The sequence below is a fragment of the Luteimonas lutimaris genome (genome assembly GCF_039537065.1).
Taxonomy (GTDB): Bacteria; Pseudomonadota; Gammaproteobacteria; order Xanthomonadales; family Xanthomonadaceae; genus Luteimonas; species Luteimonas lutimaris.
On record NZ_BAAAZU010000024.1, the window covers coordinates 1 to 54,488 of the forward strand.

Genomic DNA, 54,488 nt, shown 5'->3' on the forward strand with positions numbered 1-54,488 from the left:
CAGACCCGTGAGCTCGCCATGGCGGCGTGACTCACACCAACGAGCCTCCGGGATTCCCGGGGCGGTTCAGATGATGCCGGCGTTGTTCACGAGAACATCGAGCTTTCCGAAGGTGTCTCTAGCCAGGGTCACCGCGCGTACCGCACTCTCTTCGTATGCCACGTCGGCAACCAGCGGAACGATGCCAGGACGAGCCAGCTTGTCGACGTTTGAACTCCTTCCCACCGCGATGACCCTTGCGCCTCGCGCGTGCAGAAGCTCCGTCGTCGCAAGCCCGATACCACTTGCAGCACCTGTCACGATGGCGACCTTGCCGTCGAATGTCGCTTCACTATTTGATGTGCTGGATGTCATGTTCGTTCTTCTTTTGCCTGGACTGGCAATCAATAGGGGCTCGCTGTTGGCCGCACCACGATTTCACTCACATCCACTCCCGCCGGCTGCTCGATCGCATAGGAAATTGCACGTGCGATGGCGTCGGGGGACAGCGCTATACGGCGGAATTCGCGCATGGCACTGCGGGCTGTATCGTCGGAGATCGCATCGGCCAACTCGGATTCGACTACGCCAGGGCAGATCACCGTCACACGGATCCTGTCGCTCTCCTGGCGAAGACCGTCCGAGATGGCGCGCACCGCGAATTTCGTTGCGCAGTACACGGCTGCGGTGGGCGATACGGCCAATCCGCCAATGGAAGACATGTTGATCACCTGGCCGTAACCCTGTGTCTGCATGCGTGGCAACACCGCCGCCATGCCATGCAGCACGCCGCGAATATTCACGTCGATCATGCGATTCCATTCCTCCACCTTGAGCGCGGCCAGTGGCGACAGCGGCATGACACCCGCGTTGTTGACGATGACTTCGATCCGTCCGAACGCGTCCATGGCGAACCCGGCGAAGGCGTTCATATCTTTCAAAGAGGTGACGTCCAGCGCGCGGTATCGTACTGAGCCACCACTGGCCTGGAACTCGTCGGCCAATGCAGCCAGCCGATCTGTCCGGCGCGCGCCGATGACGAGGTGATGCCCCTGGGCAGCAAGAAGGCGAGCGGTGGCTTCGCCGATGCCGCTGCTGGCTCCCGTGATGAGAATGACTTTGGGCTCTATGGTTTTGGACACGTCGGCTCCCCTCTTGCGGAGGCATTCCGCAGATGTCCATGCTAGGAACGACGCTACGTCGTGCGAATACCCACAACTCTGTGGCTATTGCCTATTGCTATAGCGAGCAACGATCTCGATCGACAATTTCCGGACGCTGCTGGACAATTCCTATCGCGCGACCCCTCTTGAACCGAGTGAACCAAGCATGCCTGCCGCCGACGTCGCCGTCTCCCGACGCATGACCAACCTGCTGACAGAACTCGCGCCGAACGAGGGTTACACCTTGTCTGCACTCGACGGCGTCCGCTTCATGCGCTCCGATCGTCCCTTGGGACGTACGCCTGTGCTCTACGAGCCGAGCATCGTGATCGTTTGCCAGGGTCGCAAACGCGGCTTCCTGGGAGATGAGATCTATCTCTACGATGCCCAGCATTACCTGGTGCTGTCGGTCCCGCTGCCTTTCTCCACGGAAACCGAAGCCAGCGAAGCCCAGCCGATGCTGGCCGTCTCCCTGCGCCTGGATCTGACGGCAGTGGCGGACCTGGTACTGGCCATCGGCCAGTCGCGGGACCACACAAACGTTGCGCCACGTGGCATGGTTTCGACTCCACTCGGGGAAGTTCTGGCCGATGCAACGCTGCGTCTGCTTGAGGTCCTCGCCTCCCCGCTCGAAGCGCAGATCCTCGGGCCGGCGATCGTGCGGGAAATCTGTTTCCGTGTGCTCGTCGGGGAACAGGGCGGCGCCATGCGGGCGGCTTTGGCGCACCAGGGGCAATTCGGTAAGGTCGCCAAGGCACTACGGCGCATCCACGCCGACTATGCGCAGGCCCTCGACGTCGCCCACCTGGCGGGCGAGGCCGGCATGAGCGTGCCGGCCTTTCACGCGCATTTTAAGACTGTTACACAGACCTCGCCGATCCAGTACATCAAGTCGATGCGTCTGCATCAGGCCCGGCTGCTGATGATTCGCGATGGCGTTACCGCAGCCGCTGCCTCAGCTCGCGTCGGCTATGAAAGCCCCTCGCAGTTCAGTCGTGAGTTCAAACGGTTCTTCGGGCGAACCCCGGTTGAAGAAGTACGTGACCTGCGCGCTTCTTTTGCCCTGTCGCCTGCAGTGCATGTCTCTGGATTCGCTATATCTCACTGAATCTTCGCTCAGGCTCGGCAACATGGGCGCGACCAGTTCGACGGGTGGTAGCTGTATGAGTTGGGGCCGGGGCCTCTGCGGCGGCGCCGCCGAACCCGGCTCGACACCATTGCCCAGTGCTGATCTTCCGAAGCGCCGGACTATGAAATGGGGCGACGCTGGCACGTGATTAAGGAGGGAACCTGGGCCGGAGCGGATTGACCGCTCGCCAATGGCCGGTTCTGGCCGGAAGCGGAAGCAGGCTTGAAAGCCGGCATAGGCGACTCTCGAGTCATCAATGAAGGCGGGCTCGATGGCAAGAAGCGACCGAGTGGAAGACCCTCGCGTCTTTCAGTCCGGGTTTTCCGGCTTCCGTCGGCCATGCGCGTGCTTCATCGCATTGGGTCTCGCCCTCGGGACGCCTGGCGGGCAGCCTGCTCGTGCGCGGCGCTGCGCAAAACCACTGCCAGCCCTCGTTCGACCACCGCGAACGCCGACCGCAGCTTCGTCTTCTACAAGGAAAGTCTGATGCCCCGGCAACCTCAGCTCGACCGCAAGGCCACACCCGATACCACGATGCCGACCCGGTCGGCATGCAGCAGGCACAGAAGCAGTCCTCCACGCATCGTTACGCTCGGAAAGGTCGTGGCGACGTCGATGCTTCTGGCAGCGGCACGTGTCGCAACAGCAGCGACGCCTGTTCCAGCGGTAGTGGACGATGCCTGCGCGCTCGCGGACGTTCCACTGGCGGACGCGCTTGTGCACGTCCCGTTTGAAACCGTGGACGGGCGCATCTACGTCCAGGCCCGGGTCAATGGGCGCGGGCCGTTCCGATTCGCGATTGATACAGGCGCAAGCGGGATGGGCCGTGCGGACACCAGTCTGGTCACTTTGCTGGGCCTGTCGATGCACGGAGAGGCCACCACGTCGGACGGAGTAAAAAGCGCGAGCGTGGCGACGACGCGCCTGGACTCGCTTGAGCTCGGCGGCGTTGTCCGACGCGACCTGGAGGTCATCGCACGCGACTACAACAGCCGCAATGCTCCGGATGCGGTGTTCTCGGGAATCATCGCCCGCGAGTTCTTTACCGACGGGCTGCTGGTCATCGATTATCCAGGCAAGACCCTGTCGTTCAGTCGCGAGCAGCGGCTGCCGGTGTCTGGCGATAACGTCCTCAGCTACGAGCGCGCCTTTCGCGTACCGGTGTCGATCGGTGCGCTGCAGACCGTGGGACATCTGGATACGGGTGCCAATATCAGCTTCGTGCTTCCTCAAGCGCTGTACGAGAAGGTCGCTGCGGGTCCGCTGGAGCAGGCAGGCCGCGCACAGCTCACCAACGGCCGGATCGACACCGGGCGCGCGACGGTACGTGGGCCCATCCGGGTCGGTGAGATAAGCGCTTCCGACGTGGAAGTACGCGTCTCCGCGCAATTCCCTGAGCTGCTTGTCGGCGCTCATGCGCTCCAGGATGCGGTGGTCCTGATCGATCAGCGGTCGAAGTCCGTCGCCGTCTGTCGTTGAAGAAGCCGGTCCGCGCCGGCGCGGCCGCAGGTCATGCGTGCCGCGCTTTCAACGCGACGATGGCACGTGGCTGCAGCTCACTGATCACTTGGCCATTGGGCGGGCGAACTGGGCGAAGCCTTGCATGAATACTTCCAACTGCTTGCGTGTGGCTTCGTCGGATACTTCGCCATCCGCGCCGATCAACTGGTGGGCGCGTGAGACCTGCAACCGGCCGCCTGACCAGTAACGCACGCGCAAGGTGCGCAACACGGGTAGCCAGGCGCTCTGCGCAAGAATGGTTCCGAAGCCTCCGGGCGAGGCGCCGATCACAGCGAAAGGGCGGTCGCCGAACACGCGCGGAATGTCCTCGGCCGGCCGCGAGAGCCAATCGATCGCGTTCTTGAACACACCCGGAATGCCGTTGTTGTGTTCGGGCGTACACAGCATCACGCCATCGCTGGCGACGATGCGATCCTTCAGTTCGACGACCGCATCGGGCAGCCCGTCGCGCTGTTCGGCGTCGCCGTCGTAGAGCGGGATGCCGTGCAGGGTGGCGGCGTCCAACTGCACACCCGGCCCGCCCAGCGACTGCGCGGAGCGCAGCAAGGCGGTATTGAACGAACCGGCGCGCAGGCTGCCGGAAATGCCTAGGATTCTGGTCATGCGATGCTCCGTTTATTCGCCATCGTACGAGAACTGGATCCCGGCAGTGCCGCCGGTTTCAATGAACAGGGCCATGAGGCCGGAACATCGACCCTGCAGGACGAGTTGAACAATGAGCTGGATGTATCTGGTACTCGCCGGGCTTTTCGAGATCGGCTGGCCGGTCGGTCTGAAGATGGCTCAGGAGCCTGCCACCCGATGGCCGGGTATCGCCGTGGCCGTCGGCTTCATGGCCGTCAGTGGATTCATGTTGTGGCTCGCGCAACGCCACATCCCCATGGGCACGGCATACGCGGTTTGGACAGGTATCGGAGCAGCCGGGACCTTCCTCGTCGGCGTTCTGTACTACGGCGACCCTACGTCGCTCGCGCGGTACCTGGGCGTCGCGTTGATCGTTGCCGGCGTGGCCACACTCAAGTTGGCGCACTAGTCCTGCAGCTACCGGCCGAGCGTGTCCTGGCCGGCGATCAAGTCGATATCGCCGACCAGGACGAGCATCGAGAGTGGGTTACCAGGCTCCCGCCACCTGGCGCGTGCTGACGTTGACCCGGTTGAACAGGTTGGTGGTCGCAATCGACATCACCAGCGCCGCCAGCGCGGACTCATCGAAGTGCCGCGCCGCTTCGTCCCAGACCGCGTCCGGCACCGGGTCGGTACGGTCGCTCAGGCGTGTTACGGCCTCGGTCAGCGCCAGCGCCGCGCGCTCGGCATCGGTGAACCACGGCGCCTCGCGCCAGGCCGACACCGCAAACAGGCGTTGCTCGGTTTCCTCGTTCTTCTTCGCCTGCTGACGGCCCATTTCGATGCACGGCGCGCAGCCATTGATCTGGCTCGCGCGCAGGTGCGCCAGGCCGAGCGTGGTCGCTGCCACGCCGCATTTCTCCACCGACGCGTGCAGCGCCATGATCGCCTGCATGGCGTCGGGGATCAGCATCGCGGGGTTCTTCATTCGTGCTTGCATCGGGTGTGCTCCAGTAGATTGTCGTGGGGATGCGGGCCCGCCCGTCACATCGATACGCGCTGGCCCGTCACTCCCATGACGAAACAAAGAACCGGAAACGTGACCGATGAACGAACACGACTGGCTGGCCCGGCAGTTCGAGACCAATCGCAACCACCTGCGTGCAGTCGCCTACCGCATGCTCGGCTCGGCGAGCGAGGCCGATGATGTCGTGCAGGAAGCCTGGTTGCGGCTCAGCCGCTCCGACACCGACGATGTCGACAATCTGGGCGGCTGGCTGACCACCGTCGTCGCCCGCATCTGCCTGGACGCATTGCGCGCGCGGAAATCGCGCCGTGAGGAATCGCTGGACGGGCACGCAGCGGACGCGTTTGCCAGCGACACCGACAGCAGCGACCCCGAACAGCAGGCGCAACTGGCTGACTCGGTTGGTCCGGCGCTGCTGGTGGTGCTGGAAACACTGGCACCGGCCGAACGGCTTGCGTTCGTGTTGCACGATATGTTCGCTGTGCCGTTTGATCGCATCGCCCCGATCGTCGGCCGCACCCCGACCGCGACCCGGCAACTCGCCAGCCGTGCCCGTCGTCGCGTGCAGGGTGCGGCGACGGTGGCCGAGACCGACATTGGCCGCCAACGCAAGGTCGTCGACGCGTTCCTCGCCGCATCGCGCAGTGGTGATTTCGCTGCGTTGCTCGCGGTGCTCGATCCCGACGTCGTGCTACGCGCCGACCGCGTCGCGGTGGAGGCGAGCGTAGCCAATCGCAGCCGGGGCGCGCCGGACCTGGCGACGGAGGTACATGGGGCGAACACCGTCGCCGACACGTTCTCCGGGCGTGCGCAGGGCGCGCAGCCGGCGCTGGTGGATGGCATGGTCGGCGCGGTGTGGGCGCCGGGCGGAACGCCGCGGGTGGTGATTCGCTTCGCCATTGCGGGTGGGAAGGTCGTGGCAATCGAGATCGTTGCCGATCCCTCGCGCATCGGCGAGATCGGAGTGGTGATGCTGGATGCTTGATGTAGCTCAAATCCCCGCGACACGCGCGGGCAACCAGTCCGCGGCAAACTCCCGCAGCAGGCGCACCCGCGCCGAGCGCCGCAGATCCGGGTGCGTCGCGAACCACAGGTCGGTGCGGATATCGGGCAAGGCAGTCGGCAGGCGCTTCAGGCCATCGGCCGCATCGCCGAAATAGGCGGGCAGCAACGCCCGGCCGATCCCCGCCTGGCAGGCCGCCAGCGCGGCCGGCAATGCATTGACCCGCATCGCGATCGCGGCGTCCGGCACGTGCTCGCGCAGCCAGCGCGCCGATGACAGGTGCGACAGCGTCTCGTCGAAACCAATCCAGCGGCCAGCGGGAAGTGCCGCGCCACGCTTCTCGCCGACAGGCGCATACGCCGCGGTCGCAATCGGGCCGAGCCGTTTCGCCGACAGTCCGTCCGGTGGCAAAGTGCTGGCGCGCAGCGCGACGTCGACATCGCGCTGCTGCAGGCTGGAAAAGGCATTGGCGACGACCAGGTCGCAACGCAGCGCCGGGTGCGCGGCCACGAACGCCGCACACATGCCCGCGGTCACGCGCATCAGGGTGTCGGGCACGGTAATGCGGATGCGACCCTCGGCCCGCGAGTCACCTCCCGCCAGTTGTCGCTGCAATCCCTCGGCATCGGCGAGGATGCGTTGCGCGGCGACGATCACCAGCTCGCCAGCATCGGTCGGCGTGTAGCCGCGGCGGCTGCGCCGGAACAGCGCCGCACCGGTCCGCGACTCGATCGCGGCCAGGCGTCGGAACGCGCTGGAGTGGTCGACATCGAGTGCCTTCACCGCACCCGCCAGGCTGCCGCTGGTGCCGATCGAACGCACCAATTCCAGGTCTTCCAGGGACAGCCGTTCGTGTCGCATGCGCAAGCAAACCTTGTCGTTTCGCCGTATTGGCGCGGGCGTGGATTGCCCCGAGATTGTCGACTCCCCAACAGGAGTCGACCATGAAACTCTACTTCACCCCGCGCACCTGCTCGCTGGCGCCGCACATCGTCATCCGCGAACTCGGACTCGATGTCGAACTACGCCGCGTGCGCATTGGCCCGGACCCGGTCGTGGCAGACGACGGTAGCGACTATCGCCGGCTCAACCCGCTGGGCTACGTGCCGCTGCTGGAGCTGGACGATGGCCGCCTGCTCGGTGAAGGCGTGGCGATCATGCAGTACCTGGCCGATCTCCACCCCGCCGCCGGCCTCGCTCCTGCCGCCGGTACCTTCGAACGCGTCGAGCTGCAGCAATGGCTCACCTTCATCAGCTCCGAGCTGCACAAGTCGTTCAGTCCCTGGCTGTTCCATCCCGAATACGGCGAGCAGGCGATGCAGGTGGCGCGCATGCGCATCGACAACCGCTTCGCCCATGTCGAGCATCATCTGGAAGGGCGGGACTGGTTGCTTGGCGACCGCTTCGGCATTGCCGACGCCTATCTGTTCACCATCGCTGACTGGTCGCGACTCCTGAAGGTGTCGTTGACCTCGTTCCCGAGACTGGCCGCGTATCTGGAGCGCGTGCGTGCACGCGACAGCGTCGGCGAAGCATTGCGTCGCGAGAAGGCGGCATGAGCGGGTTGCCGGCGATGACGCCTTCGACCGCCTGGGTAATGCTGGTCGCCGCCGGGCTGGTCGACGTGTTGTGGGCAACGACGATGAAGCTCTCCCAGGGCTATACGCGTCCGGGCTGGACCGCGCTGTCGTTGCTGTCGCTGGCGGCGTTCGTGTTCTTACTCGGCCGTGCGCTGGCCGTGCTGCCGGTTGGCAGCGCCTATGCGGTCTGGACCGGTATCGGTGCCACCGGCACGGTGCTGGCAGGCACGCTGTTGTTTTCCGAGGCGCTGACGCCCACGCGGCTGGCCGGTGTCGGTCTGGTCATGGCCGGCATCGTCGTGCTGCACGCCAGCGGTGCGAAGTGACGCACTCCCGAATCGATCGTCACACTCCCGTATCGGGGCCGCCGTGGTGGACCGGGTCGAGACCATCGTCAAACGTCATGGCGCTCTCCTTCAATGTCACGTTGGTTGGTTCTGGTTCGTCAATGTCATGAATGCACACGACTGATGACGAACCAGGGGAAGGCAACATGACGGCATCGCGTGACCCCCCTGCCCTGACCCGCGTCACGGGCAGTTCCCTCATCGCATGGGCCTGGGTCCCTTGCGTCATGGCGGCGCTTGCCTATCCGCACCTGCTGGCCGTTTTCCACAATCAGCTCAATTCGGTCGATGGCAGCCTGGGCCTCGCCGTGGGAGCCCTGATCCTGGCCTTCGGCGTGAGCGCGCTGGGCCTGCTGGGTGCCTTTGTGTCGGGGCGCAGCGACGTTCAGAGGCCTCGGGTACGGATGGCGCGACGCATTTCCCACCTCGTCACCGCCGCACCTCCGCTGTTCGTATTCATGGGGGTGTTGCTTTTCCTCATGCGCGTCGAGGGTATGGACGTGGCGGTATGGACGGCGCTTTGGTTGGCCGTCGCCGCGGCAACCCTCATGCAGCAGTTCGCCGAGCCCGGGGACGGTCACGCCGCGAGTGTTGGACCATCAGTCCCGCGTCGGCGCAATGCGGTGTTGAGAGTGATGCATGGGGTAACGGCCGTGGCGATCCTCGTGGTTTTCCTCGGGCCGCACCTGGGCAATCACCTGTCGGCCCTGTGGGGCGACGAGGTTCACCATCGCGTCATGGATATGTTGCGCGTGGTGTATCGCAATGGACTGGTCGAGCCGTTGCTGATCGGCATCATCGGGTTGCAGGTGATTTCCGGACTGGTCCTGTGGCGCCCGAAGATTGCTGTCCGCGCTGACTTCCTGGGGACATTGCAAACCGCTTCTGGGATCTATCTCGCGGCATTCCTTCTCGCACACGTGAACTCGGTGTTCACGCTGGCGCGCTACTTCGGCACCGATACGAACTGGGCGTGGGCGACAAGTGCGCCAAACGGATTGACCGCCGACCCGTGGGATGTGCGCCTCATCCCGCATTACGCACTGGGCGTTTTCCTGTTGCTTGCCCATCTGTGTTGCGCGGTGCGGGCCGTGATGATTGCGCATGGCGTGCCGGTGGCCCGCGCGAACCGTCGGACATGGGGCCTCCTCGGTCTCGGCGTCCTGCTGTCCGCGGCGATTGCGTCAGCCATGCTTGGCTGGAGAATCGTTTGACGCAACCCGCCCATCGAAACACCAGTCCCTTCGACGCAGTTGAAGTCCGGCAGCACCAGCGGTAGTACAAGCCTTCCTATTGGGTAGACAGACTTCAATGACAATCAGCATCGCCTACGCAGAAACCGACGACGAAATTGCCGCGACCTTCGAGGTCATGCAGCAACTCCGGCCCCATCTCGAGCAGACCCGGTATGTCCCGATGATCCGCAGCCTCATGGCAAGTGACGGACTCAGGCTGCTGGCGCTTCTGGAGGACGGTGTAGTAAGGGCTGTAGCCTCGTACCGCGTCATGAACATGCTGTACTGCGGGAGCCTTGTCTACATTGACGACCTCGTTGCCGACGAGCGCGTACGTTCGCGCGGCTACGGTGCAAAGTTGATTTCCAAACTCAAGGACGAGGGGCGTGCACTTGGCTGCAGTGAAATCCAGTTGATCTCTCGCACCACCCGGGAACAGGCGCACCGGTTCTACTTTCGCGAGGGCTTCGGGATTGAGTGCTTCCACTTCCGCACCAAACTCCAGTGAATGTTCCGGGATGACCACCTCTGGCCGATAGCGGCTGTGGACCATGTCCTGTATCGGTCAGGCGCCGGGGCGGAGACCGTAGTGGCTCTCACCTCAGCGGTGCTTGTAAACAGATCTCCGGCCTATCAAGTTGCTCTTCTTCGCAGTGGGTCGGCCCAACCCAGGTATGAGGAAATCCGCAACGCTCTGGCCACGCTTTGTTCGGCGCGGTGGATTGTTTGCCGGACACAGCCAGCCTAAGCTCACGTGCAATCAGCGGGCTACGGCCCAGCGTGCCAAAGGAAATGACGCAGTGGCTTCCTTCCGTCTTTCCAAACTGATAGTCGTCTTCGTGTTGGCCCATTCCTCTTCGGGCACGTCGCTCGCAGCGGGCCATTCGCGGGAGGTGCCGCTGTGGCCCGAAGACTCGCGGGTCCTGCAGGACGGTATCGACGCGCTTGCCGACGAAAAATGGGCAGTCACCCATCCGTCCCTCCTGTTCTATCCGCCGAAGGTACGTTCGACCCGATCGGCCATCCTCGTTTTCCCGGGCGGCGGCTACAAGGCCCTGGCGATCGGACCGCACAGTACGATCGGACCCGACGGTGCCGATGTCTGCAAGTGGCTGACCGACGCCGGCGTCACATGCATCCTCGTGAAGTACCGAGTCCCCAATACCGGGTGCAACTGGAACCGGGAAACCCGCCGGCATGACGCGCCCGATACTCCGATGGCGCTGCAGGACGCGCAACGAGCGATCTCCATCGTCCGTTACAACGCTAGCGACTACGGCATCGACCCGGACAAGATCGGCGTCATGGGATTCTCGGCCGGAGGAAACCTCGCGATCCTTGCCAGCACGGCCTTCAACGCGCGTTCCTACGATCCCATCGATGCGATCGACCACGTAAGCCCTCGTCCCGACTTCGCGATCCCGGTTTATCCGGGCCACATGACGATGGAGCACAAGAACAAAACGCCAAAGGCCATCGCCGCGCAAGAGCTCAACACCGACATCGTCGTTTCACCGGACGTGCCGCCCACGTTGCTCATCCACGCCAAGGACGATGCGGTCGATCCCGTCCACTATTCCCTAGTCTACGAGCGGGAGCTGAAGAAGGCCGGGGCCGATGTGGATCTCATCCTCTACGGCACCGGCGGGCATGCTTTCGGGGTCAGGAAACAAGGCAAGGCAACGGATCGGTGGACGGAGGATGCCCTACTGTGGCTACGGAAGATCGGGATCCTCTGACTTGGCACTGAGGTTTCTGTCCGCTTCTGGCCGATTCCTGCCGCTTTTTCAGCGCCATTGTTTTCAGGCCGATGGACTCTCTCTCGAAGTCTTAATGAGCCGGTCCAGATAGTCCGCCCACTGCTGCATGATTCCGAAACGCTTCTTGAGAAGTTTCGCGCGGTTGTATGCCTTCTGTGTTGCATCCCCGACCGAATGAGCCAGTTGGGCCTCGAGCGCATCGATATCGGCATCAAGTTCTTCGCGTGCCATCGTGCGAAGGCTTGCACGGAATCCATGGGGGACATGCTTCCCCGCAAGGCCGTTGTCTCGCAGTGCCTTGCTCAACGTGTCGCGGCACATGTGTGGTGTCGTTCGCTCGGAGATGGCGGGGAATACCCAGTCTTTCTTGCTGCCGCCGCGCCGCCACTTCAAGGCGTCCCGTAGCAGGGCCATCGCTTGCCTTGGCAGTGGCAAGTCATGGTCTTCACCGGTTTTCATCTGCTCCCCCGGGATGCGCCAGATGCCCTTATCCAGGTTGATTGCCGACCAGCGTGCCGTCACCACGTTGCTGGGGCGCAGGGCCGTGTAGGCCTGCAGTTGCAGCGCCGTAGCAATCATCACGTCCGGGTGGCTCCTCACGATCTGCATGACTTCGCGCAAGGCATCCTCGTTGATGGCTGCAGGCAGGCCTTTCGTCTTGGGCAAGTGCACTACGCCCCGGAGTGTCAGCGTGCGCCCGTCCTTGCGGAGGCCCTTCTTGACGGCGAATTCGACAATCTGGTTCAGGTAGCTGCGTGCCTTTTGCGCCATGTGCGGCGCACGTGCGGTGATCTTCTCGAGGACAGCCACCACCTCGGGAGTTGCCAGTTCGTCCATGCCAATCCTGCCAAGGCCGGGGATGAGGTCCCGATCGAGGATGGCATCCAGCTTCGTCAGTGTCTTGGGTTTGAGGCGGGTCGCCTTGCTCTCTCGCCAAGCCCGTGCAACTGCTTCGAACCGAGCGGCGTCAGTGGCTTCCTGACGCTGCCTGGGCTTGCGTCGCAGCTCGCCCGGATCCAGCCCGGCGATCAGCTGCTCGCGAAGCTCCAGAACCTTCCTTCGTGCCTCGGCCAGGCCGACGATCGGATAGGGCCCCAACGAAAGCATCGTGGCCTTTCCTGCCCACCGGTAGCGGTAACGCCAGAGCTTGGAGCCGGATGGCGTGACCTCAAGGCACAATCCGTGAGCATCCGCCAGGCGGTAGATCTTGTCCCGGGGCTTGAGGCTGCGGATGCGGGTGTCGGAGAGGGTCATCTCCGACGTTCTATCGGTTGCTGGCGGTCCGCAACAGTGGACACGCCGCACAGAGGCGCCATCACGATCGGACGGATGTGGGAGTGATCGCTGTCCGCACCGTAGCGGGCCGCGAGTCTACTCACAGATCTACTCACATCATACGAAGATGCCCGCGGACGTCGGTGGACATCCGCGGGCATCAGGATTTCGTATCTGCTTGTTTTACCGGACCTTTTGATCCGATGCCGGATGTTGGTGAACACCCGCGTACAGCGATCTGGCGCCCGAAGTTGGACTCGAACCAACGACCCCCTGATTAACAGTCAAGTGCTCTAACCAGCTGAGCTATTCGGGCGGGGACGGGTATTTTAGGCGGTCAGCGGCCCGGGTCAAGCAATGGCGATGCGACAGGCGCTGGCGGGGCGTCAGCCGGCTTCAACGCTGAACGGACAGGGGCTGCCTGCAGGCTGGCGTTCGGTCCGGGGCCTGCCGGCATTGTTGACGATCACGCTGCCCAAAAAGCCTCCGCTGCCCGGACGACACAGGCGGATGGTGAGGTTGCTGCCGTATGCCCAGCCGCTGGGCAGGAAACGGACGCGGTGGCGGCCGGGCGTGCTCCTGAGCTGTAGTGCGTGGCCGACGTCGTCGAGGCGTTGGATGACTGCATCCGCCGTGGGCGGCTGGGGGTCGCGGTCGGGATCACGGTAGAGGATCCAGCCATCGCTCCAGACGCCGTCGCTGCGGCAGGTGCTTCCATCGGCACTGGGGCACACGGTGACGGGTGCATTGTCCTTGACCGCTCGCAGGCGCGCCGTGGCCAGCGATGTCGTGAGCAGGTGGTAAGTCGCCGATTCACTGCTCCGCTGCAAAAGCGCGCTGAAGGAGGGGAGTGCGATGGCAGCCAGGGTGGCAAGCACTGCCATGGTGATGAGCAGTTCGATCAGGGTAAATCCCGCTTCCTTGCGGTTCATGTTCGGCTCCGTGCCAGTGGAGCGGTCAGGTTAGAAGCCGGGCCGGTGACCGGGTATCGGTGCGGCTGGTGATCTCGTGTCAGGGAAGTCTGAAATCCGCGTCGGGGTATTCGGGCTGCCGGGAGGCTGGTTTGAGGCAGGTGGCCGGTGCGGGCGGGACAAATTCCTCCCCTGTGGGAGCGGCCGTGGCCGTTTAGCGTATTCCCGTGACATCGCGGCCATGGCCGCTCCCACAGGGGTGCGTGTTGGGGCAGGGCTGCTGGAAGCAGGCGGTTGCCCAACCCCCATTGCAGCCCCACGTCTGTGGACTCGCTAGACTGACCGATCCCCCACGCTCCCCCCGACACCAATGCCCGATTCCCTACACCCGGCCAGCTTCCAGCTCGTCTCTCCTTACGAACCGGCGGGCGACCAGCCGCAGGCGATCGAGAAGCTCGTCGACGGCTTCGAGAGCGGGCTGGCCAGGCAGACGTTGCTGGGCGTGACCGGTTCGGGCAAGACCTACACGATCGCCAACGTGATCCAGCAGGTGCAGAAGCCGACCATCGTCATGGCGCCCAACAAGACGCTGGCGGCGCAGCTGTACGGCGAGTTCAAGTCGTTCTTCCCGCACAACGCGGTGGAGTACTTCGTCAGCTACTACGACTACTACCAGCCCGAGGCGTACATCCCGTCGTCGGATACGTTCATCGACAAGGACAGCTCGATGAACGAGCACATCGAGCAGATGCGGCTGTCGGCGACCAAGGCGCTGCTGTCGCGGCCGGATGCCGTGATCGTCGCCACGGTGTCGGCGATCTACGGCCTGGGCGATCCCGAGGATTACCTCAAGCTGCGCCTGATCCTGGCTCGCGGCGAGCACATCGAGCAGCGCCAGCTGATCCGTCACCTCACCGAGCTGCAGTACACCCGCAACGACACCGAACTGCGCCGCGGCACCTACCGCGTGCGCGGCGAAGTGATCGACGTGCACCCGGCGGAGTCGGAGGCCGAGGCGCTGCGTATCGAGCTGTTCGACGGCGAGGTCGAGAACCTGAGTCTGTTCGACCCGCTCACCGGCGAGGTACAGCGCCGGGTGCCGCGCTACACCGTGTATCCCAAGACCCACTACGCCAGTACCCGCGAGAGCGTGCTCAACGCCATCGAGACGATCAAGGTCGAGCTCAAGGCGCGGCTTGAACAGCTGTATGCGCAGAACAAGCTGGTCGAGGCGCAGCGCCTAGCGCAGCGCACCCAGTTCGACCTGGAGATGATGGCCGAGGTCGGCTACTGCAACGGCATCGAGAACTACTCGCGCCACCTGACCCGGCGCGAGGCCGGCGAGCCGCCGCCGACGCTGTTCGACTACCTGCCGCCGGACGCGCTGCTGGTGGTCGACGAGTCGCACGTGACCGTCCCGCAGATCGGGGCGATGTACAAGGGCGACCGCTCGCGCAAGGAGACGCTGGTGGAGTTCGGCTTCCGGCTGCCGTCGGCGCTGGACAACCGGCCGCTGCGGTTCGAGGAGTGGGAGGGGCGCTCGCCGCGCGCCATCTTCGTGTCGGCCACGCCGGGCAAGTACGAGAAGGAGAAGTCCGGCGACCAGGTGGTGGAACTGGTGGTGCGGCCTACCGGGCTGATCGATCCGGAGGTGGAGATCCGCCCGGTCGCCACCCAGGTCGACGACGTGCTCGGCGAGATCAACCTGCGCGTGGGCATGGGCGACCGTGTGCTGATCACCACCCTCACCAAGCGCATGGCCGAAAACCTCACCGAGTACCTGGGCGAGCACGACGTGCGCGTGCGCTACCTGCACTCGGACATCGACACCGTGGAGCGCGTGGAGATCATCCGCGACCTGCGCATGGGCAAGTTCGACGTGCTGGTCGGCATCAACCTGCTGCGCGAAGGCCTGGACATGCCCGAGGTCTCGCTGGTGGCGATCCTGGACGCCGACAAGGAAGGCTTCCTGCGTTCGACCGGCTCGCTGATCCAGACCATCGGCCGCGCCGCGCGCAACCTGCGCGGCAAGGCGATCCTGTACGCCGACCGGGTCACCGATTCGATGCAGCGTGCGATCGACGAGACCGACCGCCGCCGCGCGAAGCAGGTCGAGTACAACACCGAGCACGGGATCACCCCGCAGTCCGTGCAGAAGAACATCGTCGACATCATGGAGGGCGCGCACGTCGGGCCCGGGATGGAGAAGAAGGGCCGCGGCAAGCAGCGCCGCGTGGCGGAGGAGGGCGAGGATTACGCCACGCTCGACCCGGCGCAGGCGGTGGCCAAGCTCAAGGTGTTGGAGCAGCAGATGTACCAGCACGCCCGCGACCTGGAGTTCGAGGAGGCCGCCCGCGTGCGCGACCGCATCCACCGCCTCAAGGAAGCCGCGCTGGTGGGGTGATTGCGCGACTCCTGACCCCCTGTAGGAGCGGCTTCAGCCGCGAGCTTCTGGTTTCCCGGGCCGTGAACAAGAAGCCTGCGGCTGCTGCCGCCCCTGCAAATCCCGGGTTCCAGCAGTCGAATCCGATGCCCTGAAATACAAACGGCGCAACCCGAAGGCCGCGCCGCAATTCGTTCCACTCTCGCGAGTGGTGGGCGGTACAGGGTTCGAACATGTGACCCCTACCATGTCAACGCGATTTCAGCCCTTTTCCATTCAGGCAGTTACGGCTAAGTCCCTGATTTGATTGTCCTGTTGCGTCCGGCTGGATAGGGCGATATTGTCCGATTTGCACTTACGGATGCACTTACGGATGAAATCGAAGCTGTCCCCAGGCGTTGCCGACGCCGCCAAGCCGAAGGCCAAGCCCTACGAAATCCACGATACCGGCCTGCGCGGCCTGCTGTTGCGCGTGCAGCCGTCCGGGGTCAAATCCTTCATCGTGAGTTGGGACCGGGGCAAGAGGCGCACGTTGGGCCGGTATCCGGTCATGACGGTGGCCGGCGCCCGCAAGGCCGCGCTGGCGGCGCTGTCGGAGTCTGCCGAGCATGGCGCCCCGCTGGCGGTCATCGCAGCGAGCAAGCCCCAAGCGGACACCCTGGGCGACTTCATCCGCGATCACTACGCCGGCTGGGCCAAGGCCAATCAGAAGGCCGGGCAGGCCACCGTGGACGCCATCGAATCGGTGTTCGGCGACCTGTACGACCGCACGCTCGCCAGCCTGTCCCCGTTCGACTTCGAGCGGATCAAGGCCAAGCGGCTCAAGGACAAGATCAAGCCGGCGACGGTGAACCGCGACCTGTCCCGCATACGTGGCGCGCTGTCGCGGGCGGTCGATTGGGGGATGATCCCGGAACACCCCATGCGGACCGTCAAGCAGGCCAAGGGCGGCGACGATAGCCGCGTCCGCTACCTGACCGCCCAGGAAGAGAAGGCGCTCAGGGGCGCGCTGGTGGCCCGTGAGGGGCAACGCAGGGCCAGCCGGCAACGGCACAATGCCTGGCATGCCGCACGGGGCACCACGGGCCATCCAGAGTGGCCGGCGAAGGGCTACACCGATCACCTGATGCCGATGGTCCTGCTGGCCCTGAATACCGGCATGCGGCGCGGCGAGCTGCTGGGGCTGGAATGGGCCAGCGTGAACCTGCCCGGCAAGCTGCTGACCGTCACGGCCGGCAACGCGAAGTCCCGCAAGGCTCGCCACCTGCCGCTGAATGCCGAGGCCCTGGACGTGCTGACCCGCTGGAAGAAACAGGCGTCGGGCCGGCTGGTGTTCCCGTCACCGGGCGGCGGCCGGATGGGCAATATCAATTCGAGCTGGGAGGCGCTTTGCACGGAGGCGAAGCTGGCCGACTTCCGGTTCCACGACCTGCGCCACACGTTCGCGTCGCGGCTGGTCATGAAGGGCGTGGACTTGAACACCGTCCGCGAGCTGCTGGGCCACTCTGACATCCGCATGACGCTGCGCTATGCCCACCTTGCGCCGGACAAGCTGGCGGAGGCTGTGGAGCTGCTGGGAACCTGACAACAACAACCCCGCCTGGCGCGGGGTTTTTTGTGGGTGTTCAAAATTTGAACGCTACTTGACCGAATCCGCCAAGTCTCTACGGAGCTTGGCAAGACTGGGGGAGTCTTCCCCTTCGTATTCGCGGAGTTTGCGTTCCAGCTGGCGTTGATAGTCCATTAGGCGACCGTGCCCGGCTTCTAACTCGACCAGCGCGCGCGTTACTTCTTCGGTACGTGCGGCGACCTTCGCTTCCAAGGCTTTCGAGCTAAAGCCAGCTGCCAAAACGTGAATCATTTCCGCATTGAGCGAGCGTCCGCTTGCCTTGGCGCTTTCGACCAACTCCGCGTGCATATCTGCCGGGAGCCGGATTTGAGTCCTGACTGTCTGTTCTTCTGTCATACCGGGATTATGGCACTAGAACAGTGCCGCCGACACTTGACACTGAAGTAGTGCCGTGGCAGTGTGGCACTACCGCAGTGGCACGCGGTTATACCCAACCGGACACAGGACAACAGAAAATGGCCGCAAATCAGAAACTTAGCTACACCATCCCCGAGGCTGTCGCGGCCACGGGTTGCACCAGGACGAGATTGTATGGCGCTATCGCCGATGGGGCGCTCCGGTCGATCAAGGATGGCCGCAGGCGACTCATCCCGGCCAAGGCTTTGGAGGAGTTCATCGCCAAGCTGGAGCGCGAGAGCGCGGGGAGGGCGGCATGACTCCCGCTGACATTCTCGCCACGATGGATGAAGCCGCCCGCGTGCTGTACGTGCGCGCCGAGAGCGAAGACGACAACAAACTCGCCGGGAAGATGTTCGACGCGCTGGGGCAGATGACGAAGGAGGCCAACCCCGAGGGCGGCGCTTGGTTCCTTCCCTTTGACAGCGTGAACCGGGCCGGCGACTTGGCGGCGAAGGCCAAGGCCATCGCCTGGTGCGTCGGCATGGCCGTAAGCCGCGAGGATGAAATGCCGCCCAACGCGATGGCGAACGCCTGCTGGGCGGTGGCCGACATGATCGAGGAGATCGAGGCCATCACCGCGATGAAGCGGGAGGCCAAGTCATGACTGCCCGAGCCTGCACGCGCGAGGAAGTCGAGGCGACGCTGCCGGACCGGGAGCAGGGTTCCACCGTGTACGGCCGTGTCGTCGGCGAGGTCGAGGTGCGGGAGGTCACGCAGTGCGCGTTCGTCCCGTTCACGGCGATGCCGCGCCGCTACTCGGGCAAGCGTCTGCTGCTGGTGCTGCCGGACGGCAAATAAGCGAAACCCCAGACCGTTGGCGCGGCTGGGGCTTCAGGTGCAATCGAGCAACGAGTGCGGGGCCAGTGTAAGGGCTGGCCCCGTCAAGGGACAAGCATGGGCAAGAAGAAAGACAACCGATGGAATGACATCGACGGCGGCGCGGCGTTTGTGATCCCGCTGACCCTGTTCCGGCACCCCAACTTCACCCGGCTAAGCCCGTGGGCGAACAAGCTGCTGATGGACTTGTCGCGGCAGTACACCGGCTTCAACAACGGCTACCTGTGCGCGTCCCGTACGCTGATGAAGGAGTGCGGCTGGAGTTCGCCCCTAACGCTTCAGCGCGCCGTGGAAGAGCTGGAGCATTACCGGATCATCGCCCGCACCCGGCAAGGCGGGAGGAACCGCGCGACCCTGCACGGGCTTACCTGGCGCCGCATCGACGACAAGGCTGGGAATCATCTGGACGTGCACCCCACGATGATCCCGTCTAACGACTGGAAAGAAGAGCGTCCGCAATTCGTCCGCACGCAAGGCAGACGGAAGGGAAAGAAGCGGCGCGGTCACCTGAAGGTGGTCGCATGAAAACGAAAAGAGTTGTACGCCCCGTGTACAACGGTTGTACGCCCCGTGTACCAGTCAGGGCCGACGTTGTACGCCCCGTGTACAACAACATGCACGACTGGTACACCCCGTGTACTAGTCAGGGCCTTTTTAGGGCCTTCTGTTGTACGCCCCGTGTACACCTTAAAAGATTTACCAGGCCGGTAGGGCGTTTTGCTGTTGCTGTTCCTGCCCTTGATTTAAGGCTGTTGCAGGTGAGCGGCCCACAACGACGCGAAAAAACCCAACGGAAACCCGGCGGGTTTCGGGCTGGTGGCCGATGAGCCGCCGCCTGCTGCTGGAGCTGGTAGACCGCTGCATCGCTGGCGACTGCGACCACGCCACGGCTGCCAAGCTGCTGGGGGTCAGGCGGGCGCGGCTGGATGAGCTGGTCCGCCAAGTGAAGGTGAAGCGCCGGGTTCATGGCCGGCTGGTGGCTGCATTCCACCATGCGTTCCCCGAGTGCAACCCGAGGAATTACCACGGGCACCCGGAGCGGATCGTGGCGGCGCACGACCGGCCCCGGAACCCGGACAACCTGCTGCGGGGCGGACCGGCTGCCCCGTGCGTGACGTACACGGCCGAGGAAGCGGCGAGCCTGCCGCCGTCGCAGCCGTGGCTAGGGCTGCTGAACCCGCCTGGCAAGGCGAGCGAGTGGGACCGACACCCCATCGGCCGGAGGCTGAACAAGCGGGACGAGGAATCTGCCTCTGTGTGTAATAATACTAATAGACAGGTGGAACAAGTCATGGTAAAGGCGCGAGCCGCCACCAATGACGACTCCGAGCCGGACGTATCCGGTCCCGAGTTCGAGTTCGCAGCCTGACCCTTGGCGGGGATTACTTCCGGGCAACTGCCCGCGATCACGAAATTCAGCCGGTCGCCCATGCCGGCTAATCGCGCGTCCGCCGTGTCAGAGCGGACACCCCGCCAGCCCGTCCCGGCTTAAAGGACACCGCGCGCCCCCGGTTTGTAGGGGCGCATCTATTTCTGGAGACGGCATGACTATTGCAACCCTTCAAGAGTTCAAGGACTACGTCCGCGAGCTGACCAACGACCTGGACGGCACGTTCACGCTGGCGCTGGAGTCCGCGAGTGCGGAAGTCCGGCATTACCTTGGCTTCGATCCCGAGGCCGACTCCGGCGGACCGGAACCGGACGTTGTCATTGCTTGCTGCCTGCTGGCGGCCGTGCATGGCGACGTAGGAGATCCGCAGGTGAACGCATACCGGCGACGGGCAGCGCAACGGCTGCTGGACCCGTACCGACTGAACACAGGATTCGGCGCAGCTGAGTCGCAATCCTGAGAGGCGAGAAAGACCCCCCCGGCCCCGAAAGGGGCTTTTTTTGTGCACAAGGAAACCTGATGAACCTGAAGTCCATTCGTGAGGCGAAGGCCCACAAGACCACCGAAGCCCGCGCCATCCTGGCCGGTGCCGAGAACCGCAACCTGACCCCGGAGGAGTCGAGCAAGTTCGACACCCTGAAGGGCGAGATCGAGCAGCTGGAGGCGCAGGAATCCCGCGCGCAGTTCCTGGACGATGCCGAGCGCCGCGCCACCGGCACGGTGATCGCTGGCAACGGCGAGCGCGACCTGGACCAGCTGGAAAGCCGCGTGTCCATCCTGAAGATCGTCCAGGCGGGCATGGAAGGCCGCGCCCTGGACGGTGCGGAGGCCGAGTACAACGCCGAGATCGAGCGCCGCAACGGTCGCAAGGCGGAGGGCGTGTTTGTCCCCATGCGTGCGATCGAGCGCCGCGTGAACACCACGACCACCGCGGATGACATCGTCGGCACCGATCATCGCGGCGACCAGTACATCGGCGCCCTGCGGAACAGCCTGCTGGCCCGTCGCCTTGGCGTGCGTGTCCTGTCGGGCCTGCGCGGCAACGTGTCGATCCCGAAGCATGGCTCCAGCGTCACGGCGGGCTGGGTGGCTGAGAACAGCGCCCTGTCGCCGAGCGACATGACCTTCGACAACGTCGGCCTGACCCCGAAGCACGTCGGCGCCCTGTCGGAGATGAGCCGCCAGCTGATCCAGCAGAGCGACCCGACCATCGAATCGCTGCTGCGCGACGACATGAGCTTCCAGATCGCGCAGGCCATCGATTCGGCACTGATCCAGGGCGGCGGCTCCAATGAGCCGGACGGCATCATTGCCACGCTGGGCACCGCGAACGGCACGCTGGCTGGCCCGACCTGGGCGCAGGTGCTGGCGATCATCGAGGATGTCGAGACTGCCAACGCCCTGGGCAATCACGCATGGCTGACCAACCCGAGCGCGAAGGCGAAGCTGCGCGACACGCTGAAGGTTTCGGGCGATGCCGGTGCCGGTTTCCTGATGGAGAACGGCCAACTGGGCGGCTATGCGGTGCACACCACGAATCAGGTGCCGAGCGATTCGGGCGGCAACTTCGCCATCTTCGGCGACTGGTCGCAGGTGCTGCTGGGCGTGTGGAGCGAGCTGGACATCCTGGTGAACCCGTTCAGCGAGACCGCGTACTCCAAGGGCAACGTCCTGATCCGCGCGATGGCGACGTGCGACATCGCCATCCGGCACGAAGAAGCCTTTGTGTGGGCCGACGATGTCCCGAGCCTCTGACCTGGAGCGACGTTTCGCTCCGGCCAGTCTGGAGGGCCGCCAGCTTGTCGGGCTGGCGGCCCCCTATGAGTCCGAAACACGGATTGGCGAGTTCCGGGAGCGGATCGCAAAGGGTGCGTTCACGCGCACCCTGAGCGAGAACCGGGACATCCTGGCCCTGAGCGACCACGACCCGGCCAAGGTTCTAGGCCGGACCAAATCGGGCACGTTGGAGCTGGAGGAAACCGTGCACGGTCTTTCCTTCCGTCTGCAACTGCCCGCCACCTCTATCGGGAATGACCTGCGCGAGCTTGCCAACCGTGGCGACCTTGGCGGCGTGAGCTTTGGCTTTCGCGCCGTCCGGGATAGCTGGGAAGGCGACCTGCGCACCCTGGAGGAAGTCGAGCTGCACGAAATCAGCATCGTGCAGAGCTTCCCCGCGTATCCCGATACCACTGTCGCGCTGCGGAGCCGGCCCATGCAGACGTTTCTGCTGGAGCCGCGCCGTAGGTGGCTGGAGACTGTCTGATGCGTTGGCCTTGGCAAAAGAAAGAGACCCGCGACAATGACCCGTCATGGGCGGCGCTGATCCCGAGCGGCACGTCGGCAGGATTGCCCGTGTCGCCTGGCAACGCGGAGACCATTAGCACGGTCTTTTCCTGCGTCCAGTCCATCGCGGAGACCATCGGCGGGCTTCCGCTGCTGGTGTACCGGCAGGAGGACAACGGCGACCGCGTGCGTGCGTCGGATCATTCCCTCTACCGCGTGCTTCACGACCAGCCGAACGAGCGGCAGACCGCGCTGGAGTTCCGGGAGCAGCTGACCGCGCACGTCCTGCTGTGGGGCAACGGGTATGCGGAGATCAAGTCCGATGCAGCGGGCAACGTCACCAGCCTGGAGCCGATCCATCCGCAGAATGTCACGGTGCTGAAGCTGCCGAGCGGACGGATTCGCTATGACGTGGCCGACCCGACTACGGGCAAGATGCGTGCGCTGCTGGCCGATGAAGTCCTGCACCTGAAGGACCGCACGGATAACGGCATCGTGGGCAAGTCCCGCATCCAGGTCGCCCGCGAGATGTTGGGCGGCGTGCTGGCATCGCAGGAGCATGGCAACAAGGCATGGGCGAACGGTGCGCGGCTGTCGGGCGTGTTGCAGACCGACAACGTCATGACCAACGAAAGCATCGGCCGCCTGCGCGAGTCATGGGAACAGCAGTTCAGCGGCTACGGGAATACGGGCAAGACCGCCATTCTCGAAAACGGCCTGAAGTATGCGCAGCTGTCCATGAGCAACGAGGATGCGCAGTGGCTGGAGTCCCGGCAGTTCAGCGTCGAGGAAATCTGCCGCATCTTCCGCGTGCCCCCGGTGCTGGTGGCTGACCTGCGCCATGCCAACTTCAGCAACTCCGTCGAGATGAACCGATGGTTCGTGACCCATACGTTGCGGCGCTGGCTGACCATGTGGGAGGAAGGCTGCGAGCGTGCATTGCTTGGGCCTATCGCACGCAAGCGGTTCTTTGTGGAACACAACGTCGAAGGGCTGCTGCGCGGTGATAGCACGGGGCGTGCGGCGTTCTATCAGTCGGGCATTGCGGCTGGATGGCTGCTGAAGTCCGAAGCCCGCACGCTGGAGAACCTGCCCGCACTGGAAGGCATAGACGATGCAGCGCAGGCCGACGCGGCCTAGCGGGCGTGACGCGGACCCTAGGCGGACGATCCCCCTAGGGAGCTACAGATGGCAACGGTTGCGGGCTGCGGTACTGGCCCGCGATCCGTTGTGCCGCGACTGCAAGCATCCGGCCACGGACGTTGACCACGACGACGGCGACCCAAGCAACAACGCACCGCACAACCTGGTCCCGCGCTGCCATAGCTGTCACTCGATCAAGACCATGCGCGAGCAACACGGAACGCATGGCTGCGATGAGTCGGGCTGGCCGCGCGATCCGAGTTCGCATTGGAACGAAAAGATCGCTGGCAGCTGACCGCTCCCGACCGCCGTCCGAACCTTCCTTTTATCGCTAACCGAGAATCCCGATGAAATCCCGCAACGCTAGATCGGACAGCGCGAGTGCTGCCGTCCAGGCGGCGCAGAACGCTGCACAAGGCCCGCTGGACCCGCCTGCGCATGTATACGTCCAAGCCGATGCGCGCCCCTTCTGGGACGCTGTCGTGCGCAACCGGCCGCGCCATCGCTGGAATGATGCCGACCTGACCACCGCCGCCATTCTGGCCCGCGCGCAGTGCGACATCGAACGCCTGCAACGCGAGCTGGCAACCGAAGGCGACCTAACCGCGTCCGGCACGTTGAACCCGAAGCATCGCTTGCTCGAAACGCTGACCAAGCGCGTGGCAACGCTGATGCGCCTGCTACACGTCCACGCCGAGGCGACCATCGGACGGGCGGAGGACAACGCCAAGACGCTGGAGACAGAGCGCAACGCCGAAGGCGAGCACGACCCGCTGATTCCGACGCTGCGGGTAGTGAAGTGACCCGTGCCGAGGCCATCTGTCGATTCGTCGAAACCTACTGCCTGACGCCTGACGGTGCCGGCGTAGGCCAGCCCCTGCGCCTGGCCCCGTTCCAGCGCGAGTTCATCGCGGCTGTGTACGACAACCCCGCAGGCACCCGTAGGGCTTTTCTGACCATCGCCCGCAAGAATGGGAAAACCGGGTTGATTGCCGCGCTGCTGCTGGCGCATCTGGTCGGCCCCGAGGCCAAGCAGAACGCGCAGCTTGTCAGCGGCGCCATGTCCAGAGAGCAAGCGGCCCTGGTGTTCAACCTGGCGGCAAAGATGGTGCAGCTATCACCGCGACTGTCCAAGCTGGTGCGCATCGTGCCGAGCGGGAAACGGTTGATCGGCCTTCCCCTGAATACCGAGTTCCGCGCACTGGCGGCCGAGGGTAAAACGGCACATGGCCTGTCGCCGGTGCTGGCCATCCTGGATGAAGTCGGGCAGGTGCGAGGGCCGCAGTCGGACTTCGTGGACGCCATCACGACTTCGCAGGGTGCCCATGCCGACCCGCTGCTGATCGCCATATCGACGCAGGCGGCGAACGATGCCGACCTGTTTTCCGTCTGGCTGGACGATGCCGCGCAGTCGAAAGACCCGCGCATCGTGTCGCACGTGTATGCCGCACCGGAAGGCGCGGACCTGATGGACGAGGATGCATGGAAGGCCGCTAACCCGGCGCTGGGCCTGTTCCGGTCACTGGACGACCTGCGCGAGCAATTGGTGCAGGCGCAGCGGATGCCGAGCATGGAGAACAGCGCGCGGAACCTGCTGCTGAATCAGCGGGTATCGACCGATGCCCCGTTCGTGTCGCCGGACGTGTGGAAGGCGTGCGGCACCAAGCCCGTGCCGTTCGAGGGGCCGGTATTCGCTGGCCTGGACTTGTCCGCACGGCACGACCTGACCGCGCTTGTGCTCGCCGGCAAGGTGGCTGGCGTGTGGCAGGTGTTCCCGCACTTCTGGACGCCCGCGCAGGGGCTTGTGGAGCGTTCCAAGCGTGACCGCGCCCCCTATGACGTATGGGCGCGGCAAGGCTTCCTGCGCACGACTCCGGGCGCGTCCGTGGACTACGAGCATGTAGCAGCGGACATCGCCGAGATTGTCGCCGGGCTTGACCTGCACGCCATCGCGTTTGACCGCTGGCGCATGGACATCCTGAGCCGCGAGCTGGACCGCATGGGCCTGTCGCTGCCGCTGGTGCCGTGGGGGCAGGGCTACAAGGACATGGCCCCGGCGCTGGATGCACTGGAGGCCGAGCTGTTGAACGCGCGGATCGCGCACGGAGGGCACCCGGTCCTGACCATGTGCGCGGCGAACGCCACGACCGTCAAAGACCCCGCAGGCGGCCGGAAGCTGGACAAGTCCCGATCCACGGGCCGCATCGACGGGATGCAGGCGCTGGCAATGGCAATCGGCATTTCGCAGACGGCCGAAGCGCCACCCGTAGACCCATACGCAACCCGAGGATTGATCCTGCTATGACCTATGTCGCCAACGACCTGAACCGGAAGATCACCTTCCGGGAGATGACGATCGCGCAAGACCCCGTCACGGGCGAGATGATCCAGACGTGGGTGGATTTCGTGTCCGTCTTTGCCCGCGTCGATCCGCTGGTAGGCCGCGAGTATTTCGCCGCCGCTGCGGTGCAAGCCGAGGATACGACCAAGTTCACGATCCGCCATCGCGCGGACATTAACGCCGGAATGCGCATCGCGTTCGACGGCAAGACCTTCGACATTACGTCGATTCAGAACATCCGTTCCGGCAACAAGGAGACTTTGATCTATGCAAAATCAATCCCTACCGTGTGACCAACTGAAAGCCGAGCTGGCCCGCCTGTGCCGCGCCCACAATCGCAGCGTGTTCGATGGCGACATGCGTGTGACTTGGCGCGGCGACGAGTTGTGCCTGGCCGTGAGCTTCCCGGACGGCATGGCGTGGGAAGTCCCGTTCGATGCCGAGGCGCAGACGATCATCCAATCGGCAAATGCCACGAAACACTAGGCGCGGGTAATGGCGAGTCGGGCCGCGCCTGGTTTCCTACCCGACCGCTGCCAGCCCGTGTCGAGCTGGCGGTATCAATCGGCATAGGCCCCCGTCCGGTTCCACCCCGAAAGGGCGGGCGGGGGCTATCTTCCGTAGTCTGATGCCGAGAAACAACGGAGGGAGCAATGAGCATTTCCGACATGGAGCGGATGCATGTGTTGGAAGTCGTGGCGGAAATGGAGGCTATTCATGCCGCGATGGACGACCTAATGAACAAGATTGGGGATCGCCGGGCCATACCGCGCGACGAAGTCGAGCAACTCCAGGATGAGCTGGCAGCCATAAGGTCGCGGCTGGATCGTGGAGCCAAGTATGGGACGGTTGACGGAGCCAAGCGCGCTCAGTCGCCTATCGAATCCGCTTACTTCGCCGGGGCAGTCTTTCAGGCAAAGGCAAATCTGGGGATTAGGGTTAACTCGCACCCCATCCAGAGTGGATGGATAGGACGGCTGATAGGAGCCAGTGCGGACATTGGCATGCCGCTGGCGAACCTGAGGGATGTACTGAGCAACGCGGAAAGCTAGGGGTGCTGTTGCACTTACATTGCACTTACAAAGAACCCGGCGCTTGGCCGGGTTTCCTCTCCTTCGTCACGGAAACGCCTATTTTTAAGGGGTTTCCGTGGTGGGCGGTACAGGGTTCGAACCTGTGACCCCTACCATGTCAAGGTAGTGCTCTACCGCTGAGCTAACCGCCCGAAGGGACGCGAATTCTAGCGGCTGGGCCTGTTCCAGACAAGCGGAACCTGCCCGTGGAGCGTGCGGACGGATGGGGTGGCGCGGACCAGGGTCCGTGGCCGAAGAAGTTCCGGCTGTCCCCATGATCAGGCGGCTTGCCACGGGATCCGCCCGTGCGCTGGTCGGTTGTTCGTGGACGCACGGTCGCGACGGGCACCGGAGGCACCTGCAGGCGCTTGCAGGCCGCAGCGGTTGGGGCCGTTTTCGTCTAGAATCGGCAGTCGAGCCGATGCAAGGTGGCCCGCGGAAACGCCGGCCGAGCGTGCGACATGGACACTACCCGCGATCATCGTTGACCGACCCAGGGCCATCATCGCCACGATGACGACAGGCGCCCTGGCGCCTTTTTTGTTGCCCGCATCCGCCCCGCACACCAGGCCGCGCCCGCCGCGGTGTCTTCCCAAGAAGCCGACATGATCAACATCACCCTCCCCGACGGCAGCCGCCGCGAGTTCGACCACCCCGTTTCCGTCATGGACGTCGCCCAGTCGATCGGCCCGGGCCTGGCCAAGGCGACCGTGGCCGGCAAGGTCGACGGCCACCTGGTCGATGCCAGTGACGTCATCGACCACGACGCCACGCTGCAGATCATCACGCCGAAGGACGAGGAGGGCGTCGAGATCATCCGCCACTCCACCGCGCACCTGGTCGGCCACGCGGTCAAGCAGCTGTACCCGGACGCGAAGATGGTGATCGGCCCGGTGATCGACGAGGGCTTCTACTACGACATCTGGCGCGAACAGCCGTTCACGCCCGACGACCTGGCCGCGATCGAGCAGCGCATGGGCGAGCTGATCGCGCAGGACTACGACGTCATCAAGAAGATGACGCCGCGCGCGGAAGTCATCGAGACCTTCAAGGCCCGCGGCGAGGACTACAAGCTGCGCCTGATCGCGGACATGGACGACGACGTCACCCGGATGGGCCTGTACCACCACCAGGAATACGTCGACATGTGCCGCGGCCCGCACGTGCCGAACACGCGCTTCCTCAAGGCCTTCAAGCTGACCCGCATCTCAGGCGCCTACTGGCGCGGCGACTCGAAGAACGAGCAGCTGCAGCGCATCTACGGCACCGCCTGGGCGGACAAGAAGCAGCTCGCCGCCTACATCCAGCGGATCGAGGAGGCCGAGAAGCGCGACCATCGCCGCATCGGCAAGCAGCAGGACCTGTTCCACCTGCAGGAAGAGGCGCCGGGGCTGGTGTTCTGGCACCCCAAGGGCTGGAGCATCTGGCAGGTGGTCGAGCAGTACATGCGCAAGGTCTACCGCGACACCGGCTACGGCGAGGTCCGTTGCCCGCAGATCCTCGACGTGGAGCTGTGGAAGAAGTCCGGCCACTGGGACAACTACAAGGACAACATGTTCTTCACCGAGTCCGAGAAGCGGACCTACGCGGTGAAGCCCATGAACTGCCCCGGCCACGTGCAGGTGTTCAACCAGGGCCTGCACAGCTACCGCGACCTGCCGATCCGCTACGGCGAGTTCGGCTCCTGCCACCGCAACGAGCCGTCCGGCGCGCTGCACGGCATCCTGCGGGTGCGCGGCTTCACACAGGACGACGGCCACGTGTTCTGCACCGAGGACCAGATCGAGTCCGAGGTCACCGATTTCCACGTCCAGGCCATGCAGGTCTACGCCGATTTCGGCTTCACCGACGTTCAGGTCAAGCTGGCCCTGCGCCCCGAGCCGCGACTGGGCGACGACGCCACCTGGGACAAGGCCGAGGAGGCCCTGCGCGCAGCCCTGCGCGCGGCCGGCGTGGAGTGGGAGGAGCTGCCGGGCGAGGGCGCCTTCTACGGCCCCAAGATCGAGTACCACCTGCGCGACGCCATCGGACGCACCTGGCAGCTGGGCACGATGCAAGTCGATTTCATGATGCCCGGCCGGCTCGGGGCGGAATACGTCGACGAGCACAGCCAGAAGCGCCACCCGGTCATGCTGCACCGCGCCATCGTGGGCTCGATGGAGCGTTTCATCGGCATCCTGATCGAACACCACGCCGGCAGCCTGCCGGCCTGGCTGGCCCCGGTGCAGGCGGTGGTGATGAACATCACCGACGCCCAGGCCGACTGGGTGGCCGAAGTCCGGAAAACCCTTGCAAATCAAGGCTTCCGGGTCGCCGGGGATTTGCGGAACGAGAAAATCGGCTATAAGATTCGCGAGCATACGCTGCAGCGCGTGCCGTACCTGCTCGTGGTGGGGGACCGCGAGAAGGAGAACGGGGCCGTCGCCGTGCGCACGCGGTCAGGGGAAGATCTGGGCACGATGTCCGTCGCAGACTTTGCCGCGCGTCTGACCGGGGACGATCGCGCCCTCGCGTAGCGTTGTATCCGGTGCGGGGCCACGCGGCCCTGTCCCGCAGGCCCGGTCACGATGGTGGCCGGCATGCATTTCCTTGGAGATCCACGTATCAGCATCGACAACAAGCAAAACCGCCGCAACCAGGATATCCGCGTCCCGAATGTGCGCGTCATTGGCGCGGATGGCGAAATGGTCGGCGTGCTCTCGCGCGACGAAGCCCTGCAGATGGCCGGCGATGCCGGACTCGACCTGGTCGAGATCCAGCCCAATGCCGATCCGCCGGTCTGCAAGATCATGGACTTCGGCAAGTTCCGCTTCGAGCAGCAGAAGAAGGCCAACGAGGCGAAGAAGAAGTCGAAGCAGGTCGAAATCAAGGAAATGAAGTTCCGGCCGGTCACCGACGAGGGCGACTACCAGATCAAGCTGCGCAACATGCGCCGTTTCCTCGAGGAAGGCGACAAGATCAAGGTCAACATCCGCTTCCGTGGCCGCGAGATGAGCCACCAGGAACTTGGCCGCGAAATGGCCGCCCGGATCGAGGCCGACCTTGGCGAAGACATCGTGATCGAATCGCGCCCGCGCCTGGAAGGCCGGCAAATGGTCATGATGATCGCCCCCAAGAAGAAATAATCGCCGCCCGAAGAGCGGCGATGCCGACTGTTCCCTCTCCCGCATGCGGGAGAGGGCAGAGGGTGAGAGGGTGAGCCTGAGCCTGCCCTTGACCTCGTAGGAGCGGCGGAAGCCGCGACTGTGGGCCTGATGGCGCGGGGATCGCGGCTTCCGCCGCTCCTACGGGCGACCGGGGTCGGCCTGTCGCCTAACCAAATGATTTGCAAGGCAATCCCCGACCCGTCATAATGTGCGGCCCGGTTTCGCCGGGATGTGTGTGCGTGACCAGGACCCGTCCGGATCCCTTCTGGATCAAGGACTTACAAGCCGGCAGGGGCAGGATGGAAAGCGTGGCCGTACCCGAAGGGTGCAACGGTCGCCGCCCGGGCCAGTCGAAGAAAACCCTCAAGGACTAATGCAATGCCCAAGATCAAGACGCATCGGGGCGCGGCCAAGCGCTTCCGGAAGACTGCTTCCGGCAAGTACAAGGCAGGCCACGCCAACCGTAGCCACATCCTCACCAAGAAGGCGACCAAGCGGAAGCGCAACCTCCGGCAGACGAACCACGTTCGTGCCGAGGACGCAGGCCGTCTCGATCGCATGCTTCCGTATCTCTGAGGAGGGCTGAACAATGGCACGAGTCAAACGTGGTGTGCAGGCACGCCGTCGTCACAAGAAGGTCCTCAAGCAGGCCAAGGGCTACTACCACGCCCGTCGCAAGGTCTTCCGCGTCGCCAAGCAGGCGGTTACGAAGGCGCTGCAGTACGCCTACATCGGCCGCAAGCAGAAGAAGCGCAATTTCCGTTCGCTGTGGATCGCCCGCATCAACGCGGCATCGCGCGCCAACGGCATCAGCTACAGCCGCTTCATGAACGGCCTGATGAAGGCCGGCATCACCCTCGACCGCAAGGTGCTGGCCGACATCGCCGTGCACGACGCCGCGGGCTTTACCGCCCTGGCGGAGAAGGCGAAGGGCGCACTCGCGGCGTAAGTTGTTCGCATCCCACGCGCGTCGCGCTTGCGCGGCCGCGCGGTCGGGATGCACAACGCGGTACACGCATGGGGAAGGGCGCAAGTCCTTCCCCATGTTTCGTTTTGGGGAGCAGTCCTTTTTCTTGGCGGCTCCCGGCTGTGTCATCCCGAGCGCAGCGAGGGATCTGTTCCTGGTGCTGTACCACGCAGCAGATTCCTCGCTACGCTCGGGATGGCAACGCAATCCGATGGCGTGGTCTGATGGGAAATGATCCGAGGATGCGGTGCGATGACTGAGATCGAACAACTATCGCGGCAGGCGCTGGCCGACATCGTCGCCGCCGATACTCCCGAAGCGCTGGAGGCGCTGCGCGTGGCCCTGCTGGGCAAGAACGGCAGCATCACCGCGCAGCTCAAGTCGCTGGGCGCGCTGCCCGGCGACCAGCGCAAGGCCGCGGGTGCGGAGATCAACCGCGCCCGCGACGCGATCGGCTCGGCGCTGGCCGCGCGCAAGGCCGCGCTCGACGCCCTCGCCCTCGATGCGCGCCTGGCAACCGAGACCATCGATGTCACGCTGCCCGGCCGCGACGCCGCGCGCGGCGGCCTGCACCCGGTCAGCCGGACGATGGAACGCATCGCCGACATCTTCGGCCGCCTGGGTTACGAGCTGTCCGACGGCCCCGAGATCGAGGACGACTGGCACAACTTCGAGGCCCTGAACTTCCCTCCGCACCATCCGGCGCGGGCGATGCACGACACCTTCTATTTCGATGACGGGCGCCTGCTGCGCACCCACACCTCCGGGGTGCAGGTGCGCTACATGCAGGACCTGCTCGCAGCCGGTGGCCAGCCGCCGCTGCGCATGATCGCGCTGGGCAAGGTCTATCGCAGCGACTCCGACCAGACCCACACGCCGATGTTCCACCAGTGCGAGGGCCTGCTGGTCGACGAGCACGCCAGCTTCGCCGACCTCAAGGGCACGCTGTCCGAATTCGTGCGCGCGTTCTTCGAGCGCGACTTCGAGATGCGCTTCCGCCCGAGCTACTTTCCCTTCACCGAGCCGTCGGCGGAAGTCGACATCGCCTGGCAGCAGCCGGACGGCTCGACCCGCTGGCTGGAAGTGCTCGGCTGCGGCATGGTGCACCCGAACGTGCTGCGCAGCGTCGGCATCGACCCGGAGCGATACACCGGATTCGCCTTCGGCCTGGGCGTGGAACGCTTCGCGATGCTGCGCTACGGCGTCGACGACCTGCGCAGCTTCTTCGACAACGACGTGCGGTTTCTCAGGCAGTTCGCCTGAATGTTCGGGACTCGGGACTCGGGGCTCGGGACTCGCGACGGCCTTGCAGGTCGCGCGTGTCGTGAACCCTCGACGTCCCGGGTCCCCGGTCCCGAGTCCCGAGTCCCGGAATAGCAATGAAATTCTCAGAAAACTGGCTCCGCCAACACGTCGCCACCGACGCCACGCGCGACGAGCTCGCCGCGACGCTGACCGCGATCGGCCTCGAGGTCGAAGAGCTGACGCCGCTGGGCGCGCAGCTCGACGGCGTCGTCGTTGCACGCATCGTGTCGGCGGACAAGCATCCGCAGGCCGACCGCCTGCAGGTCTGCCAGGTCGACGCCGGCAACGGGACGACAGTGCAGATCGTTTGCGGCGCGCCCAATGCGCGCGCGGGGCTGGTGGCGCCGCTGGCCACCATCGGCACCAGGATCGGCGACATCACGATCAAGGCCGCGAAGCTGCGCGGCGTCGAGTCCAGCGGCATGCTGTGTTCGGCCAGGGAACTGGGCGTCGACGCCGACGCTTCGGGCCTGCTCGAGCTGCCCGGTGACGCGCCCGTCGGCACGCCGCTGGCCGATTACCTGGGCCTGCCCGATGCCAGCATCGAGCTCAAGCTCACGCCCAACCGCGCCGACTGCTTCAGCGTGCGCGGGATCGCCTTCGACGTGGCCGCGGCCTGCGGCAGCGAAGTCGCCGCGTTCGACGCCGCGCCCGTGCCCGCGCAGGGCGACGCCGCGCTGGCCGTGCAGCTGGATGCGGGTGCCGACGCGCCGCGCTACGTCGGCCGTGTGATCGAGGGCGTCGACGCCAGCCGCGCCACGCCGGTGTGGATGGCCGAACGCCTGCGCCGCAGCGGCATCCGTCCGGTGTCGCTGCTGGTCGACGTCACCCAGTACGTGATGCTCGAACTCGGCCAGCCGATGCACGCCTTCGACCGCGACCTGCTGCGCGGCCCGGTCGGCGTGCGCCGCGGGCGCCAGGGCGAAGCGCTGACATTGCTCGATGGCAGGGACGTGGTCGCCGATCCCGGCTTCCTGGTCATCACCGACGCCGACCGCGCGGTCGCGCTGGCCGGCGTGATGGGCGGCGCCGACACCCGCGTCACCGAGGCGACGAAGAACGTCTTCCTCGAAGCCGCGCACTTCGCCCCGTCCGCGATCATCGGCCGCGGCCGCAGGCTGGGCCTGCATACCGACGCCGGCCACCGCTTCGAGCGCGGCGTCGATCCCGAACTGCCGCGCACGGCGATCGAGGTCGCCACGCGCCTGGTCCTCGACATCGCCGGCGGCACGCCCGGCCCGGTGACCGAGGCGGTCCTGCCGGAACACCTGCCGCAGCCACGCACCATCGCGCTGCGCCGCGCGCGGCTGGCGCGCGTGCTGGGCCTGGACATCGCCGATGCTGAAGTGGAACGGATCCTGCGCGCGCTCGGCCTCGGGGTCGAAGCGAATGCCGATGGCTGGACCGTCACCGCGCCGACGCGCCGCTTCGACCTGGCGATCGAGGAAGACCTGGTCGAGGAAGTCGCGCGCATCCACGGCTACGACACGATCCCGACCACGCTGCCCGGTGGCGCCACGCGCCTGGCTGCGCCAACCGAAACCCGGGTGCCGGAGCAGGACCTGCGCCGCCAGCTCGCCGCGCGCGACTATCTGGAGGCGATCAACTACGCCTTCGTCGACGCGCGCCTGCTGGAGACCTGGCAGGCGCAGGCCGGCGCCGTGCCGCTGGCCAACCCGCTCAGCGCCGAGCTCGGTGCCATGCGCACGCAGCTGCTGCCGGGGCTGGTCGCCGCGCTGGCGCGCAACGCGGCGCGGCAGCAGTCGCGGGTGCGGCTGTTCGAGATCGGCAAGGTGTTCGAGGGCCGGGACCCCGGTCCCGGGAATCAGGACCCGGAACAGCGGCCGGCACCGGTCGAGACGCTGCGGGTGGCCGCCGTGGCCTGCGGCGATGCGTCCTCCGAACAGTGGGGCGAGCCGGCGCGGCGGGTGGATTTCCACGACCTGAAGGGCGACCTCGACAGCCTTGTCGCGCTGTCCGGGGCGAAGCTCGACTACCGGCCGGCGCAGCCCGCGTGGGCGCACCCGGGCCGCGCGGCCGAGGTGCTGCGCGACGGCGTGGCGATCGGCGCGATCGGCGAACTGCATCCGCGCCTGCAGCAGGCGCTGGGACTCGACCACGCCGTGGTGGCCTTCGAAGTCGACCTCGCGCCCTTGCGCGAGCGCGCGGTGCCGCGGGCGCGGACGCTGTCGAAGTTCCCGTCCGTCCGCCGCGATCTCGCGTTCGTCGTGGCCGAGGATGTGTCCTGGCAGGCCGTGGCCGATACCGTGCGCGCCGCCGCGGGCGCGGTGCTGCGCGACCTGCAGCTGTTCGACCGCTACGCCGGCAAGGGGGTCGAATCGGGTTTCAAGAGTTTCGCCATGGGCTTGATTCTGCAGGAGGATTCCCGCACTCTGACCGACCGCGAAGTGGATGCGGCCGTGGCCAGCGTGACGGCCGCGCTCGAATCCGCCCACCGGGCGCGCATTCGAGGCTGAGGATCGGGTAGGGGACGGAAATGGCGTTGACCAAGGCGGAAATGGCCGAGCGGTTGTACGAGGAAGTCGGGCTGAACAAGCGCGAGGCCAAGGAATTCGTCGACGCATTCTTCGACGCCCTGCGCGAGGGCCTGCAGGCCGGCCGCCAGGTCAAGCTGTCGGGCTTCGGCAACTTCGACCTGCGGCGCAAGAACCAGCGCCCCGGCCGCAACCCCAAGACCGGCGAGGAGATCCCGATCTCCGCGCGTACCGTGGTCACCTTCCGCCCGGGCCAGAAGCTCAAGGAACGCGTGGAAGCGTACGCAGGAGGCGAGCATGCTTGACCCCGGCAGCAACCGCGAACTCCCGCCGATCCCGGCCAAGCGCTACTTCACCATCGGCGAAGTCAGCGAGCTGTGCGACGTCAAGCCGCACGTGCTGCGCTACTGGGAGACCGAATTCCCGAGCCTGAATCCCGTCAAGCGCCGCGGCAACCGCCGCTACTACCAACGCCACGACGTGCTGATGGTCCGCCAGATCCGCGGTCTGCTGTACGAGCAGGGCTACACCATCGGCGGCGCCCGCCAGCGCCTGGAGGGCGAGGGCGCCAAGCAGGAGTCGGCGCTGAGCAGCCAGATCGTCAAGCAGGTGCGGATGGAGCTGGAGGAAATCCTGCAGCTGCTGCGCCGCTGAGGGCCGGCGGGAATCGCGGCCACGGTTGCTCCCACAGGCGAGGCGCGCCGGCTATAATTGACCGTTCCGGGGTATAGCGCAGCCTGGTAGCGCACTTGTCTGGGGGACAAGTGGTCGTCGGTTCGAATCCGGCTACCCCGACCATCTTCTGGTTGAAATCAACGGCCTGCGAGCACTGCTCGCGGGCCGTTTTTCATTCCCCCTGTTCCTCCCCATTTGCCTCCCTGCGCAGGGCCCGGGTTGGCGCACCCGCGCCGGCAACGGTCGTCATCGGTGCCCGGCTCACGGGTGCCGCGCCGGCCCTGGGACGGTTATTACAATGCGGGATTTCCGACGCGGAGCCGCCATGCGTTCGATGTGCCAGGCCATCCTTCTGGCGGCGTGCCAGGCCGTGTTGGCGGTGCACGCACAGTCCGGCGAGGCGCCGCAGAGTGTCGCGCCCAGGCAGGTCGACGAGCCGGTGCAGGCCGATGCGGCCGCGCCGCCGCCGCCCGGAATCGTCGACATGGACACGGTCGTCGTGTCGGGCGTCCAGCCGGGGCCGGGCATGTGGCGGGTATCGAAGGACGACCACGTGCTGTACGTGCTGGGGACGTTGTCGCCGTTGCCGAAGCATATGGAGTGGGCATCGCGCGAGGTGGAGGACACGATCGCCCGTTCGCAGGCGGTGCTCGAGCCGCCGGCGGTGGTGATGCGTTCCGACATCGGTTTCTTCCGCCGCCTGTCGCTGGTGCCGGCGCTGCTGCGTGCCCGCAACAATCCGGGCAAGGAGAAGCTGCAGGACATGGTGTCGCCGGAACTGTACGCGCGCTGGCTGGTGCTCAAGGCGCGCTACATCGGGCGCGACCGCGGCGTGGAGAAGCGCAGGCCGATCCTCGCCGCGCAGGAGCTCTACGAGGCGGCGATCCACAAGTCCGGGCTGCAGCTGGAGAATGTCGCCGGCAAGGTGGTGAAGAAGGCGGCCAAGCGGGCCGGCGTGCCCACGGTGCCGGCGGAGGCCGAGCTTGTCATCGAGGATCCGAAGGCGGTGCTCAAGGAGTTCAATGCCATCACGCTGGCCGACACCGGATGTTTCGCCGGCACGATGGCGCGGATCGAAACCGACCTCGACAACATGCGTGCGCGCGCCAACGCCTGGGCGGTGGGCGATATCGAGGCGCTGCGCGCGCTGCCGTTCCACAACCAGTACGCCGACTGCGTCGACGCGATCACGGGCACGAGCCTGGCCAGGCGCCTTGGCATCGATGGCCTGCTGGCGCGTGCCGAACAGGCCTGGATGGATGCCGCGGAGGACGCGCTGGCGAAGAATGCGATCACCTTCGCGACGCTGCCGATGGGAGAGGTGCTGTCTGACAAGGGTTACCTCGCCAAACTGCGCGCAAAGGGTTACCGGGTCGAGGCGCCCTGAGCGGGCGCGACGGGTACTGGCTCAGCCGGCGACGGTGCGGGCCGGCTGCAGCGGCTTGGCCAGCTCCGGCCAGCGCGCCAGCAGTGAAGCGTGGATGCCTGCGGCGTCGAGGCCGGCCTCTGCCAGCAGGTCCTCGCGGCTGGCGTGGTGCTGGAACGCGTCGGGCAGGCCCAGGTGCAGGATCGGCAGGGCGATGCCTTCGGCGGCGAGCAGTTCGGCCACGCCGCTGCCGGCGCCGCCGGCGACGACGTTGTCCTCGAGCGTGGCGAAGCCGTCGTGCGTGCGCGCGAGTTCAAGAATGAGTTCGCGGTCGAGCGGCTTGACGAAGCGCATGTTCGCGACCGTCAGGTCGAGGTCGCCGCCGACCTGTTCGGCGGCCGGCACGATCGCGCCAAACGCCAGCAGGGCGATGCGCGCGCCGCGGCGGCGCAGCTGCGCCTTGCCGATCGGCAGCGTGTCGAGCGCCGGTTGCACGGCAACGCCGGGGCCGCTGCCGCGCGGATAGCGCACCGCGGCCGGGCCGTCGAAGCGGAAGCCGGTGGACAGCATCTGCCGGCACTCGTTCTCGTCGGCCGGTGCCATGACGACCATATTCGGCACGCAGCGCAGGTAGGACAGGTCGAGGTTGCCGGCGTGGGTCGCGCCGTCCGGGCCGACCACGCCGCCGCGGTCGATCGCGAACAGCACGTCGAGGTTCTGGATCGCCACGTCGTGCACCAGCTGGTCGTAGCCGCGCTGCAGGAACGTCGAATAGATCGCGACCACCGGCTTGGCGCCTTCGCAGGCCATGCCCGCGGCGAGCGTCACCGCGTGCTGTTCGGCGATGGCGACGTCGAAGTAGCGGTCCGGGTATTCCCTGGAAAAACGCACCAGGCCCGAGCCTTCGCGCATCGCCGGGGTGATGCCCATCAGCGTGTCGTCGGCCGCGGCCATGTCGCACAGCCAGTCGCCGAACACCTCGGTGTAGGTAGGTTTCTTCACCGCGCCGGGCTTCTTGACGACGCCCAGATCCGGATCGAAGGGCGACACGGCGTGGTAGCCGATCTGGTCCCCCTCGGCCAGTTCGTAGCCCTTGCCCTTGGTGGTGATCACGTGCAGCAGCTGCGGGCCCTTGAGCTTCTTCAGCGTCTTCAGCGCCGCGACCAGCGCCTTGACGTCGTGGCCGTCGATCGGGCCGGTGTAGTGGAAGCCCATTTCCTCGAACAGCGTGGACGGCACGAACATGCCCTTCCAGTGTTCCTCCCAGCGGCGCACGAAGCGGGCCGGCCCGCTGCTGCGCTTGTCGCCAAGGATCTTCTTGCCGCCCTCGCGCAGCGCGTTGAGCGCCGTGCTGCCGGTGGCCCGCCCGAGCATCTTGGTCAGGCCGCCGACGTTCTCGCTGATCGACATGCGGTTGTCGTTGAGCACGACCAGGATGTTCGGCTCCGGGTCCATGCCGCCGGCGTGGTTGAGTGCCTCGAAGGCCATGCCCGCCGTCATCGCGCCGTCGCCGATCACCGCGACCACGCGGCGGTCGTTGCCGGCGCGCGCGTTGGCGATCGCCATGCCCAGCGCTGCGGAAATCGACGTTGACGAATGGCCGACGCCGAAGGTGTCGTACTCGCTTTCCTCGCGCTTCGGGAACGGCGCCACGCCGCCCTTCTGCTTGACCGTGTGGATCGCGTCGCGGCGTCCGGTCAGGATCTTGTGCGGATAGCTCTGGTGGCCGACGTCCCAGACGATGCGGTCGCCGGGTGTGTCGTACAGCGCGTGCAGGGCGACGGTGAGTTCGATCACGCCCAGGCCGGCGCCGAAATGACCGCCGGACTTGCCGACGGATTCGATCAGGTAGGCACGCAGTTCGTCGGCGATGGCGGGCAGTTCGGATTCATCGAACTTGCGCAGGTCGGCTGGACTGTCGATGCGCGCGAGGCGCGGATAGCGCAAGGAGTCGATCATGCCGCCATTTTCGCCTCCGCCGTCGCGCCGGGCAAGGCAATGCGTGGCGGGGGAGGCGGGAGGCGCGATCGGGCGCCGCGGGACCGGTTCAGCGGCCGCGCAGGCGGCCGAACAGGCCGGCGGGTTTCGGCGGCTCGGCCGGTTCCGGCGGCGTTTCGGGTACCAGGTCGGCGAAGCCGGTGGCCAGGCTGGCGTTGACGAAGTCGGCGACGTCGGCGACCGGCATGCCACTGGCTTCGGCGATTTCCGGCAGGGTCGCCGGCGTCTTCATCATCGCGGTGGCGATGCGGAAGTGGCGCGGGTACTCGCGCTCGGTCTGCGGCCACTTGTTCAGCCTGTAGCGGCCCTGCGGATCGTGGCCGGGGAGCAGGGTGCCCTTGCCGGCGACCAGCGCGCCGAGCCACTGCAGGCGCAGCAGCGGCTGCGCGTCGCCCGCGGATTTGCTTTCGCTCGCCCAGGCCGCGTCGTCGATGTCCTCGAAGTCCTCGCGCCGCACCGCGTCCTCGAAGCCTGGTGCCAGTGGCTTGAGCGTGGACGGGCCGTGGTACCTGCGCGTCGTGGGGTCGATGAGCAGGACCGTGCCGGCGGCGGTGCGATAGCGCACGCGGCGGTCGAGCGCGCCGGGCTCGAGCCAGTCGCCGAGACGGCGTTCGGCCGGCTGCTGGTCCTGCGACGGGGTGCGTAGCAGCGAGGGCGTCGCAGGTGGCGCGGGCTCCTGCTCCTGCCTGGCGGGTTCGGCCGGCTCGACCGGTTCGGCCAGGGCCACGGGTGCGGGCGGTTCAGGCGCAGGCCCGGGAACGGGTTCCGGCTTGGGAACGGCCGCCGGCGTCGGGCGGGCTTCGGGCGTTGCCTCGATCGCGTCCGCCTTCGCTTCGACCTCGGGAGGCGTCACGCCGTTCTCGGTGGCGACGTCGCGCAGCAGCGCGGTGACCGAATTGCCGTCGAACGGCCGCGCGAGGTGGAAGTCGGTCTGCGAACGCGACGCGGTGGTCAGCCCGATCACCGTCCTGCCGGCCGCGTGCAGGCGCAGCCAGCTCATCGGGCCGTACATGCTGTCCATGTCGACCATGACATGACCGGCTTCGGCCTCGGGCACCAGCTGCCACAGCCCGCCCAGGCGCGCGTTCGCGTCGGTGAAGGCGGCCTTCAACGCAGTTTCGGTGGCCGGATCCATGCCGGTCATGCCGAGGGTCAGGGACATTGTCGCAATCCGGTATCTCGCAGCCGACGAGTGTTGCCAAGTGCGCCGCGCGCGTCAACGCGCGTACCGCGGCAGGTTGTCGCAGTGATGGTCAGTTGCTGCCGCAGTCGCGGCCGGAACCTGACGCAGCGCCGGAAAAAGTGGGATGGAATGCCGTATTCGCCGCCGTGGATCGACGGCGGTTCAGGCGCTGAGGCGGGAGCGCCTGGGCAGGTGGCTCTTCAGGAAGGCCATCTGGTCGGCGAGGATGTTGCGGTTGCTCAGGATCAGGTGCTCGACCCAGCTCGGCCGGTACGGCACGGCCAGCAGTGGCATCGACGCCTGCTGCGGGGTGCGCCCGCCCTTGCGCGAGTTGCAGTGGAAGCATGCGGTGACCACGTTTTCCCAGATGTCGCGGCCGCCCTGCGACAGCGGCTTGACGTGGTCGCGCGTGAGCTGCTGGCGGCTGCAGTCGCGGCCGCAGTACAGGCACAGGTGCTGGTCACGCGCGAACAGCGCGGTGTTGGTCAGCGCCGGCGTCGGGTCGAGTGCATGGGCGCGGGCATGGCCGCGCGCGGCGATGATCGGATGCAGTGGCTGCACGCTGCGCTCGCCGCTGAGCCGGCTGGTGCCGCCATGCACGACCAGGCAGGGATCGCCCAGCGTCCATGCGACCGCCCCGCGCGCGTACAGGCAGGTCGCGTCCTGCCAGCTCATCCAGTCGAGCACGCGGCCGTGGGCGTCAAGCGAGAGCAGGCGCACGGCATCGAGCCGGACGGGGCGGGAATCAGCGGGCGTCAGGGCGGAGGCGGCGTTGGCCGGGTCCGTGAGGCTCCCGGTCCGGATCAGGCGAGGATTCGCGCTGTCGGTCTCCATCGGGGCATCAGCATATACCCGTTTGCGGGCGTTTGTGCGGTCCGGGCCTGTGGGAGCGGCCATGGCCGCGATGCTGGTCCCGGCCAATCGCGGCCATGGCCGCTCCCACAAGGCGGACCGGGAGCTAGGGGGCGAAGTGGTCCGCGTCCATCGCCATCAGCGGGGCGGCGCCGCTTTCGATCGCCGCCCTGTGTGCCAGCGTGCGCGGCAGGATGCGGGCGAAGTAGAAGCGCGCGGTTTCGCGCTTGGCGTCCCTGAACGCCTGCGGCTGCGACGATGCATCGGCCGCGGCCACGCTGCGTGCCCACCAGTAGGCCAGCGCCACGTAGCCCGAGTAGAACAGGTAGTCATGGGCGGCCGCGCCGATCTCGTCGGCGTCGGCCACCGCGCGCTTGCCGATGGCCTGGGTGAGCTGCTGCCACTCGCCGGCCTTTTCGCGCAGCGGTGCGATGAACTCCGCGAGCGCCTCGTCGCCCGCGTGCTCCGTGCAGAACGCCTCGACCATGCCGAGGAACACCCGCAGCCCCGCGCCCTGCAGCTGCATGATCTTGCGCCCCATCAGGTCCAGTGCCTGGATGCCGGTGGTGCCCTCGTACAGCGTGGTGATGCGCGCATCGCGCGCAAGCTGCTCCATGCCGTGCTCGTGGATGTAGCCGTGGCCGCCGAAACACTGCAGCGCGTGGTAGGTGCATTCCACGCCCCACTCGGTCAGGCAGGCCTTGACGATCGGGGTGAGGAAGCCGAGCAGGGCGTCGGCGCGCTCGCGCTCGGCCGCGTCTCCGGCATGGCCGACGATATCCACCAGCGACGCGGCGTGGTAACCGAGCAGGCGGCCGCCTTCGACCAGTGCCTTCTGCGTCAGCAGCATGCGACGCACGTCGGGGTGGACGATGATCGGATCGGCCGCCTTGTCGGGGAACTTCGCGCCGGTGAGCGCGCGCATCTGCAGGCGTTCGCGGGCGTAGCGCAGGGCGTTCTGGTACGCGCGGTCGGCCAGCCCGAGGCCCTGCAGACCGACGGCCAGGCGCGCGGTATTCATCATGGTGAACATCGCCATCAGGCCCTTGTTCGGCTCGCCGATCAGCCAGCCCTGCGCATCGTCGAAGTTGATCACGCAGGTCGCCGAGCCGTGGATGCCCATCTTGTGTTCCAGCGCGCCGCAGCGCACGGCGTTGCGTTCGCCGATATTGCCGTCGCGATCCACGCGCAGCTTCGGCACGATGAACAGCGAGATGCCCTTGCTGCCCGCGGGCGCGTCCGGCAGGCGCGCCAGCACCAGGTGCACGATGTTGTCGGTGAAGTCGTGGTCGCCGGCGGTGATGAAGATCTTGGTGCCGGTGATCGCATGGCTGCCGTCTTCCTGCGGCACGGCGCGGGTCTTGAGCAGGCCCAGGTCGGTGCCGCAGTGCGGCTCGGTCAGGCACATGGTGCCGGTCCAGCGGCCATCGACCAGCGGCTTGAGGAACACCTCCTGCTGCCAGGGCTGGCCGTGATGCAGCAACGCTTCGGTGGCGCCGTGCGAGAGCAGCGGGAAGTTGCCCCAGGCCAGGTTCGCGGCGTCGATCATTTCCTTCAGCGGCACCGCGGCCAGGTGCGGCATGCCCTGTCCACCGAACTCGGCCGGCGACGCCAGCCCCGACCAGCCGCCGTCTACGAACTGCGCGTAGGCCTCCCGGAAGCCCGGCGGCGTGGTGACAGCGCCGGTGGCCTTGTCGTACGTGCAGCCGACTTCGTCGCCGACGCGGTTGAGCGGGGCCAGCACGGTTTCGGTGAAGCGCGCGGACTCCTCCAGTACCGCGTCGACGATGTCGCCGGTGGCATCGGTGAAGCCGAGCCGGGCGAACAGCGCCTCGGCGCCGAGCACGTCGTGGAGGGTGAAGCGGATGTCCTGCAGCGGTGCGTTGTAGTTGCTCATGCCTGGGATCGGGTTCCGGAAACGAAGGGGAAGGGCGTCAGCGCAGCACGCCGGGCAGCCCGGGGACGGGGTTGAGCGCGCTGGTGTGCTTGATGTCGTAGCTGCGCGAGCTGCTGCGATCTTCCGGCGCCGCCTGCAGCGTGCCTTGCAGCGCATAGCCGACGGCGCGGTTGCCACCGAGCGCATCGGCAATCGCGATGCGGCCGGCCGAGGTGGGCGCATGTTCCAGCGTCACCACGTCCGCCGACTCCGGCCCGATCGAGATCCCGGCGTTGCCGGTCAGCGTGCCTGCGGGCTGTTCGCCCAGCGTCACCGCCAGGCTGATCGCGCCGAAGCGCATCGGGATGCTGCTGTAGTTCTGCAGGCGCAGGTCCACCGACCAGCTGCCGTCGGCGCGCACCGTCAGCTGCTGGATGCTGGCGCTGGGCTCGGAGATGCGCCGGACCGGGCCGTTGCTGCAGGAGGCGAGCAGCAGCATCGCTGCCGTCGCCAGGAAAGCCACGAAAAAACGCTGCCGGTGCATGCCTGGATCCGTGCGCTGCCGAAGGGAGCACGAAAATACCACGGCGTATGGGTGTGCAGCGGGCGCCGTGGCGCTGGAGATTCAGTGACGCGTTTCGCCATCCGGCGATCCTTGCGCGTGCGAATCGCGCTGGCAGCCTGTGGCCGGCTCATGATCGGGTAGTCTGCAACGCGGCGTCGCCGCCGCCTGCCGACAGGGTGCGCGGCGCGGTGGATTCCGGACATCGAAGGGAGTAGACCTTGCTGGCTGCCTGCATGAAGACCACGCGTGAGAATTCCACGGCGCTGCTGGCCGCTGCGCTCCTGCTGCTGGCAGTTGCCTGTGCGCAGCCGGCGGGCGCCGCCGGGGACGCGCTCCTGATCCGCGGCGCAACCGTATTCGATGGCACCGCGAACGCGCCGTTCGACGCCGACGTGCTGGTCGAGGACGGCCGCATCGCCGCCGTCGGCCCGGCGCTGGAGGCCCCCGCGGGCGCGACGGTGGTGGACGCAAGCGGCCAGGCGCTGCTACCGGGACTGTTCGACGTGCACACGCACTGGACCCCCAACGGCGTACCGGCCACGCTGCCGGAAATCGCCAACGCCTACATCGCCGCGGGCGTGACCACGGTCAACGACTTCCACCAGGCGCCGGAGGCCTATGCGCCGCGGCGCGCGTGGCTGGCGGACATCGCCACGCCCGACGTGCGCTTTGCCGCGCGCATCAGCACGCCGCTCGGCCACGGCGCCGACTGGGCCGACCAGGCCACCACGCGCTGGGTCAACTCGCCGGAGTCGGCGCGCGCGGCGGTCGATGGCGTGGCCGCCTATGAACCGGACTTCATCAAGGCTTTCACCGATGGCTGGCGCTATTCCAACGCGGCGGACAACACCAGCATGGACGAAGCCACGCTCACCGCGCTGGTGCAGGAGGCGCATGCGAAGGGCCTGGAAGTCCTCACCCACACCGTCACCCTCGAACGCGGCAAGCAGGCCGCGCGCGCCGGCGTGGACGTGATCGCGCACAGCCTCCAGGACGCACCTGTCGACCAGGAACTGATCGACCTGATGCGCGAACACGGGACCCGCTACGCCCCGACGCTGGCCGTCTACGAGCCGGTGAAGCTGGCCGGTAAGCCGCCGGCGGATCCGGCCGACAAGGCCTTCGTGCAGCGCACGCGCAACTTCGCCAACGCACTGGCCAACGTGCGCACGCTGCACGAGGCAGGCATCCCGGTCATGCTCGGCACCGACGCTGGCATGCCCGGTACCCCGCACGGCGCGGCGACCGTGCACGAACTCGAACTGCTGGTGCAAGCAGGCCTCTCGCCCGCCGATGCGCTGCGCGCCGGGACCTCCGCCAGCGCCGCCGCGCTCGGCCTCGACGACCGCGGCACCATCGCGCCGGGCAAGCGCGCGGACTTGCTGCTGGTGTCCGGCAAGCCGTGGGAAACGATTGGCGACATCCACCACGTCGAGCGCGTCTACGTCGCCGGTCGCCAGGTTGCAGGCGCCGGCACGCAGCTGCCACCGGGCAACGCGCGCACCGCGCTGCCGGCGCAGCGCATCGACGCACTGGTCGACGACTTCGAAAACGCCGCCGGCCGCACAGCGCTCGACACGCTGCGCACCGACGAGGCCGACGGCGGCAACGACCGCAGCACCCAGGTCACCGAGGTCATCGCGCGCGAAGGCGAGGGCCACGCGTTGTCGATGCAGGCCTGGCTGTCGCACAAGGAGCACGCCCGCGCCGGCGCGCTGTTCCCGCTCAGCCGCGGCGCGGTGGCGCCGGTGGACCTGCGCGGCTATCGCGGCCTGCGCATGGACATCCGCGGCCGGGGCGGCGTGCAGGTCGAGTTCCGCGGCCTCGCCGATGCCCGCTGGGCCAGCGAACTCGACGTCGGGCCGCAGTGGCGGACGGTGGAGATCCCGTTCTCCCGGCTGGAAGGACTGCCTCCGTGGCGCAGCGAAGGCCCGGGGCCGAAGTGGTCCGGCAACGACGTGCTGCAGCTGGGCGTGTTCGCGGGCGGCGAGCCCGGGAGCAAGGTGTGGTTCGAACTCGACAACATCCGGTTCTACTGATGCGCCGGGCCACGCGCGGCGCGCTGCTCGTGGCCATGCTCGCCTGCCTCGGCGCGCCCGCGCAGGCGCAGGACGCCGCGGCCGATGCGCAGCTCCTGCACTCGGTGCAGCGCGACGCGCCGAAGTTGCAGGAGATGACGCATGCGCTGTGGGCGCATCCGGAACTCGGCTACCTCGAAGTCGAATCCTCGCGGCGCCTGCAGGACGCGCTGCGACAGGCCAGCTTTGACGTGCAGGCGGGCGTGGCCGGCATGCCGACCGCCTTCGTCGCACGCGCCGGCCGTCGCGGCAATGGCCCGGTGATCGCGCTGCTGGCGGAAATGGATGCGCTGCCCGGCATGTCGCAAGCGGCAACCCCGGTGCGCGAGCCGATCCCGGGCCAGGACGCCGGCCAGGCCTGCGGCCACAACCTGTTCGGGCCGGCGGCGGTGGTCGCCGCGCGTGCGGTCAAGGACTGGCTCGAAGCGAACGGCCAGGACGGCGAGATCCGCGTCTACGGCACGCCGGCGGAGGAGGGTGGTTCGGGCAAGGTGTACATGGTCAAGGCGGGACTGTTCGACGACGTCGACATCGCGCTGCACTGGCATCCGTCGTCGGCGAACTCGGCGCGACAGGACGGCAGCCTGGCCAATATCAGCGGCAAGTTCCGCTTCCACGGCGTCGCCGCGCACGCCGCGATTTCACCCGACCGCGGCCGCTCCGCGCTCGACGGCGTGGAGGCGCTGGACTTCATGGCCAACATGATGCGCGAGCACGTCCCCGACGGCACCCGCATCCATTACGTGATCACCAACGGCGGCGACGCGCCCAACGTCGTGCCCGAAACCGCCGAGGTCTATTACTACGTGCGCCACGCCGATCCGGCGGTGGTGCGCGACGTGTTCGCAAGGCTGCGCAAGGCCGCCGACGGCGCCGCGGCGGGCACCGGTACCACGGTGGAGTTCGAGCAGACCGGCGGCGTGTACTCGCTGCTGCCGAGCGACAGCCTGGGCCAGGTACTCGACGCCGCGCTGCGCGAGGTTGGCGGCGTGGCCTACGACGCCGACGACACCACCTTCGCCACGCGCCTGCAGGAAAGCCTCGACCGCCCGGCGCCGCTGGCCGAAGCCGCACAGGTCCAGCCGTACGGCGTCGACGGCCCCGGCTTCTCGTCGACCGACGTCGGCGACGTCAGCTGGGTCGTGCCCACCGCGGGGATCGGCACGGCGACCTGGGTCCCCGGCACCCCCGCGCACAGCTGGCAGGCCGTCGCCGCCTCCGGCCACGCGATCGGCAACAAGGGCGCCCTCAACGCCGCCCGCGCCCTCGCGCTGGGCGCCGTCGCCCTGTACCGCTCGCCGGACGTGGTCGAACAGGCGAAGGCGGAATTCCAGCGCCGGCGTGGCGACGGCTTCCGCTACGAATCCATGCTCGAACGCACCACGCCGCCGCTCGACTATCGCAAGGCGGTCGAACACTAGCCGCGGATCCGCAGTGGCATGCCATGTCCATGCTGCCGGGCGCAGCCGCCGCACCATGAAAAAAGGGCCTTTCGGCCCTTTTCATGTGAACATTTGCAAGTTCATGGTGGCCGGGGAGGGAATCGAACCCCCGACACGGGGATTTTCAATCCCCTGCTCTACCAACTGAGCTACCCGGCCGGAACGCTTCGGCGCTGGGCCGTGCGAGGGCGGAATGATACGGGCACGGGCGGCGGGCGGCAAGCCAATCCTGATCCCGGCTGAATGGCCGGCGCGGGATTGCCGTGGCCTTGGCGGCGGCGGGTGCATGATCGTGGGATTCCAATGCGTTGCGCATGCAAGAGGAGGCCCGATGAAGACGTTTACCGCCGTCCCGTCGCTGCTGTTGGCGCTGCTGGCGGCCGCCTGTGCCAGTACCGGCATGACCCAGGAGCAGAAGCTCGACACCTACCGCGCGCATGCGGGCGCACCGGTCTCCAGTTTCCGCTACTTCGGCCAGATCAACGGCTGGACGTCGCTGGGCGAGCGCAACATCGCGGTCTGGACCAAGCCGTCCGAGGCCTGGCTGCTGGAACTGTCGGGGCCGTGCCCGGACATCGATTACGCGCCGGCGATCACCGTGACCAACCAGTTCAACCGGGTCAGCGCGAAGTTCGACAAGATCATCGTGCACGGGGCGGGTACGCCGCGTGTCCCGTGCCGGATCGAGACGATCCGCCCGCTCGACGTCAAGGCGATCAAGCAGGCCGAGAAGACCGCGCGCGACCAGGTGGACGAAGGTCAGGCGGAAGAGGAGTCGTCCGGCACGTAGCCTGCCGGCTTGTCGGCACCGCCGCCGAACAGGAACTTCTCCATCTCCGCTTCCAGGAAGGCGCGGTGCTTCGGGTCCAGCGGCGAGAGCCGGTTCTCGTTGATCAGCATGGTCTGGTGCGCCAGCCACGCCGCCCAGCCGGCCTTGCCGATGCTGGCGAACACGCGTCTGCCCAGCTCGCCCGGCCAAGGCACGAAGTCCAGGCCCTCGGTGTCCCGGTTTTCGTACTGGCAGTGCACGGTGCGCGTCATGTCGGTGGCTCCTCGTCGTCGGGGCGGAGCTGCGCTTCGAGCAGCGTCCTGATCGGGGCCGGGATGCCGAGCGCGGCGAGGTCGCCGCGGGCCACCCAGCGGATGTCCTGATTGTCGCCCACGGCGTCGCGCGGTGCGACTTCGCGCCAGCGCAGCGGCAGCAGGGTGAGCCGGTAGTGGGTGAAGCCGTGGGCGATCGCGTCCAGCGGCTCGCCGTGGTCGTAGTCGCCGGCGAGGTGCGCTTCGAACCATTCGCGCGCCGCCTCATGGGTTGCGGCCTCGGGCAGCGACCACAGCGTGGCCCACACGCCGCTGGGCGGGCGCCGCTGCAGCAGCACGCGTCCGTGCGCGTCGCGCAGCAACAGTACGTGCGCGCTGCGCTCGGGCAGCGGCTTGCCGGGCTTGGGGGTAGGCAGTTCGGTGACGCGACCGGTTGCCAGCGCGGCGCAACCGGACTGCAGCGGGCACAGCACGCAGGCCGGGTCGTGGCGCGTGCACAGGGTGGCGCCGAAATCCATCTGCGCCTGGGTGTAGTCGGCGAGCCGCTGCGCTGGCAGGTGCGAGCGGGCGATCTCCCACAGGGCCTTTTCGACTTTCGGCTGCCCGGGCCAGCCGGCGACGCCGTGGTAGCGGCACAGCACGCGCTTGACGTTGCCGTCGAGGATCGGGAAACGGTCGCCCCAGGCCTGCGCCAGGATCGCGCCGGCGGTGCTGCGGCCGATGCCTGGCAGCGCGACCAGTGCGTCGAAGTCGCGCGGCAGTTCGCCGCCGTGGCGTTCGACGCAGGCGCGCGCGGCGGCGTGCAGGTTGCGCGCACGGGCGTAGTAGCCCAGTCCCGACCAAAGGGCGAGCACGTCGTCGGGCGGCGCGGCGGCCAGCGACGCCACGTCCGGCAGCGCGGCGACGAAGCGCTCGAAGTAGGGCACCACCACCCGCACCTGGGTCTGCTGCAGCATGATTTCCGACAGCCACACGCGGTACGGCGTGCGCGGATGCTGCCAGGGCAGGTCGTGGCGGCCGGAGACGTCGAACCAGTCGAGCAGGCGGGCGGCGAAGCCGTCGCTGGCAGGGCCTGCGCTCATGGCGGCGCGTCCGTTGTCGGCACGTCTTCGATTTCGACTTCGACGCCTTCGAGATGCGCGCCAGAGATATCCAGCGCCGGCGTCGAAAACCGTCCCGACAGCGGTGGAACCGGCGAACCGGCGGCGCCGTTCGCCATCCACGCCGTGATGTCCGGCAGTCGGAAGCGCGCGTCGAAGTCGGTGCGCTCGCGCTGCACGTGCAGCTGTGCGATGTCGGCCAGGTTGCCGCGGCCGAGGTAGCGCAGCGCGAACGGCAGCGGCGCGTCGGAGTCGCCGATCGGCGGCGGCAGCGCGGGCCAGGCGTCGGGCCAGTCGGCCATGCGTCCATCGAGTTCGAGCAGCAGGCGACGGCCCCACGCGAGCGCGCCGTGGGCATCGAGCTGCGGCACCAGGCCTTCGCCGCGCAGCGCGACGAAGGCCGGCGCCAGCGCGAGCGTGCCGCCGCGCAGTAGCATCGGCGAGGTCAGGGCGAACGCGAAGGGCAGGCGTGTGTCGCCGGATTCGTAGCGGCCTGCGAGGCTGGCGCGCAGGCGCGTGCTGCGGATGCCGTCGTCGCCGGAGCGCAGCGGCGCGGCGGACAGTCGCAGCCGTGCCGGCAGCGTCCAGTCGCCGGAGGACGCGGTGACCGGCCCGATGATCGCGATCCCGGATTCCATCGCCGGCCGCGTCATCGCCGCGGCGAGGTTGAAGTGCAGCGCGAAATCGCCGGCGCCGAAGCGTCCGGATGCGCGGCCGTCGACGCGCTGGTCCGCGTACAGGCGCGGCAGCGACAGCGCGAGGTCGTCGACGCGCCAGCCGTCGCCGTCGATGCGGCCGTCGCTGACGACCAGCCCGTCGCTGATCGCGGGGATGCGGGATTCACCCGGCGAGCGCGAGGCAAGCCAGTGCTGCAGCGCGGGCAGGTCGAGCACCGGTGCGTCGATTTCAATGCGGGTGATGTCGAGCACGGCGCCGCGGCTGCGCACCGTCGACCAGGGCACCGAGACGTGCACGCGTCGTGCGCGCAGCAGTGGCGTGGCGGCGCCGGGCTCGCGTGCGACCACGTCGCGAACGGTCAGTCGCGGCGTGCCGCGCAGGCCGTATTCGGCGCCGCCGCCGGCGGTGATCTCCAGCCCGAGGGCGTCTCCGAGCGCGCCGAGGACGAAGCTCGCCACGCGCTGCGGCTGCAGCAGCAGGTGCAGGACCAGCGCGAGCAGCAACAGCAGCGCGACGGCGGATGCGAGCAGCCGCGTGGTGCGCCTACGCATCGTTCCGGCGCCCCAAAACCACGCCCTGTAGGAGCGGCTTCAGCCGCGAGCTTTTGATTTCGTCGGAATCGCCGGCAAAAAGCTCGCGGCTGAAGCCGCTCCTACAGGGGAACGGGAACGGCGTGCGCTGCGGCAATGCCGCGCTAGCCGCGCCCGAGTTCATCGGGCAGCAGTGCCTCGACGAAGGCCTCGGCGTCGAACACGCGCAGGTCCTCGGGCCGTTCGCCGATGCCGGCGTAGCGGATCGGGATGCCGAACTCGCGCGCCAGCGCGAACACCACGCCGCCCTTGGCGCTGCCGTCGAGCTTGGTGACGACCAGGCCGGTGACGTTCACCGCCGCGTGGAACTGGCGCAGCTGCGACAGCGCGTTCTGTCCGGTGGTGCCGTCGATCACCATCAGCACCTCGTGCGGCGCGGCGGGGTCGATCTTGCCCAGCACGCGGCGGATCTTGCCCAGCTCGGCCATCAGCCCCTGCTGGGTGTGCAGGCGGCCGGCGGTGTCGGCGATGAGGACATCGGTGCCGCGCGCCTTCGCCGCCTGCAGCGCGTCGAAGGCAACCGAAGCGGCATCGGCGTTCTGGCCCTGTGCGACCACGGCCACGCCGTTGCGTTCGCCCCAGGCCTGCAGCTGCGCCACGGCGGCGGCGCGGAAGGTGTCGCCGGCGGCCAGCATCAGGCCGTGGCCTTCATCCTTGTAGCGCTTGGCGAGCTTGCCGATGGTGGTGGTCTTGCCGACGCCGTTGACGCCGACGGTGAGGATCACGAAGGGCCTGGCGGCCGCGTCGATGGCCAGCGGCTGCGACACCGGCTGCAGCAGCGCGACCAGTTCGGCGCGCAGCGCGGCCAGCAGCGCCGCGGCGTCGGCGAACTCGCGCGCCTTCATCCGCTTGCGCAGCTGTTCGACCAGTTCGGTGGTGGCGGTGACGCCGACGTCGGCGGTGATCAGCGCGGTCTCGACCTCGTCGAGCAGGTCGTCGTCGAGCCTGGGGTTGCGCGAGAACAGGCCGCCCAGCCCGCGTGCGAAGCCGGTGCCGCGCAGGCGTTCGCGCCAGCCCGGCTTGCCGGGGGCGGCCGCGGGGTTTTCGCGGGTCGCGGAAGAAGGAAGTGCGGGCTCCGGCTCCGTTACGGGAGCCGGGGCCGGGGCAAGGGCCGGTGGCGGAGCAGGCGGCGGCACGGCAACCGCTGGCGCCGCGGCCTCGACGACAGCGGCGGCAAGCGTAGCTTCGGTTGCCCCGTCGCGGTCGTGTGGTGGCGTTTCCGGCGGAGCGGCGGCTTCAGCGGCCTCGTCTTCGCGCGCAGGCGCGGTTCGCGCGGGAGCAGCTTCGGGAATGCCGGGCGCCTTCGGGAATGCCGCGGCCAGCGCCTCGATGTCGAGGCCGCCCTTGCGTGTTTCGCCGCTGCCGGCTGCCGCATCCTTGTCCTTCTTGCGGCGGAAGAAACTGGCCATTCGTCGCCAACGTGGTGGGGGAGTGGTGTTGTCCGCGCAGGCGCGGAAAATGGCTGATCATGGTAGCACCGCACCCCGGCCCGACTGGATGAAACGACCCGGCACGAAACCCACGCCGCGCGGCCGCGAAGGCAGCGTGCGCATCATCGGCGGACGCTGGCGCGGCAGCCGCCTGCCGGTGCCCGACGCGCCCGGGCTGCGGCCCACGTCCGACCGTGCGCGGGAAACACTGTTCAACTGGCTGCAGCCGGTGCTGCCCGGGGCGCGGGTGTTGGACCTGTTCGCCGGCAGCGGCGCGCTCGGGCTGGAGGCGCTGTCGCGAGGCGCCCGCGAGGCGCTGCTGGTCGAACGCGACCCGCGGCTGGCCGAGTCGTTGCGGGCCACGGTCGAACGCCTGCATGCCGGCGACCAGGCCACGGTGGCGCGTGCCGACGTGCTGGCGCTGCTGCGCGCGCCGTTGCAGGGGCGCTTCGACGTGGTGTTCCTCGACCCGCCCTTCGAACACGACCTCTGGGCGGCGGCGCTCGCCGCGCTGCCGCCCTGGCTGGCCGACGACGCCTGGCTGTACCTGGAATCGCCGCCCGGCAGCGCCGTCGAACCGGGCCCGGGCTGGCGCCTGCATCGCGAAGGCCGCAGCCGTGACGCACGGCACGCCCTGTACCGTCTGGCCGGCGGGGGCGCTGCTACACTTGGCCCGGACTCCGACGACAGCGCGACGAGCACACCATGAGCGTGGCCCGCAGCCGCACAGCGGTCTATCCCGGTACCTTCGATCCGATCACCAGCGGCCATGTCGACCTGGTCGATCGCGCCGCGCCGCTGTTCGAGCGACTGATCGTCGGCGTGGCCGAAAGCCCGGCCAAGCGCCCGGCGCTGCCGCTGCAGCTGCGGGTGGACTTGGCGCGCGAGGCACTGGCGCACCACGCCCACGTCGAGGTGCGCGGCTTCGACTCGCTGCTGGCGCACTTCGTGAAGGAAGTCGGCGGCGGCATCCTGCTGCGCGGCCTGCGCGCGGTGTCGGACTTCGAATACGAATTCCAGCTGGCGAGCATGAACCGCCACCTGATCCCGGAGGTCGAGACGCTGTTCCTGACCCCGGCCGAGCAGTACGGCTTCATTTCGTCCTCGCTGGTGCGCGAGATCTCGCGCCTGGGTGGAGACGTCACCGGTTTCGTGCCGCCGGCCGTGGCACGGGCGCTGCAGGCCGAATGGCAGCGGAGCAAGGCTTGAGCCACACCCTTCAACCACCCGCACAGGGGAGCAACATGAAAATCTTCGCAAGCAACATCATGACCCGCCGATCGCTGCAGATGCTCCTGGTCGCCTGCCTCGTGCTGCCGTTCGCGGCGTGCAAGAAGGAGGAGGCGCCCAAGCAGGCCGCCGCTGCGCCTGTCGCGGTCCCGACCACCGATGACACCGTCGCCTGGCGGCCGTACGTGTCGGACGTGGTGATGCGCAACATGGGCGCCATCTCCAACCAGCCCTACGTGTACCTGCTGCCGTCGCAGAGCGAGGGCGACTTCGAGGGCAGCTACGAGCGCATGCTCGAGAAGGCCAAGACCGACGTCGCCCGCGGCATCATCAGCGGCAACATGCTGGCCTACGCCTCGCCGGAGTCGGCGAAGATGGCCGACATCGTGATCGAATCGTTCAAGGACGTGCCGCCGGGCACCATGGACGGCGTGCGCGTGCTGTTTATCGGCGACGCCGCCGACGGCCAGCGCGTCAAGGACGCGGTCACGCCGGCCGGCGTCGACTACGTGTTCGTCGAGGCCAAGTGAACCACCCCGCGGGGCGGCGCGAAGCCGCCCCGCGCGGGAGCCGGCGCCACGGCATCCCGGGCTCCCGCCAATCCCGCCATGTCCCTGAAGATCAACGAGCTCTGCGTCAACTGTGATGTCTGCGAACCGGCATGTCCGAACCAGGCGATCTCGCAGGGCGAAACCATCTACGTGATCGACCCGGCGCGCTGCACCGAATGCGTCGGCCATTTCGACGAACCGCAGTGCGTCGTGGTCTGCCCGGTCGAGTGCATCGACCCCGATCCCGACCACGATGAAAGCCGCGAAAGCCTGCTCGCCAAGCTGCACCGCCTGCAGCAGGCCGACGCCGGAAACCCCGCCGACACCCTTGCCGCGACGGAAACGCGACCAGCGATGCCGGATCCCGAAGAACACAAGCCGCACCCGTGACGCCAGGAACGACGGCACGGCCCCTGCGAAGCGCAGCGAGGGAGTTTGCATGAAACCGATCGGCCACCTGTTGCTCATTTCGATCCTGGCGTTCGCGCCGGCCATGGCCGCCGAGCGCGCCGATGCGCCGGCCGACCATCCGCCGGGCGTTGCCGTGGCTTCCGCGCACGAGCTGGCCACCGAGGCCGGCCTGCAGGTCCTGCGCGAAGGCGGCAACGCCTTCGACGCCGCGGTGGCGGTGTCGTCGACGCTGTCGGTGGTCGAGCCGATCAGCTCGGGCCTGGGCGGCGGCGGCTTCTTCCTGCTGCACGACGCGAAGACCGGCAAGGACGTGTTCGTCGACGCGCGCGAGACCGCGCCCGCTGCCGCCACCGAGGCGGCCTACCTGCTGGAGAACGGCGAGTTCAACCGCGACCGCGCGATGAACGGGCCGTGGTCGGCCGGCATCCCCGGCCTGCCGGCGGCACTGGTGCACCTGTCCGAGCAGTACGGCAAGCTGCCGCTGGAGCAGTCGCTGGCGCCGGCGATCCGCATCGCGAAGGAAGGCTTCCCGGTCT

Annotated in this window: 59 protein-coding genes and 4 tRNA genes (1 of these 63 running past the window's edge); 43 read left to right on the plus strand and 20 right to left on the minus strand. The window is 67.1% G+C overall.

From position 1 onward, the window contains the following. Positions 1-66 precede the first annotated feature (66 nt). Complete coding sequence (locus ABD679_RS11390; RefSeq protein ID WP_344760105.1) at positions 67-354, minus strand: SDR family oxidoreductase; 288 nt, start codon at positions 352-354, stop codon at positions 67-69. Positions 355-383: 29 nt separating this feature from the next. Continuing rightward, positions 384-1,121, minus strand: a complete 738-nt coding sequence (locus ABD679_RS11395) for an SDR family oxidoreductase (protein ID WP_343275595.1) — start codon at positions 1,119-1,121, stop codon at positions 384-386. Between the two features lie 220 nt (positions 1,122-1,341). Here ABD679_RS11395 and ABD679_RS11400 point away from each other — a divergent pair, with 220 nt between their 5' ends. Beyond that, positions 1,342-2,250, plus strand: coding sequence for an AraC family transcriptional regulator (locus ABD679_RS11400; protein WP_344760106.1), 909 nt, complete (start codon positions 1,342-1,344; stop codon positions 2,248-2,250). Between the two features lie 243 nt (positions 2,251-2,493). Then, positions 2,494-3,750, plus strand: a complete 1,257-nt coding sequence (locus tag ABD679_RS11405) for an aspartyl protease family protein (RefSeq protein ID WP_344760107.1) — start codon at positions 2,494-2,496, stop codon at positions 3,748-3,750. An 84-nt stretch (positions 3,751-3,834) separates the two neighbouring features. Here the strand turns inward: ABD679_RS11405 and ABD679_RS11410 are convergent, their stop codons facing one another. Further along, positions 3,835-4,395 (minus strand): NADPH-dependent FMN reductase, encoded by a 561-nt coding sequence (locus tag ABD679_RS11410; RefSeq protein WP_344760108.1) that lies wholly within the window; start codon positions 4,393-4,395, stop codon positions 3,835-3,837. 112 nt (positions 4,396-4,507) lie between these two features. On the opposite strand from ABD679_RS11410, the gene ABD679_RS11415 reads away from it, so the two are divergent. After that, positions 4,508-4,825 carry a DMT family transporter gene (locus ABD679_RS11415; RefSeq protein ID WP_344760109.1) on the plus strand — a complete coding sequence of 106 codons (318 nt, stop codon included), beginning with the start codon at positions 4,508-4,510 and terminating at the stop codon, positions 4,823-4,825. A 78-nt stretch (positions 4,826-4,903) separates the two neighbouring features. Here the strand turns inward: ABD679_RS11415 and ABD679_RS11420 are convergent, their stop codons facing one another. Continuing rightward, entirely contained in the window at positions 4,904-5,356 is a 453-nt protein-coding gene (locus tag ABD679_RS11420; protein ID WP_344760110.1) for a carboxymuconolactone decarboxylase family protein, read from the minus strand. Positions 5,357-5,462: 106 nt separating this feature from the next. On the opposite strand from ABD679_RS11420, the gene ABD679_RS11425 reads away from it, so the two are divergent. After that, on the plus strand, positions 5,463-6,368 hold the full coding sequence (locus tag ABD679_RS11425) for a sigma-70 family RNA polymerase sigma factor (protein ID WP_344760111.1): 906 nt from the start codon (positions 5,463-5,465) through the stop codon (positions 6,366-6,368). A gap of 6 nt (positions 6,369-6,374) precedes the next feature. Here the strand turns inward: ABD679_RS11425 and ABD679_RS11430 are convergent, their stop codons facing one another. Continuing rightward, positions 6,375-7,247, minus strand: a complete 873-nt coding sequence (locus ABD679_RS11430; protein WP_344760112.1) for a LysR family transcriptional regulator — start codon at positions 7,245-7,247, stop codon at positions 6,375-6,377. An 83-nt stretch (positions 7,248-7,330) separates the two neighbouring features. Between ABD679_RS11430 and gstA the strand changes: the two genes are divergently transcribed. From gstA to ABD679_RS11455, 5 genes are all read left to right on the plus strand, one after another. Beyond that, positions 7,331-7,945, plus strand: a complete 615-nt coding sequence (gstA, locus tag ABD679_RS11435) for a glutathione transferase GstA (protein WP_344760113.1) — start codon at positions 7,331-7,333, stop codon at positions 7,943-7,945. Next, the gene (locus tag ABD679_RS11440) at positions 7,942-8,292 is read left to right on the plus strand and encodes a DMT family transporter (RefSeq protein WP_344760114.1); all 351 of its coding nucleotides are present in this window, start codon (positions 7,942-7,944) and stop codon (positions 8,290-8,292) included. Before gstA ends, ABD679_RS11440 begins: the two co-directional genes overlap by 4 nt. A 167-nt stretch (positions 8,293-8,459) precedes the next feature. Then, a complete protein-coding gene (locus tag ABD679_RS11445; protein ID WP_344760116.1) occupies positions 8,460-9,527 on the plus strand; it encodes a hypothetical protein in 1,068 nt (355 codons plus the stop codon). A gap of 97 nt (positions 9,528-9,624) precedes the next feature. Further along, positions 9,625-10,056 carry a GNAT family N-acetyltransferase gene (locus ABD679_RS11450; protein ID WP_344760117.1) on the plus strand — a complete coding sequence of 144 codons (432 nt, stop codon included), beginning with the start codon at positions 9,625-9,627 and terminating at the stop codon, positions 10,054-10,056. Positions 10,057-10,348: 292 nt separating this feature from the next. Then, entirely contained in the window at positions 10,349-11,287 is a 939-nt protein-coding gene (locus ABD679_RS11455; protein WP_344760118.1) for an alpha/beta hydrolase, read from the plus strand. 63 nt (positions 11,288-11,350) lie between these two features. On the opposite strand, the gene ABD679_RS11460 is transcribed toward ABD679_RS11455, so the two are convergent. From ABD679_RS11460 to ABD679_RS11470, 3 genes are all read right to left on the minus strand, one after another. Beyond that, complete coding sequence (locus ABD679_RS11460; RefSeq protein WP_344760119.1) at positions 11,351-12,562, minus strand: tyrosine-type recombinase/integrase; 1,212 nt, start codon at positions 12,560-12,562, stop codon at positions 11,351-11,353. A gap of 260 nt (positions 12,563-12,822) precedes the next feature. After that, positions 12,823-12,899, minus strand: a tRNA-Asn gene (locus ABD679_RS11465). Between the two features lie 70 nt (positions 12,900-12,969). After that, positions 12,970-13,515 carry a GspH/FimT family pseudopilin gene (locus ABD679_RS11470; protein WP_344760120.1) on the minus strand — a complete coding sequence of 182 codons (546 nt, stop codon included), beginning with the start codon at positions 13,513-13,515 and terminating at the stop codon, positions 12,970-12,972. A gap of 349 nt (positions 13,516-13,864) precedes the next feature. On the opposite strand from ABD679_RS11470, the gene uvrB reads away from it, so the two are divergent. Further along, the gene (gene uvrB, locus ABD679_RS11475; protein WP_344760121.1) at positions 13,865-15,898 is read left to right on the plus strand and encodes an excinuclease ABC subunit UvrB; all 2,034 of its coding nucleotides are present in this window, start codon (positions 13,865-13,867) and stop codon (positions 15,896-15,898) included. A gap of 352 nt (positions 15,899-16,250) precedes the next feature. After that, a complete protein-coding gene (locus tag ABD679_RS11480; RefSeq protein ID WP_344760122.1) occupies positions 16,251-17,462 on the plus strand; it encodes a phage integrase in 1,212 nt (403 codons plus the stop codon). Between the two features lie 54 nt (positions 17,463-17,516). Here ABD679_RS11480 and ABD679_RS11485 read toward each other — a convergent pair whose 3' ends face one another. Further along, positions 17,517-17,843: an Arc family DNA-binding protein gene (locus tag ABD679_RS11485; protein WP_344760123.1), complete on the minus strand. Its 327-nt coding sequence runs from the start codon at positions 17,841-17,843 to the stop codon at positions 17,517-17,519. A gap of 119 nt (positions 17,844-17,962) precedes the next feature. On the opposite strand from ABD679_RS11485, the gene ABD679_RS15645 reads away from it, so the two are divergent. From ABD679_RS15645 to ABD679_RS11550, 14 genes are all read left to right on the plus strand, one after another. Beyond that, complete coding sequence (locus ABD679_RS15645; RefSeq protein WP_425561892.1) at positions 17,963-18,163, plus strand: helix-turn-helix domain-containing protein; 201 nt, start codon at positions 17,963-17,965, stop codon at positions 18,161-18,163. Then, the gene (locus ABD679_RS11490) at positions 18,160-18,510 is read left to right on the plus strand and encodes a hypothetical protein (protein WP_344760124.1); all 351 of its coding nucleotides are present in this window, start codon (positions 18,160-18,162) and stop codon (positions 18,508-18,510) included. Before ABD679_RS15645 ends, ABD679_RS11490 begins: the two co-directional genes overlap by 4 nt. Further along, positions 18,507-18,704: a hypothetical protein gene (locus ABD679_RS11495; protein WP_344760125.1), complete on the plus strand. Its 198-nt coding sequence runs from the start codon at positions 18,507-18,509 to the stop codon at positions 18,702-18,704. Before ABD679_RS11490 ends, ABD679_RS11495 begins: the two co-directional genes overlap by 4 nt. 96 nt (positions 18,705-18,800) lie before the next feature. Continuing rightward, on the plus strand, positions 18,801-19,268 hold the full coding sequence (locus ABD679_RS11500; RefSeq protein WP_344760126.1) for a hypothetical protein: 468 nt from the start codon (positions 18,801-18,803) through the stop codon (positions 19,266-19,268). Positions 19,269-19,566: 298 nt separating this feature from the next. After that, entirely contained in the window at positions 19,567-20,112 is a 546-nt protein-coding gene (locus ABD679_RS11505) for a hypothetical protein (protein WP_344760127.1), read from the plus strand. Positions 20,113-20,287: 175 nt separating this feature from the next. After that, positions 20,288-20,593, plus strand: coding sequence for a head-tail connector protein (locus ABD679_RS11510; protein ID WP_344760128.1), 306 nt, complete (start codon positions 20,288-20,290; stop codon positions 20,591-20,593). Positions 20,594-20,652: 59 nt separating this feature from the next. Next, complete coding sequence (locus tag ABD679_RS11515; protein ID WP_344760129.1) at positions 20,653-21,888, plus strand: phage major capsid protein; 1,236 nt, start codon at positions 20,653-20,655, stop codon at positions 21,886-21,888. Then, positions 21,872-22,396 carry an HK97 family phage prohead protease gene (locus ABD679_RS11520; RefSeq protein ID WP_344760130.1) on the plus strand — a complete coding sequence of 175 codons (525 nt, stop codon included), beginning with the start codon at positions 21,872-21,874 and terminating at the stop codon, positions 22,394-22,396. The genes ABD679_RS11515 and ABD679_RS11520 overlap by 17 nt, the downstream gene beginning before the upstream one ends. After that, the gene (locus ABD679_RS11525; RefSeq protein WP_344760131.1) at positions 22,396-23,556 is read left to right on the plus strand and encodes a phage portal protein; all 1,161 of its coding nucleotides are present in this window, start codon (positions 22,396-22,398) and stop codon (positions 23,554-23,556) included. The genes ABD679_RS11520 and ABD679_RS11525 overlap by 1 nt, the downstream gene beginning before the upstream one ends. A gap of 350 nt (positions 23,557-23,906) precedes the next feature. After that, positions 23,907-24,362, plus strand: a complete 456-nt coding sequence (locus ABD679_RS11530; RefSeq protein ID WP_344760132.1) for a hypothetical protein — start codon at positions 23,907-23,909, stop codon at positions 24,360-24,362. After that, the gene (locus tag ABD679_RS11535; protein ID WP_344760133.1) at positions 24,359-25,864 is read left to right on the plus strand and encodes a terminase large subunit; all 1,506 of its coding nucleotides are present in this window, start codon (positions 24,359-24,361) and stop codon (positions 25,862-25,864) included. The genes ABD679_RS11530 and ABD679_RS11535 overlap by 4 nt, the downstream gene beginning before the upstream one ends. Further along, a complete protein-coding gene (locus ABD679_RS11540; RefSeq protein ID WP_344760134.1) occupies positions 25,861-26,193 on the plus strand; it encodes a phage head closure protein in 333 nt (110 codons plus the stop codon). Before ABD679_RS11535 ends, ABD679_RS11540 begins: the two co-directional genes overlap by 4 nt. 64 nt (positions 26,194-26,257) lie before the next feature. Next, positions 26,258-26,386, plus strand: coding sequence for a hypothetical protein (locus ABD679_RS11545; protein ID WP_344760135.1), 129 nt, complete (start codon positions 26,258-26,260; stop codon positions 26,384-26,386). Positions 26,387-26,553: 167 nt separating this feature from the next. After that, complete coding sequence (locus ABD679_RS11550) at positions 26,554-26,952, plus strand: hypothetical protein (protein ID WP_344760136.1); 399 nt, start codon at positions 26,554-26,556, stop codon at positions 26,950-26,952. A gap of 98 nt (positions 26,953-27,050) precedes the next feature. Here the strand turns inward: ABD679_RS11550 and ABD679_RS11555 are convergent. Further along, positions 27,051-27,125, minus strand: a tRNA-Val gene (locus ABD679_RS11555). A 453-nt stretch (positions 27,126-27,578) separates the two neighbouring features. On the opposite strand from ABD679_RS11555, the gene thrS reads away from it, so the two are divergent. The 10 genes from thrS (at position 27,579) to ABD679_RS11605 (ending at position 36,948) form a co-directional block, all read left to right on the plus strand. After that, positions 27,579-29,489, plus strand: a complete 1,911-nt coding sequence (gene thrS / locus ABD679_RS11560) for a threonine--tRNA ligase (RefSeq protein ID WP_344760137.1) — start codon at positions 27,579-27,581, stop codon at positions 29,487-29,489. Positions 29,490-29,552: 63 nt separating this feature from the next. Continuing rightward, positions 29,553-30,098: a translation initiation factor IF-3 gene (gene infC, locus ABD679_RS11565; RefSeq protein ID WP_344760138.1), complete on the plus strand. Its 546-nt coding sequence runs from the start codon at positions 29,553-29,555 to the stop codon at positions 30,096-30,098. 399 nt (positions 30,099-30,497) lie between these two features. Beyond that, a complete protein-coding gene (gene rpmI / locus ABD679_RS11570; protein WP_024889803.1) occupies positions 30,498-30,695 on the plus strand; it encodes a 50S ribosomal protein L35 in 198 nt (65 codons plus the stop codon). 13 nt (positions 30,696-30,708) lie between these two features. Then, positions 30,709-31,068, plus strand: coding sequence for a 50S ribosomal protein L20 (rplT, locus tag ABD679_RS11575; RefSeq protein ID WP_344760139.1), 360 nt, complete (start codon positions 30,709-30,711; stop codon positions 31,066-31,068). A 270-nt stretch (positions 31,069-31,338) separates the two neighbouring features. Then, positions 31,339-32,349, plus strand: a complete 1,011-nt coding sequence (gene pheS / locus ABD679_RS11580; protein ID WP_344760140.1) for a phenylalanine--tRNA ligase subunit alpha — start codon at positions 31,339-31,341, stop codon at positions 32,347-32,349. Between the two features lie 116 nt (positions 32,350-32,465). Next, a complete protein-coding gene (pheT, locus tag ABD679_RS11585; protein ID WP_344760141.1) occupies positions 32,466-34,868 on the plus strand; it encodes a phenylalanine--tRNA ligase subunit beta in 2,403 nt (800 codons plus the stop codon). Positions 34,869-34,888: 20 nt separating this feature from the next. Next, complete coding sequence (locus tag ABD679_RS11590; protein ID WP_344760142.1) at positions 34,889-35,191, plus strand: integration host factor subunit alpha; 303 nt, start codon at positions 34,889-34,891, stop codon at positions 35,189-35,191. Further along, positions 35,184-35,540: a MerR family transcriptional regulator gene (locus tag ABD679_RS11595; RefSeq protein WP_344760143.1), complete on the plus strand. Its 357-nt coding sequence runs from the start codon at positions 35,184-35,186 to the stop codon at positions 35,538-35,540. The genes ABD679_RS11590 and ABD679_RS11595 overlap by 8 nt, the downstream gene beginning before the upstream one ends. Positions 35,541-35,607: 67 nt before the next feature. Then, positions 35,608-35,684: transfer RNA gene (locus ABD679_RS11600), tRNA-Pro, on the plus strand. A 202-nt stretch (positions 35,685-35,886) separates the two neighbouring features. Beyond that, positions 35,887-36,948, plus strand: a complete 1,062-nt coding sequence (locus tag ABD679_RS11605; RefSeq protein ID WP_344760144.1) for a TraB/GumN family protein — start codon at positions 35,887-35,889, stop codon at positions 36,946-36,948. A 21-nt stretch (positions 36,949-36,969) separates the two neighbouring features. Here the strand turns inward: ABD679_RS11605 and dxs are convergent, their stop codons facing one another. From dxs to ABD679_RS11630, 5 genes are all read right to left on the minus strand, one after another. Beyond that, positions 36,970-38,886 (minus strand): 1-deoxy-D-xylulose-5-phosphate synthase, encoded by a 1,917-nt coding sequence (gene dxs / locus ABD679_RS11610; protein ID WP_344760145.1) that lies wholly within the window; start codon positions 38,884-38,886, stop codon positions 36,970-36,972. 88 nt (positions 38,887-38,974) lie between these two features. Beyond that, on the minus strand, positions 38,975-40,087 hold the full coding sequence (locus ABD679_RS11615; RefSeq protein ID WP_344760146.1) for a hypothetical protein: 1,113 nt from the start codon (positions 40,085-40,087) through the stop codon (positions 38,975-38,977). A 183-nt stretch (positions 40,088-40,270) separates the two neighbouring features. Next, positions 40,271-40,942: an HNH endonuclease gene (locus tag ABD679_RS11620; RefSeq protein WP_344760147.1), complete on the minus strand. Its 672-nt coding sequence runs from the start codon at positions 40,940-40,942 to the stop codon at positions 40,271-40,273. 124 nt (positions 40,943-41,066) lie between these two features. Next, positions 41,067-42,857 (minus strand): acyl-CoA dehydrogenase C-terminal domain-containing protein, encoded by a 1,791-nt coding sequence (locus tag ABD679_RS11625; protein WP_344760148.1) that lies wholly within the window; start codon positions 42,855-42,857, stop codon positions 41,067-41,069. Between the two features lie 37 nt (positions 42,858-42,894). Further along, on the minus strand, positions 42,895-43,380 hold the full coding sequence (locus tag ABD679_RS11630; RefSeq protein WP_344760149.1) for an LEA/WHy family protein: 486 nt from the start codon (positions 43,378-43,380) through the stop codon (positions 42,895-42,897). Between the two features lie 254 nt (positions 43,381-43,634). Here ABD679_RS11630 and ABD679_RS11635 point away from each other — a divergent pair, with 254 nt between their 5' ends. Beyond that, positions 43,635-45,440, plus strand: coding sequence for an amidohydrolase family protein (locus ABD679_RS11635; RefSeq protein ID WP_344760150.1), 1,806 nt, complete (start codon positions 43,635-43,637; stop codon positions 45,438-45,440). Next, on the plus strand, positions 45,440-46,900 hold the full coding sequence (locus tag ABD679_RS11640) for an amidohydrolase (RefSeq protein WP_344760151.1): 1,461 nt from the start codon (positions 45,440-45,442) through the stop codon (positions 46,898-46,900). Before ABD679_RS11635 ends, ABD679_RS11640 begins: the two co-directional genes overlap by 1 nt. 104 nt (positions 46,901-47,004) lie before the next feature. Here ABD679_RS11640 and ABD679_RS11645 read toward each other — a convergent pair. Continuing rightward, a tRNA-Phe gene (locus ABD679_RS11645) sits at positions 47,005-47,080 on the minus strand. Between the two features lie 172 nt (positions 47,081-47,252). Between ABD679_RS11645 and ABD679_RS11650 the strand changes: the two genes are divergently transcribed. Next, on the plus strand, positions 47,253-47,711 hold the full coding sequence (locus ABD679_RS11650) for a DUF6491 family protein (RefSeq protein WP_344760152.1): 459 nt from the start codon (positions 47,253-47,255) through the stop codon (positions 47,709-47,711). Here the strand turns inward: ABD679_RS11650 and ABD679_RS11655 are convergent. From ABD679_RS11655 to ftsY, 4 genes are all read right to left on the minus strand, one after another. Beyond that, positions 47,681-47,962: an oxidative damage protection protein gene (locus ABD679_RS11655; protein ID WP_344760153.1), complete on the minus strand. Its 282-nt coding sequence runs from the start codon at positions 47,960-47,962 to the stop codon at positions 47,681-47,683. The two genes, ABD679_RS11650 and ABD679_RS11655, sit on opposite strands and share 31 nt — an antisense overlap. Continuing rightward, on the minus strand, positions 47,959-49,044 hold the full coding sequence (gene mutY, locus ABD679_RS11660; protein ID WP_344760154.1) for an A/G-specific adenine glycosylase: 1,086 nt from the start codon (positions 49,042-49,044) through the stop codon (positions 47,959-47,961). The genes ABD679_RS11655 and mutY overlap by 4 nt, the downstream gene beginning before the upstream one ends. After that, entirely contained in the window at positions 49,041-50,291 is a 1,251-nt protein-coding gene (locus tag ABD679_RS11665) for an AsmA family protein (RefSeq protein ID WP_344760155.1), read from the minus strand. The genes mutY and ABD679_RS11665 overlap by 4 nt, the downstream gene beginning before the upstream one ends. Before the next feature lie 143 nt (positions 50,292-50,434). Next, positions 50,435-51,739 carry a signal recognition particle-docking protein FtsY gene (gene ftsY, locus ABD679_RS11670; RefSeq protein WP_344760156.1) on the minus strand — a complete coding sequence of 435 codons (1,305 nt, stop codon included), beginning with the start codon at positions 51,737-51,739 and terminating at the stop codon, positions 50,435-50,437. Between the two features lie 88 nt (positions 51,740-51,827). Between ftsY and rsmD the strand changes: the two genes are divergently transcribed. From rsmD to ggt, 5 genes are all read left to right on the plus strand, one after another. Next, positions 51,828-52,469, plus strand: a complete 642-nt coding sequence (gene rsmD / locus ABD679_RS11675) for a 16S rRNA (guanine(966)-N(2))-methyltransferase RsmD (RefSeq protein WP_344760157.1) — start codon at positions 51,828-51,830, stop codon at positions 52,467-52,469. Next, positions 52,466-52,969, plus strand: a complete 504-nt coding sequence (gene coaD, locus ABD679_RS11680; RefSeq protein ID WP_344760158.1) for a pantetheine-phosphate adenylyltransferase — start codon at positions 52,466-52,468, stop codon at positions 52,967-52,969. Before rsmD ends, coaD begins: the two co-directional genes overlap by 4 nt. Positions 52,970-53,004: 35 nt before the next feature. Continuing rightward, the gene (locus ABD679_RS11685) at positions 53,005-53,520 is read left to right on the plus strand and encodes a hypothetical protein (protein WP_425561893.1); all 516 of its coding nucleotides are present in this window, start codon (positions 53,005-53,007) and stop codon (positions 53,518-53,520) included. A gap of 78 nt (positions 53,521-53,598) precedes the next feature. Continuing rightward, positions 53,599-53,931 (plus strand): YfhL family 4Fe-4S dicluster ferredoxin, encoded by a 333-nt coding sequence (locus ABD679_RS11690; protein ID WP_344760159.1) that lies wholly within the window; start codon positions 53,599-53,601, stop codon positions 53,929-53,931. Between the two features lie 49 nt (positions 53,932-53,980). After that, positions 53,981-54,488, plus strand: partial view of a gamma-glutamyltransferase gene (ggt, locus tag ABD679_RS11695; protein ID WP_344760160.1) — the 5' end (the start) only. The gene runs 1,226 nt beyond the window's last position; only the first 508 of its 1,734 coding nucleotides appear in the window; the start codon lies at positions 53,981-53,983; its stop codon lies beyond the right edge, outside the window.

Bases quoted from the DNA above. Each gene is read 5' to 3' on its own strand.
- ABD679_RS11430 (WP_344760112.1), bottom strand. From the start codon at position 7,247: ATGCGACACGAACGGCTGTCCCTGGAAGACCTGGAATTGGTGCGTTCG.
- dxs (WP_344760145.1), bottom strand. From the start codon at position 38,886: ATGATCGACTCCTTGCGCTATCCGCGCCTCGCGCGCATCGACAGTCCA.
- ABD679_RS11515 (WP_344760129.1), top strand. From the start codon at position 20,653: ATGAACCTGAAGTCCATTCGTGAGGCGAAGGCCCACAAGACCACCGAA.
- pheT (WP_344760141.1), top strand. From the start codon at position 32,466: ATGAAATTCTCAGAAAACTGGCTCCGCCAACACGTCGCCACCGACGCC.
- ABD679_RS11510 (WP_344760128.1), top strand. From the start codon at position 20,288: ATGACTATTGCAACCCTTCAAGAGTTCAAGGACTACGTCCGCGAGCTG.
- ABD679_RS11540 (WP_344760134.1), top strand. From the start codon at position 25,861: ATGACCTATGTCGCCAACGACCTGAACCGGAAGATCACCTTCCGGGAG.
- ABD679_RS11470 (WP_344760120.1), bottom strand. From the start codon at position 13,515: ATGAACCGCAAGGAAGCGGGATTTACCCTGATCGAACTGCTCATCACC.
- ABD679_RS11655 (WP_344760153.1), bottom strand. From the start codon at position 47,962: ATGACGCGCACCGTGCACTGCCAGTACGAAAACCGGGACACCGAGGGC.
- ABD679_RS11650 (WP_344760152.1), top strand. From the start codon at position 47,253: ATGAAGACGTTTACCGCCGTCCCGTCGCTGCTGTTGGCGCTGCTGGCG.
- ABD679_RS11590 (WP_344760142.1), top strand. From the start codon at position 34,889: ATGGCGTTGACCAAGGCGGAAATGGCCGAGCGGTTGTACGAGGAAGTC.
- ABD679_RS11445 (WP_344760116.1), top strand. From the start codon at position 8,460: ATGACGGCATCGCGTGACCCCCCTGCCCTGACCCGCGTCACGGGCAGT.
- ABD679_RS11420 (WP_344760110.1), bottom strand. From the start codon at position 5,356: ATGCAAGCACGAATGAAGAACCCCGCGATGCTGATCCCCGACGCCATG.
- ftsY (WP_344760156.1), bottom strand. From the start codon at position 51,739: ATGGCCAGTTTCTTCCGCCGCAAGAAGGACAAGGATGCGGCAGCCGGC.
- ABD679_RS11450 (WP_344760117.1), top strand. From the start codon at position 9,625: ATGACAATCAGCATCGCCTACGCAGAAACCGACGACGAAATTGCCGCG.
- ABD679_RS11685 (WP_425561893.1), top strand. From the start codon at position 53,005: ATGAAAATCTTCGCAAGCAACATCATGACCCGCCGATCGCTGCAGATG.
- ABD679_RS11505 (WP_344760127.1), top strand. From the start codon at position 19,567: ATGAGCCGCCGCCTGCTGCTGGAGCTGGTAGACCGCTGCATCGCTGGC.
- ABD679_RS11640 (WP_344760151.1), top strand. From the start codon at position 45,440: ATGCGCCGGGCCACGCGCGGCGCGCTGCTCGTGGCCATGCTCGCCTGC.
- rplT (WP_344760139.1), top strand. From the start codon at position 30,709: ATGGCACGAGTCAAACGTGGTGTGCAGGCACGCCGTCGTCACAAGAAG.
- ABD679_RS15645 (WP_425561892.1), top strand. From the start codon at position 17,963: ATGGCCGCAAATCAGAAACTTAGCTACACCATCCCCGAGGCTGTCGCG.
- ABD679_RS11545 (WP_344760135.1), top strand. From the start codon at position 26,258: ATGCGTGTGACTTGGCGCGGCGACGAGTTGTGCCTGGCCGTGAGCTTC.
- ABD679_RS11495 (WP_344760125.1), top strand. From the start codon at position 18,507: ATGACTGCCCGAGCCTGCACGCGCGAGGAAGTCGAGGCGACGCTGCCG.
- ABD679_RS11400 (WP_344760106.1), top strand. From the start codon at position 1,342: ATGACCAACCTGCTGACAGAACTCGCGCCGAACGAGGGTTACACCTTG.
- coaD (WP_344760158.1), top strand. From the start codon at position 52,466: ATGAGCGTGGCCCGCAGCCGCACAGCGGTCTATCCCGGTACCTTCGAT.
- ABD679_RS11605 (WP_344760144.1), top strand. From the start codon at position 35,887: ATGCGTTCGATGTGCCAGGCCATCCTTCTGGCGGCGTGCCAGGCCGTG.
- ABD679_RS11425 (WP_344760111.1), top strand. From the start codon at position 5,463: ATGAACGAACACGACTGGCTGGCCCGGCAGTTCGAGACCAATCGCAAC.
- ABD679_RS11460 (WP_344760119.1), bottom strand. From the start codon at position 12,562: ATGACCCTCTCCGACACCCGCATCCGCAGCCTCAAGCCCCGGGACAAG.
- rpmI (WP_024889803.1), top strand. From the start codon at position 30,498: ATGCCCAAGATCAAGACGCATCGGGGCGCGGCCAAGCGCTTCCGGAAG.
- mutY (WP_344760154.1), bottom strand. From the start codon at position 49,044: ATGAGCGCAGGCCCTGCCAGCGACGGCTTCGCCGCCCGCCTGCTCGAC.
- rsmD (WP_344760157.1), top strand. From the start codon at position 51,828: ATGAAACGACCCGGCACGAAACCCACGCCGCGCGGCCGCGAAGGCAGC.
- uvrB (WP_344760121.1), top strand. From the start codon at position 13,865: ATGCCCGATTCCCTACACCCGGCCAGCTTCCAGCTCGTCTCTCCTTAC.
- ABD679_RS11410 (WP_344760108.1), bottom strand. From the start codon at position 4,395: ATGACCAGAATCCTAGGCATTTCCGGCAGCCTGCGCGCCGGTTCGTTC.
- ABD679_RS11625 (WP_344760148.1), bottom strand. From the start codon at position 42,857: ATGAGCAACTACAACGCACCGCTGCAGGACATCCGCTTCACCCTCCAC.
- ABD679_RS11485 (WP_344760123.1), bottom strand. From the start codon at position 17,843: ATGACAGAAGAACAGACAGTCAGGACTCAAATCCGGCTCCCGGCAGAT.
- ABD679_RS11550 (WP_344760136.1), top strand. From the start codon at position 26,554: ATGAGCATTTCCGACATGGAGCGGATGCATGTGTTGGAAGTCGTGGCG.
- ABD679_RS11595 (WP_344760143.1), top strand. From the start codon at position 35,184: ATGCTTGACCCCGGCAGCAACCGCGAACTCCCGCCGATCCCGGCCAAG.
- ABD679_RS11690 (WP_344760159.1), top strand. From the start codon at position 53,599: ATGTCCCTGAAGATCAACGAGCTCTGCGTCAACTGTGATGTCTGCGAA.
- ABD679_RS11665 (WP_344760155.1), bottom strand. From the start codon at position 50,291: ATGCGTAGGCGCACCACGCGGCTGCTCGCATCCGCCGTCGCGCTGCTG.
- pheS (WP_344760140.1), top strand. From the start codon at position 31,339: ATGACTGAGATCGAACAACTATCGCGGCAGGCGCTGGCCGACATCGTC.
- ABD679_RS11520 (WP_344760130.1), top strand. From the start codon at position 21,872: ATGTCCCGAGCCTCTGACCTGGAGCGACGTTTCGCTCCGGCCAGTCTG.
- ABD679_RS11390 (WP_344760105.1), bottom strand. From the start codon at position 354: ATGACATCCAGCACATCAAATAGTGAAGCGACATTCGACGGCAAGGTC.
- ABD679_RS11415 (WP_344760109.1), top strand. From the start codon at position 4,508: ATGAGCTGGATGTATCTGGTACTCGCCGGGCTTTTCGAGATCGGCTGG.
- ABD679_RS11525 (WP_344760131.1), top strand. From the start codon at position 22,396: ATGCGTTGGCCTTGGCAAAAGAAAGAGACCCGCGACAATGACCCGTCA.
- thrS (WP_344760137.1), top strand. From the start codon at position 27,579: ATGATCAACATCACCCTCCCCGACGGCAGCCGCCGCGAGTTCGACCAC.
- ABD679_RS11620 (WP_344760147.1), bottom strand. From the start codon at position 40,942: ATGGAGACCGACAGCGCGAATCCTCGCCTGATCCGGACCGGGAGCCTC.
- ABD679_RS11440 (WP_344760114.1), top strand. From the start codon at position 7,942: ATGAGCGGGTTGCCGGCGATGACGCCTTCGACCGCCTGGGTAATGCTG.
- ABD679_RS11630 (WP_344760149.1), bottom strand. From the start codon at position 43,380: ATGCACCGGCAGCGTTTTTTCGTGGCTTTCCTGGCGACGGCAGCGATG.
- ABD679_RS11500 (WP_344760126.1), top strand. From the start codon at position 18,801: ATGGGCAAGAAGAAAGACAACCGATGGAATGACATCGACGGCGGCGCG.
- ABD679_RS11635 (WP_344760150.1), top strand. From the start codon at position 43,635: ATGAAGACCACGCGTGAGAATTCCACGGCGCTGCTGGCCGCTGCGCTC.
- infC (WP_344760138.1), top strand. From the start codon at position 29,553: ATGCATTTCCTTGGAGATCCACGTATCAGCATCGACAACAAGCAAAAC.
- ABD679_RS11615 (WP_344760146.1), bottom strand. From the start codon at position 40,087: ATGTCCCTGACCCTCGGCATGACCGGCATGGATCCGGCCACCGAAACT.
- ABD679_RS11480 (WP_344760122.1), top strand. From the start codon at position 16,251: ATGAAATCGAAGCTGTCCCCAGGCGTTGCCGACGCCGCCAAGCCGAAG.
- ABD679_RS11490 (WP_344760124.1), top strand. From the start codon at position 18,160: ATGACTCCCGCTGACATTCTCGCCACGATGGATGAAGCCGCCCGCGTG.
- ABD679_RS11530 (WP_344760132.1), top strand. From the start codon at position 23,907: ATGAAATCCCGCAACGCTAGATCGGACAGCGCGAGTGCTGCCGTCCAG.
- gstA (WP_344760113.1), top strand. From the start codon at position 7,331: ATGAAACTCTACTTCACCCCGCGCACCTGCTCGCTGGCGCCGCACATC.